The 53,443-nt window shown below is 35.5% G+C and carries 50 protein-coding genes and 1 pseudogene (1 of these 51 running past the window's edge); 10 read left to right on the plus strand and 41 right to left on the minus strand.

Annotated features, from left to right (window positions below; all coding sequences use genetic code 11):
* The 23 genes from C245_RS0112290 to hutH all read right to left on the minus strand — a co-directional run.
* On the minus strand, positions 1-186 hold the 5' end (the start) of the coding sequence (locus C245_RS0112290; RefSeq protein WP_017496897.1) for a hypothetical protein. It extends 450 nt beyond the left edge of the window; the window shows 186 of its 636 coding nt (coding positions 1-186); its start codon is at positions 184-186; its stop codon lies beyond the left edge, outside the window.
* On the minus strand, positions 152-778 hold the full coding sequence (locus C245_RS0112295; protein WP_026110035.1) for an outer membrane lipoprotein carrier protein LolA: 627 nt from the start codon (positions 776-778) through the stop codon (positions 152-154). Before C245_RS0112295 ends, C245_RS0112290 begins: the two co-directional genes overlap by 35 nt.
* A 117-nt stretch (positions 779-895) precedes the next feature.
* Positions 896-1,672, minus strand: coding sequence for a polysaccharide deacetylase family protein (locus C245_RS0112300; protein WP_017496899.1), 777 nt, complete (start codon positions 1,670-1,672; stop codon positions 896-898).
* Positions 1,669-2,736, minus strand: coding sequence for a beta-ketoacyl synthase N-terminal-like domain-containing protein (locus tag C245_RS0112305; RefSeq protein ID WP_017496900.1), 1,068 nt, complete (start codon positions 2,734-2,736; stop codon positions 1,669-1,671). Before C245_RS0112305 ends, C245_RS0112300 begins: the two co-directional genes overlap by 4 nt.
* Positions 2,727-3,929, minus strand: a complete 1,203-nt coding sequence (locus C245_RS0112310; protein ID WP_017496901.1) for a beta-ketoacyl-[acyl-carrier-protein] synthase family protein — start codon at positions 3,927-3,929, stop codon at positions 2,727-2,729. The genes C245_RS0112305 and C245_RS0112310 overlap by 10 nt, the downstream gene beginning before the upstream one ends.
* 151 nt (positions 3,930-4,080) lie before the next feature.
* A complete protein-coding gene (locus C245_RS0112315) occupies positions 4,081-4,338 on the minus strand; it encodes a phosphopantetheine-binding protein (RefSeq protein WP_017496902.1) in 258 nt (85 codons plus the stop codon).
* A gap of 2 nt (positions 4,339-4,340) precedes the next feature.
* The gene (locus C245_RS0112320) at positions 4,341-4,958 is read right to left on the minus strand and encodes a 3-oxoacyl (protein ID WP_017496903.1); all 618 of its coding nucleotides are present in this window, start codon (positions 4,956-4,958) and stop codon (positions 4,341-4,343) included.
* 94 nt (positions 4,959-5,052) lie between these two features.
* Positions 5,053-6,198: a beta-ketoacyl synthase gene (locus tag C245_RS0112325; protein WP_017496904.1), complete on the minus strand. Its 1,146-nt coding sequence runs from the start codon at positions 6,196-6,198 to the stop codon at positions 5,053-5,055.
* A 111-nt stretch (positions 6,199-6,309) separates the two neighbouring features.
* On the minus strand, positions 6,310-6,759 hold the full coding sequence (locus C245_RS0112330; RefSeq protein ID WP_017496905.1) for a thioesterase family protein: 450 nt from the start codon (positions 6,757-6,759) through the stop codon (positions 6,310-6,312).
* Positions 6,734-8,023, minus strand: a complete 1,290-nt coding sequence (locus tag C245_RS0112335; RefSeq protein WP_017496906.1) for an ABC transporter permease — start codon at positions 8,021-8,023, stop codon at positions 6,734-6,736. Before C245_RS0112335 ends, C245_RS0112330 begins: the two co-directional genes overlap by 26 nt.
* Positions 8,013-8,765 (minus strand): ABC transporter ATP-binding protein, encoded by a 753-nt coding sequence (locus tag C245_RS0112340; protein WP_017496907.1) that lies wholly within the window; start codon positions 8,763-8,765, stop codon positions 8,013-8,015. Before C245_RS0112340 ends, C245_RS0112335 begins: the two co-directional genes overlap by 11 nt.
* A 7-nt stretch (positions 8,766-8,772) precedes the next feature.
* Positions 8,773-9,771 (minus strand): BtrH N-terminal domain-containing protein, encoded by a 999-nt coding sequence (locus C245_RS0112345; protein ID WP_017496908.1) that lies wholly within the window; start codon positions 9,769-9,771, stop codon positions 8,773-8,775.
* Positions 9,771-10,175 (minus strand): hypothetical protein, encoded by a 405-nt coding sequence (locus C245_RS0112350; RefSeq protein ID WP_017496909.1) that lies wholly within the window; start codon positions 10,173-10,175, stop codon positions 9,771-9,773. Before C245_RS0112350 ends, C245_RS0112345 begins: the two co-directional genes overlap by 1 nt.
* Before the next feature lie 23 nt (positions 10,176-10,198).
* Positions 10,199-10,663, minus strand: coding sequence for a hypothetical protein (locus C245_RS0112355; RefSeq protein ID WP_017496910.1), 465 nt, complete (start codon positions 10,661-10,663; stop codon positions 10,199-10,201).
* A 10-nt stretch (positions 10,664-10,673) separates the two neighbouring features.
* Positions 10,674-11,105, minus strand: coding sequence for a hypothetical protein (locus C245_RS0112360; RefSeq protein ID WP_017496911.1), 432 nt, complete (start codon positions 11,103-11,105; stop codon positions 10,674-10,676).
* The gene (locus C245_RS0112365) at positions 11,105-12,238 is read right to left on the minus strand and encodes a beta-ketoacyl-ACP synthase III (RefSeq protein ID WP_017496912.1); all 1,134 of its coding nucleotides are present in this window, start codon (positions 12,236-12,238) and stop codon (positions 11,105-11,107) included. The genes C245_RS0112360 and C245_RS0112365 overlap by 1 nt, the downstream gene beginning before the upstream one ends.
* A 16-nt stretch (positions 12,239-12,254) precedes the next feature.
* Positions 12,255-13,157 carry a hypothetical protein gene (locus C245_RS0112370; RefSeq protein WP_017496913.1) on the minus strand — a complete coding sequence of 301 codons (903 nt, stop codon included), beginning with the start codon at positions 13,155-13,157 and terminating at the stop codon, positions 12,255-12,257.
* A gap of 321 nt (positions 13,158-13,478) precedes the next feature.
* Positions 13,479-14,357 (minus strand): lipid A biosynthesis acyltransferase, encoded by an 879-nt coding sequence (locus tag C245_RS0112375; protein WP_017496914.1) that lies wholly within the window; start codon positions 14,355-14,357, stop codon positions 13,479-13,481.
* Positions 14,357-14,611, minus strand: a complete 255-nt coding sequence (locus tag C245_RS0112380; RefSeq protein WP_017496915.1) for an acyl carrier protein — start codon at positions 14,609-14,611, stop codon at positions 14,357-14,359. Before C245_RS0112380 ends, C245_RS0112375 begins: the two co-directional genes overlap by 1 nt.
* The gene (locus C245_RS0112385) at positions 14,604-15,839 is read right to left on the minus strand and encodes a beta-ketoacyl synthase (RefSeq protein ID WP_017496916.1); all 1,236 of its coding nucleotides are present in this window, start codon (positions 15,837-15,839) and stop codon (positions 14,604-14,606) included. The genes C245_RS0112380 and C245_RS0112385 overlap by 8 nt, the downstream gene beginning before the upstream one ends.
* 139 nt (positions 15,840-15,978) lie before the next feature.
* Positions 15,979-16,710 (minus strand): 3-oxoacyl-ACP reductase FabG, encoded by a 732-nt coding sequence (gene fabG / locus C245_RS0112390; RefSeq protein WP_017496917.1) that lies wholly within the window; start codon positions 16,708-16,710, stop codon positions 15,979-15,981.
* 85 nt (positions 16,711-16,795) lie between these two features.
* Positions 16,796-18,031 (minus strand): WG repeat-containing protein, encoded by a 1,236-nt coding sequence (locus C245_RS0112395; RefSeq protein ID WP_017496918.1) that lies wholly within the window; start codon positions 18,029-18,031, stop codon positions 16,796-16,798.
* A 39-nt stretch (positions 18,032-18,070) separates the two neighbouring features.
* On the minus strand, positions 18,071-19,591 hold the full coding sequence (hutH, locus tag C245_RS0112400; RefSeq protein WP_017496919.1) for a histidine ammonia-lyase: 1,521 nt from the start codon (positions 19,589-19,591) through the stop codon (positions 18,071-18,073).
* Between the two features lie 101 nt (positions 19,592-19,692).
* Here hutH and C245_RS0112405 point away from each other — a divergent pair, with 101 nt between their 5' ends.
* Positions 19,693-20,943, plus strand: coding sequence for an NAD(P)/FAD-dependent oxidoreductase (locus C245_RS0112405; protein ID WP_017496920.1), 1,251 nt, complete (start codon positions 19,693-19,695; stop codon positions 20,941-20,943).
* A 368-nt stretch (positions 20,944-21,311) separates the two neighbouring features.
* Here C245_RS0112405 and C245_RS0112410 read toward each other — a convergent pair whose 3' ends face one another.
* The 6 genes from C245_RS0112410 to C245_RS0112440 form a co-directional block, all read right to left on the minus strand.
* Complete coding sequence (locus C245_RS0112410; protein WP_017496921.1) at positions 21,312-21,917, minus strand: hypothetical protein; 606 nt, start codon at positions 21,915-21,917, stop codon at positions 21,312-21,314.
* Positions 21,918-22,731: 814 nt separating this feature from the next.
* Positions 22,732-25,578, minus strand: a complete 2,847-nt coding sequence (locus tag C245_RS0112420) for a T9SS type A sorting domain-containing protein (protein WP_157495855.1) — start codon at positions 25,576-25,578, stop codon at positions 22,732-22,734.
* Between the two features lie 442 nt (positions 25,579-26,020).
* Positions 26,021-27,706, minus strand: coding sequence for a sodium/sugar symporter (locus C245_RS0112425; RefSeq protein ID WP_017496924.1), 1,686 nt, complete (start codon positions 27,704-27,706; stop codon positions 26,021-26,023).
* Between the two features lie 250 nt (positions 27,707-27,956).
* A complete protein-coding gene (locus C245_RS0112430) occupies positions 27,957-29,006 on the minus strand; it encodes a UDP-glucose--hexose-1-phosphate uridylyltransferase (protein ID WP_017496925.1) in 1,050 nt (349 codons plus the stop codon).
* A 17-nt stretch (positions 29,007-29,023) separates the two neighbouring features.
* Positions 29,024-30,187, minus strand: a complete 1,164-nt coding sequence (gene galK / locus C245_RS0112435; RefSeq protein ID WP_017496926.1) for a galactokinase — start codon at positions 30,185-30,187, stop codon at positions 29,024-29,026.
* Between the two features lie 55 nt (positions 30,188-30,242).
* Positions 30,243-31,298, minus strand: coding sequence for an aldose epimerase family protein (locus tag C245_RS0112440; protein ID WP_017496927.1), 1,056 nt, complete (start codon positions 31,296-31,298; stop codon positions 30,243-30,245).
* Positions 31,299-31,399: 101 nt separating this feature from the next.
* Here C245_RS0112440 and C245_RS0112445 point away from each other — a divergent pair, with 101 nt between their 5' ends.
* Positions 31,400-32,398, plus strand: coding sequence for a GntR family transcriptional regulator (locus C245_RS0112445; RefSeq protein WP_017496928.1), 999 nt, complete (start codon positions 31,400-31,402; stop codon positions 32,396-32,398).
* Positions 32,399-32,445: 47 nt separating this feature from the next.
* Here C245_RS0112445 and C245_RS0112450 read toward each other — a convergent pair whose 3' ends face one another.
* Entirely contained in the window at positions 32,446-33,135 is a 690-nt protein-coding gene (locus C245_RS0112450) for an NUDIX domain-containing protein (protein WP_017496929.1), read from the minus strand.
* 663 nt (positions 33,136-33,798) lie between these two features.
* On the opposite strand from C245_RS0112450, the gene C245_RS23040 reads away from it, so the two are divergent.
* The 5 genes from C245_RS23040 (at position 33,799) to C245_RS0112480 (ending at position 39,408) form a co-directional block, all read left to right on the plus strand.
* On the plus strand, positions 33,799-34,386 hold the full coding sequence (locus C245_RS23040; RefSeq protein WP_017496930.1) for an RNA polymerase sigma-70 factor: 588 nt from the start codon (positions 33,799-33,801) through the stop codon (positions 34,384-34,386).
* A 13-nt stretch (positions 34,387-34,399) separates the two neighbouring features.
* Positions 34,400-35,059, plus strand: a complete 660-nt coding sequence (locus C245_RS0112460) for a hypothetical protein (protein ID WP_017496931.1) — start codon at positions 34,400-34,402, stop codon at positions 35,057-35,059.
* Positions 35,060-35,180: 121 nt separating this feature from the next.
* Positions 35,181-37,541 carry a TonB-dependent receptor gene (locus C245_RS0112465; RefSeq protein ID WP_017496932.1) on the plus strand — a complete coding sequence of 787 codons (2,361 nt, stop codon included), beginning with the start codon at positions 35,181-35,183 and terminating at the stop codon, positions 37,539-37,541.
* A 24-nt stretch (positions 37,542-37,565) separates the two neighbouring features.
* A complete protein-coding gene (locus C245_RS0112470; RefSeq protein WP_157495857.1) occupies positions 37,566-38,792 on the plus strand; it encodes a DUF4374 domain-containing protein in 1,227 nt (408 codons plus the stop codon).
* Between the two features lie 154 nt (positions 38,793-38,946).
* Complete coding sequence (locus C245_RS0112480) at positions 38,947-39,408, plus strand: OsmC family protein (RefSeq protein ID WP_017496935.1); 462 nt, start codon at positions 38,947-38,949, stop codon at positions 39,406-39,408.
* A 78-nt stretch (positions 39,409-39,486) separates the two neighbouring features.
* Here the strand turns inward: C245_RS0112480 and C245_RS0112485 are convergent, their stop codons facing one another.
* Entirely contained in the window at positions 39,487-40,170 is a 684-nt protein-coding gene (locus C245_RS0112485) for a tol-pal system YbgF family protein (RefSeq protein ID WP_017496936.1), read from the minus strand.
* A gap of 606 nt (positions 40,171-40,776) precedes the next feature.
* The gene (locus C245_RS0112490) at positions 40,777-41,058 is read right to left on the minus strand and encodes a hypothetical protein (protein WP_017496937.1); all 282 of its coding nucleotides are present in this window, start codon (positions 41,056-41,058) and stop codon (positions 40,777-40,779) included.
* 168 nt (positions 41,059-41,226) lie between these two features.
* Here C245_RS0112490 and C245_RS0112495 point away from each other — a divergent pair, with 168 nt between their 5' ends.
* Positions 41,227-41,616 (plus strand): helix-turn-helix domain-containing protein, encoded by a 390-nt coding sequence (locus tag C245_RS0112495; RefSeq protein ID WP_017496938.1) that lies wholly within the window; start codon positions 41,227-41,229, stop codon positions 41,614-41,616.
* A gap of 365 nt (positions 41,617-41,981) precedes the next feature.
* On the opposite strand, the gene C245_RS0112500 is transcribed toward C245_RS0112495, so the two are convergent.
* The 9 genes and pseudogenes from C245_RS0112500 to C245_RS0112545 form a co-directional block, all read right to left on the minus strand.
* Entirely contained in the window at positions 41,982-43,979 is a 1,998-nt protein-coding gene (locus C245_RS0112500; RefSeq protein WP_017496939.1) for a hypothetical protein, read from the minus strand.
* An 11-nt stretch (positions 43,980-43,990) separates the two neighbouring features.
* Complete coding sequence (locus C245_RS23715) at positions 43,991-44,527, minus strand: type II toxin-antitoxin system antitoxin SocA domain-containing protein (RefSeq protein WP_017496940.1); 537 nt, start codon at positions 44,525-44,527, stop codon at positions 43,991-43,993.
* Positions 44,528-45,060: 533 nt separating this feature from the next.
* Positions 45,061-46,257 (minus strand): aminopeptidase C, encoded by a 1,197-nt coding sequence (locus C245_RS0112510; RefSeq protein WP_017496941.1) that lies wholly within the window; start codon positions 46,255-46,257, stop codon positions 45,061-45,063.
* A gap of 301 nt (positions 46,258-46,558) precedes the next feature.
* Positions 46,559-47,140 (minus strand): DUF4136 domain-containing protein, encoded by a 582-nt coding sequence (locus C245_RS0112515; protein ID WP_017496942.1) that lies wholly within the window; start codon positions 47,138-47,140, stop codon positions 46,559-46,561.
* Positions 47,141-47,527: 387 nt separating this feature from the next.
* Positions 47,528-48,952: pseudogene (gene pyk, locus C245_RS0112520) on the minus strand (pyruvate kinase); the annotation flags it as partial.
* Positions 48,953-48,967: 15 nt separating this feature from the next.
* Positions 48,968-49,456, minus strand: coding sequence for an IPExxxVDY family protein (locus C245_RS0112525; RefSeq protein WP_017496944.1), 489 nt, complete (start codon positions 49,454-49,456; stop codon positions 48,968-48,970).
* Between the two features lie 124 nt (positions 49,457-49,580).
* Entirely contained in the window at positions 49,581-50,321 is a 741-nt protein-coding gene (gene rnc / locus C245_RS0112530) for a ribonuclease III (RefSeq protein WP_017496945.1), read from the minus strand.
* A 9-nt stretch (positions 50,322-50,330) separates the two neighbouring features.
* Positions 50,331-51,584 carry a beta-ketoacyl-ACP synthase II gene (fabF, locus tag C245_RS0112535; RefSeq protein ID WP_017496946.1) on the minus strand — a complete coding sequence of 418 codons (1,254 nt, stop codon included), beginning with the start codon at positions 51,582-51,584 and terminating at the stop codon, positions 50,331-50,333.
* Between the two features lie 243 nt (positions 51,585-51,827).
* On the minus strand, positions 51,828-52,064 hold the full coding sequence (locus C245_RS0112545) for an acyl carrier protein (protein WP_007137004.1): 237 nt from the start codon (positions 52,062-52,064) through the stop codon (positions 51,828-51,830).
* 175 nt (positions 52,065-52,239) lie between these two features.
* Between C245_RS0112545 and purN the strand changes: the two genes are divergently transcribed.
* Both purN and rnhA read left to right on the plus strand, forming a co-directional pair.
* A complete protein-coding gene (gene purN, locus C245_RS0112550) occupies positions 52,240-52,803 on the plus strand; it encodes a phosphoribosylglycinamide formyltransferase (RefSeq protein ID WP_017496948.1) in 564 nt (187 codons plus the stop codon).
* Positions 52,804-52,954: 151 nt separating this feature from the next.
* Complete coding sequence (rnhA, locus tag C245_RS0112555; protein ID WP_017496949.1) at positions 52,955-53,431, plus strand: ribonuclease HI; 477 nt, start codon at positions 52,955-52,957, stop codon at positions 53,429-53,431.
* The last annotated feature ends 12 nt before the right edge of the window (positions 53,432-53,443 follow it).

A 53,443-nucleotide genomic window follows, 5' to 3' on the forward strand; every position in this document is an offset into this window, starting at 1 on the left:
ATGACCGTAAACTGTGATGTTGGTTTTATAAACGTAATCGGTTTTTGAATCTGCGAAATAAGGGACCTGATAAGACGTTCGGTCTAATTTTTTAGGAGTATAGTTTTTTGTGACAGCACCACAAGAAACCAGAACAATTGCAAGGAAGCAATTAATTATTAAAAACTGAATCGTCGATTTTTGCATTGATCACTTTATTTTTAAGTACAATTCGGGTATAATCTTCAGAGGACTCTAACAGTTTTACCTGAATTACGGTTGCTTCTTCTTTGTCGAAAGTCAGTTCAATTTGTTTGATGTATTTTTTTAAAGTAGCATCTTTAGGAGCAAACTTCGCTATATTCTGTCCTTTTGATTTGAAATAAGAAATGACAAACTCCTTGTCGTCAAACATATTACCGCTTACGCTTCCAACAATCAATTTGTTGATTCTGCCAAAGATTTTGCTGTTGCCAATATCAACGGCACTTTTCTTCCCTTCGTCGTTAATCAGGATCTTTCCGTTTTTAAAAACAATACTGTAATTGTATGGTTTCTTGTATTGCCATTGTAATAAAGAAGGTTCTTTAAAAATCATTTTTCCCGAAGTTTCAATATCTTTCGATAAAAAGTCCAAGTGTTTGTACTGAACAAAATCGGTACTCAGGGTTTTGATTTTTTTGGAAACTACATTTACATCCTGCTTGAAAGCATTAATTTCGGCATCAGACATTTTTTGTTCCTGAGCGAGCAAATTGCCTGAGATGAATAAAATTAAGAGTGCTATTTTAGTTTTCATATTTATTACGAATTGCGCTTTATTATTTTGCCACCGATTAAAGGATTCTCACAGATTAAAGTATTAAAATCCGTTTTTATCCACGTCTTCGCGTAAGCGAATCTGCTTTATCCGCGTTCAGTTTTCATAAGCATTAAGATTCAAAAGTTCTTCGGTTGAAATTACTTTATAATTGTTTTGCTGCAAAAATTGCAAAAACTGTTCCAGTACCAAAACAGAATGTGCTCCTGTGTCGTGCAAAAGTACAATTCCTCCCGGAGAAATACGTTTTATGATGCGGTTGAAAATTAAACTTTGGTTGGTTGTGCCACCGTCCAGCGAGCGAATATTCCATCCTATCACTTTGTGACCGGTACGTCTTAAAGCTCTTCGGATGGAGGGTGTTGTAACTCCGTAGGGCGGGCGGAAGAAGTTTATTCTTTTGGAGGTGTATTTTTCTAAAAGAGCGTCTGTTTTCTGAATTTCAGTCGTGATTTTTTTAGCATTGTAAAAATCAAAAAAAGGAGAATGGCTGTACGAATGATTGCCAACCAAATGCCCTTCTGCTATAATTTGTTGTACGATTTCAGGATGAGTTTCGATGTTTTTTCCGATGCAGAAAAAAGTAGCTTTGACTTCATATTTCTTTAAAAGAGCCAAAACTTCCGGAGTAAAAATAGAGGGTCCGTCATCAAAGGTAATCGCAATTTTCTTTTGGGTTTCTGAGGAATTATTGCAGTAAGTTTTTACGTGATAATTAGAAGAAATTACAGCAGAGCCCACAGCATTTATACCTAACCAAATTAAAACAATTGCGATAAACCATACTCCGTTAATTGCTGTATAGAGATTCAGAAGAAGCAGTAGCAGCAATACAAAGAGAAAGAATAACGAAATGTTTTTATGCGTTATCATTTTGAAAGTAACGTAAAACTATGGTTTTTTCCGTTGAGCTGATTGTACAATAAAATCGTATTGTAAGCCGGTCTTTCGACTAAATTTACTTTTATAATTTCAGGGATTTCCTGAGTTTTTAAAATTTTAGACGCCATCCATAAAGCAAAAGCCGAAGCTGTATCGTATTCACCACTCAAATGTTTGTAATACAATTGCGGGGTTTGAGCGAAGTCCTTTTGGGTTAGATTTTTATAATAATTTTCAAAATCTGCATTACCGTCAAATCCTAAAATCAAAGCATCAACATCTGAAATTTCTAATTGATTGGATTTCAAAAAGGATCTGATTGCTGCTTCAATTTCATTCTCTTCCAGAGTATTTACTATGGCAATGTCCAGTACTTCAGCATAGGTAGTTTCTTTTCGCTCATTTTCTAAAACAAAAAAACTGGCACCTTCTCCATAAACGGCACCACTTGTAGTAGCATCTAAAAGGTTGTAGGGTTGTTGACCGTCTGGTTTGATACGTCCTGACAATTTAAAAAGCGCAGTAGTATAATCGCCATTTTCATCGACACCGCCCACAAGAACAGACTGTACTTCTTCTTCCTCAATTTGCATTTTAGCATCTAAAAGTGCCGATTCAAAAGAGACCGCTCCGTTGACATAGGTAAAATTGTAACCGTTGCATTTTTGCAACAACGCAATTTGAGCGCCAACTGTATTATGAGTCGATTGAATGAATGAAGTTGGTGTTAAGAATTGCTCATCATTATCGAGGATGTTGGTCAGGAATTTTTCAGAATCTTCAATACATCCTAATCCTGTTCCGGTAATAATGGCATCCACATTTTCGAGTTGTGCATCTTTCATGGCAATTGCCGAGGCCACGATTCCGTTTTTTACACCTTTTGCCATTCTTCTTATGGCAGCAGGAGAAATATAATCCTTGTAAACCGGCGGAACGATTTTTAGTACATTCTCGTTGAGGTTGTGTGTGGCTTCTTCTAAAAAAACAGTATCAAATGTTTTTTGAGTCGAAATACAACCTATTCCATTTATATATGTTTTTTTTAATTGCATTTTGAAAAGATAAGAGTGGAACAGTTTCCTCCAAACCCAAAAGAGTTTGATAAAACGTGTTCAATATTTTTATTCTTTAAAGTCGTTTGTGGTTTTAAGTCAAACTCTTCCATTGGTGTTTCAAAATTGAGATTGGGGTAAACCACATTATTCTGAATCGCCAGAACGCTGTAAACAGCTTCAATGGCCGCCGCAGCTGCCAAAGTATGTCCTGTATAAGGTTTTGTCGAACTAAAATCGGGTACTTTTTCATCACCGTAAATTCGAAGTATAGCTCTTCCTTCAGACAAATCATTGTTGGGAGTGGCTGTTCCGTGCACGTTGATATAGTCAATTTCATTTGGTTTTAAACCCGAAACGTCAAAGGCTTTTTTCATGGCCAGGTAAGCACCGTCTCCATTTTCTGAAGAAGCCGTTTGGTGAAAAGCATCATTGGCATTGCCATAACCTGAAACACGGGCCAGAACTTTTTTGTTTTGTTTCTGAACGACTTCATCAGATTCTAAAACCAGAAAAGCGGCTGCTTCACCCAGATTTAGTCCTTTTCGGTTGTTGTCGAAAGGTTTGTTGTATTCGTCAGATAAAATCATGAGGGTTTTGAAGCCGTTGATCGTAAATTTTGCCAGAGCGTCGGTTCCGCCAACAATTACGCGGTCCAGTTTTCCGGATTTTATAAGTCTTGCACCCAGCATAATTGCGTTTGCTGCCGATGAACAAGCTGTACTTATGGTGGTAACAATTCCTTTTAAACCTAACTCATCTGCAATTTTTTCGGCTACATCGCCAGCATCATGACAAGTAATGTATTTGACAAGTTCAGGATGTTTGAAATAATCGTAATAATGCTTTTCGGTCATATCCATTCCACCCACGCTTGTCGCCGAAATGAGCCCGGTTCTGAATTCGTTTATTGCCGTAATTCCGGCATTTTTAACAGCCTGTTTCGCTGCAAAAGTGCCAATCATCGCAGTTCTCGAAAAGTTATTATCGGGAGTAAGTTCTAATTCCTGAACCAATTCATCATTGGTTTTTTTAATCTCCCCTACCTTATTTATAGCAGCGTGAATCGTTTCAATGTTTTCGATACGCGTTACCGCAACTTTATTTTCGATTAACGAAATGTAATTTTCTTCGACTGAATTTCCAATCGAGGAGATAATTCCCATTCCGGTTATTGCAACACCTTTTGTCATTTTAGATTATTGGATTATTGGATTGTTGGATTGTTGGATTGTTGGACTATTCTTTTTGGTTCATAAAAGTCTTAAAAACTATTTTGAATTAGATTTTTGAATATTTTCATTTAAGAAATCTAAAAGTCTAATAATCCAACAATCTAAAAATCTATTTCGTTCTGTTAGCGCTAATGTAGGCCGCCATCGTTTCGATGGATTGAAAAATGGTTTTTCCTTCTTTCGGGTCTACCAGTTTAATTCCGTAATCTTTATCCAGAATCACGATCAATTCAAGCGCATCAATGGAGTCTAAACCTAAACCATCTCCAAACAAAGGATCGTTATCTGCAATATCTTCGATCGCGATATCTTCAAGGTTTAAAGTAGTAATGATTTTGTTTTTTAATTCTTCTTTTAATGCTTCCATGATTATTTATTGTATAATGTATTGATAGTTTCGTTGTTATATTTTGTGCTTTCTTCTTTGTTAATGGTGCAAAGAAAAGCCTTGTAATCGTCATTGAAAAATTCTACCCAGCCACAAAGAACCCTATCGGCTTTATTTGTATTCAGAAGAATAGTAGAATAATTGGATATAAATTCGGTGTTAAAGGCATCAAATATAAAGAAAGAATTTTCACTTTTCAGCTGATGGCGGATACTTATTTCGCCCAGACAAATATTTGGCAGGGTATAAACAAAAACTGCCGGACTCGGAAAGTAGTTTTCTTTGTCGGAAATAGATTCCTGGTATTTCACATCGGTATCTAAACTCGAGGATTTGTTGGCCAGAACCAAGGCAATATTGTTCTCTTTTTCATCAGAAGTTATCGGACTTAAAAGTAATTCAGCTCCTAAAAAAGCCAGTTTACTCAAAGCATCCATTTTGAAAAACTTTGGATATTGCAGGTCAAAATTGCGATAGGCCTGTTTAGAGAAATCACTAAAATTGGTCGGTTCAATTTTGAATACCGAAGTTCCGTTCAAAACAATTTCGTTGTTTTCAATGGTGCAATAGGATTGTATGTTGGTTTTGTTTGGATTCATTATTTTAATTTAACACTAATTGCACAAATTAGCACGAATTGATTTTGGGGTTAAATTACACTAATTAATCTGTGAAAATTAGTGCAATTCGTGGCTAATCATTTTTTACTTTTTCAAATATTACCGCCGTATTACAACCCCCAAATCCGGAAGCTGTTTTCAAAAAATACTCAATATTATGCTCTTTATTTGTTTCAATAACATTGATCGGCTCGGTCACGCCCATCTCGTCAAAACCTTTTGATTCGAAAAGTATATTTTGATTGGCAGATTCAATAGCAATTACGGTTTCCAATAATCCGGAAGCGCCTAAGGTATGACCGTAAAATCCTTTCAGACTATTGACTGGGACATTTTGCAGACTTAAACGATTTAAAGCGATGGCTTCCATTTCGTCGTTGAAAGGCGTTGCGGTTCCGTGTGCTGAAATATAATCGATTTTGTTAACTTCTATTTGGGCTTCTTTCAAAGCATTTTGAATACTTCTGAACAAACCTTCACCTGTTCTTGAAGGACCAGAAATATGATTGGCATCGTTTATCGAACTGTCTCCGATAACTTTTATTTTGGCATTTGCAGTTTCGGCGGTAACTAACACTGCTGCCGTCGCCTCCCCCAAACTTACACCGGTTCTGTTTTTAGAATACGGTTTGCATGGCAAATCGCTCATAGCCTGAAAAGCATTAAAACCGGACAAAACAAATTCCGAAACTTCGTCACCCGCCACGACAAAAGCATGGTCATAAAGACCTGACTGAATCATTCTTTTGGCAACAGAAATAGCTAAAATTCCAGATACACAGGCATTCGATACCACAATAGGTTGTGTTTGAAATCCGAAAAAAGTGGCAACATTTTTTGCCAAAACATCTAAATGTGCATTAGTAAAACTGTCAGCAGAATTATTTTTTAAAGCCGTTACATTTCCTTTTGTGGTCGAAAGAATAAAAGCAGTTTTTGAGTTTAATTCAACTTTCGAATTTTTGATAATCGGTTCTAAAGCCAGAATCATCATTTTCTCTAAACGGGAATATTGGGTTTCCGTACTTATTTTTGCAAAGGTACGGTTGAGTTTTTCGTTATTTATCACCGAACCATAAAAAGGAATCGGCATCAAAGAAATATCATTGTGAAGCTGAATGCCGGAATCTCCTCGAAGAATCGCTTCAACGTTTGATTCGACATCAAAACCTAATGGTGTGATGCAGTTGGTTTGTGTAATGTATATTTCTTTTAACATTTTATGATTTTATTTCAGCGTGATTTTTATAGCACGCAGATTTAGCAGATTAGGCAGATTTGCACTGCTTGTTTTATTCTTAAATTTGTGAAAATTCGTGCCATTCGTGTTTTACTTCAACAGCCCAACTTTTCGTTTCCATTCTTCATAAAAAGGAGGATTAGTCAGCATTAGATTTCCTTCCTGATCTAAAAATACCTGAACGGTTTCTCCGGTACAAGCCACTTCACCTTTATCGTCCAGTATTCTGAAACGATAGATCATTTTGGCGGCGGGTGTGTCAATTACCGTAGTTTCTATGGTTACCACATCGCCATAACGCAAAGACAATTTGTGTTCGCATTTCGATTTTACGATAGGAGTTGTGTAGCCTGTTTTGGCAATGTCCAAATACGTAAGTCCGTGTTGGCGACCAAAAGCTTCACGTCCGTCTTCAAAATAGGTGATATAATTGCCGTGCCACACGATTCCAAGCGGATCCGTTTCGTTAAAACGAATTCTGATTTCATGTGAAACGGTTAGTTCGGTTGCTTCGTTAAACTGTTCTTTTCTTTTTGTCATAGAATAATGCAATGGATGTTGTGATAATAAAGAACAAAAATAGCAAACTTATTTTTGGAATGATTTCAAGGAAAGATACGTTGCGGAGTAAAACGTCATAGAAAGCTTCTAATCCCCAGTTCATGGGTGATGATTTGGCAATAAGCTGCATGATGCCCGGCATTGCAAAAACGGGAACCCAGATTCCGCCAATCGCCGCCAGGATAATAACACTTGTCGCACCAAAAGGAGCCGATTGTTCCTGCGTGCTTGCGACCGTTCCCAATAAAATTCCGAAACCAATCGCCGCGAAACCTGAAAATAAGGCTACAACACTCATTAAAAATAAATGGCCTTCAACATTCAAAGGAGGCAAACCAATATGTGGAAATAAAAAGATTGCCACAGCAACCATCATGTAAAACTGTATCATACAAATGACAGAATAGGTGATGGTTTTACCAATTATAACCACAATATTAGAAACCGGATTGGTCAATAAACGAACAAACGTTCCCTGTGATTTTTCTTTTACAATATTAATAGACAACGGAATTACAATAAAGAATATTGCAAAAAGGGTCCAGGCCGGAACATTATGCTGCACGGAGTTCGGACGCACTTCTTTGTTGTTTATTTTCGGAATAATTTCTTTAAAAGTGATGAAACTTTTTTGTTCAAATTCGGCATTTCCTTCTCCCAGCTGATTTTGAAAAGTGGTATAAATAGACTTGGTTTCGATCTGTGAAATCATCTTATCGATGGAACTCATCACGGCATTTTTGAAGCTCATTTGAACCGCAGGATCAAAATACAATTTGACTTCTTTTTCTTTAATTACTTTCGGTTTTTTGGCTTGAGCCGAGGTATCTGTTTCTGTTAGCCCCATTTTGCTCACAATGTTTTCGACATTCTGATCAATTTTGGTTTGCAGATCAACACTTAGTTTTTCCGGAATTACAATGGCAAGTTGAAATTTTCCTTTGTAAACGGCTTCCCTGGCAATTTCTTCCGTAATGGGTTTATGATCAATTTGTGTGACCACACTAAAAAGCTGACTTTTCTCCAAATTATCAAAAACGGTTTTAGACACTGAACCCTTGTCGTTATCGACCAGTAAAATCTGAATTTTGTTATCGCTAACGGTTTTGAAAGTACTGTCCTGAATCAAGGTTACGGTGATTACCAAAACCAAAGGCATGATGAATAAAATGATCAAACCGCCCAGATCTCGTTTGAGCAGGAGGAATTCTTTTACGACCGACATCCAAATTTTATATACCATCTCTAAAGTCTTTACCGGTTAATGAAATAAAAACTTCTTCAAGATTGCGGGCTTCTTCAGTAGAAGCAATTAGGCTCGAAGGTGTACCTTGGGCATAAATTCTGCCGCGATCTAAAATGGCAATATGAGTACAGAAATCTTCCGCTTCTGCTAAATGGTGTGACGTATATATAATGGTGGTTCCGTTTTGATTTAAGAATTTTAAATAGTCTATGATGGCATTTTTCGATTGTACATCAACACCCACGGTTGGTTCGTCTAAAAACAAAACTTTGGGATTGTGTAAAATTCCGGCAATCAAATTGACTCTGCGTTTCATACCGCCTGAGAAAGTCTCAATACGCTTGTCGGCAAATTTTAACAATCCTAAAAGATCTAAGGTTTCAATGACCTTGTCTTTTAGGTAATTGCCTTTTAGTCCGTACATGCTTCCGAAATAATGTAAATTTTCCCGGGCTGTCAATGTAGGATACAATGCATATTCCTGAGGGACAACGCCAATTATTTTTTTGATTTTGGAGGAATGATGGGTATAATTCAGACTATCAATAGTGAAATGCCCTGAAGTTGGTTTGATCAACCCGCAAAGCATGGAGATTAAAGTAGTTTTTCCGGCACCATTTGGTCCCAATAACCCAAAAATCTGACCTTGATTAATCTCCAACGAAACATCGTTCAAAGAATACAGATCTGCATTTTTGTACTTTTTCGAAAGGGATTCTATTTTTATTATGGATTGCAAAATATTCTTAGCTAATAGCTTTTTTTAGTTTTTTGAAAAAGATTTCTTCACGATTGGCAATGTCCAGAAGTTCATCGGCAATTGTATTGTAGGCATCTTCTTTGGCGCTTCTGTTTTTGTAAATTCTTGAGGCTTCAACGGCAAAATCACGCCATGAATCTCCGATTTGTGTCATCTCTTTTGAAAGGGATTTTAATTCTTCATTGTTCAGAATAACTGAAGCTTCCTGTAAAAAAGCGGCATAAATAAATCGAAAACCTCCGCCTCCGGTACCTATTTCTTCCTGCATACGAACCATTTGTGCTAAATAATGATTGGCTTTTTTAGTACCATGTTTTAAAGGCCATTTTCGGATTTGTTTGGAAACAAATTTGATTCCGCGGACACCCACGATAGGCATTGGTGCCAACATATCGCGGCAGGTATTTTTGATTCCTTTTATAATAGCACTTTCTAAATCAACATCCTTCGGAATTTGAATCGGATAGTACATTTGTCCTCTTGGTGCAAAAGCTCCTTTGGCAAAACGCACCTTGTCGAGTTCGTCATGTGTCAGGGTGGTAACGGTTTCCATTACAGGATCACTCACCAGATAATCGGTTTCGGTTTTTCCGTAAACCACTAAATTGTGTGCGTTAAAATGAAAGCGGTATTCATCAGGGAAATAACTCAAATGGTACACGCCAACTTGTAATCCGGTTGGAATATTATTTTTTAAATTTTCATCTAAGGCCTTGTTGGCATTTATTACAGAAGAAAATTTTTGTCTTTTTATTTTTAAGTTTAAACGACTCGCCAGTTTATTAAAAATCTGTCCGGGCAAAGTTCTGTAACTAATGGCCGGTGCATGATTGACTTTTATAAACGGCAGGTATACGAAGAAAAGTCCGGAGCCAATACCAAAAACCATTGGTTCGCTGATATTCAGTCCGTTGTTTTTTAACAAATTCGAAGCTACTCCATTTTCGCAATGGGCAGATTGATGATGTGTAAAATTAGTTTGCATTACGCGGTTTTAATATTTTTTAATTCAGCTATTGAAATTTCAAAAGCATCGGCATATTTCTGTAAAGTAGTGTTGCTCAATTTGGCAAAAACAGAGGGTTTAAAATGTCTTTTTACACGCCATTTCCACATTCCAACATAACTGGAAAGAATGGTGAGATCCATTTTATTAAGTTCCATATAATAACAAATCGGACTTACTTCACCCATTTCTACCTGTTGTTTTGCTTCGGCAATTCGTTCGTTTATGTCATCAATCGAATTGGATAATGCGATGGTTTTAGGCTCCCAACCTGTACTTAAAGTTGTGGTATAGTCGCCATTTTCATCGGTGGCATAAAGCAGTTCTTTGAGATTATTTTTGGTTAAATTGCCGCTGTCTTGTGGTACTTTTTCTTTTTCCATGGCCTTTTTATTTTCGGGAGAAGTTATGAAATAGCCGAAATCGTTTGTTGAATGAACAGATTAATTTCGCATTCTAAAAGTAGTTTGTCATCAACTAAACTTTCGCAGCTCATGGTGCATAAAGTATAATCGTCACCCGCAAATTTTGAAACTAAATTTGCTTTGGTAATAATAGTGTCATTAACTTTTGGCAGTGCATGTACTTTCAGATTCTTTATAGCACTGATGAAACCAATTACATTTACGTTTTCATTTTCTGTTCCGTCATCGTCAAAAAAATATTTTTTACCTACAATTGAGGAACAGGTTTGTGCGGTATTTTCGATGAGCCCGGCTTCAATAAAAATGTTGTTGTCAACAAAAATATTGTCTTCACGGATCAAAAATGTGGTTTCTACAAAACTAGAATTTATATCCAAAATTAAATCCACCATAAGCAATGGTGCTCTGTGGGGTAGGTAGTTTTGTATGTCGACTCCGGTTTTCATTCCTATTATATTATTTGGCTAAAACGGTCTTCATTTGTCCGTTCGCAATTTCTTCATTATTCAGACACGTTACGATGTCTACCAGAGTAATTCCGGCAAACTCCTGTAAAATAGTTATGGTCGATTGAATTGTGTCGTTGACCTTGGGTAACTTTTTTATTTCAATTTCTTTGATCGATCCAATGTAGCCTGTTGGGGCTGTTTCGTTTTTCAGGAAAAATTGATAGCCCGTGTGCAAAGCCACAGATTGCGCCATATGCTCGATTAAACCTGCTTCTAAAAAGGTATCGTTGTCAGAAAAAATATTATCGTTTTCAATTTTTAATCCCGAAACCAATGAGGTCTCGGTAAACGAATACATTTTATCAACCATAACAAAAGGAAATTTTTGTGGCAATAAATTTTCGACAGCGTTTTTTTCTAAAAGTAAAGCAGTTTCCATTAGCAAACAGTTAAATAAGCATACGCAAAAGAGAATCTTCCGCTTTCCGGAACAGATAATAAAATACGTTCTCCTTTTTTCAAATTTCCTGAATTCATTAATTCTTCCAAAGCTAAGTAAATAGAGGCAGAACCGACATTTCCAACTCTTGAAAGATTCATGAACCATTTTTCATCGGCCATACCGATTCCTTTTTCATTCAGTCCTTTTTTTAGTCCTTCCACAAAAAAGTTAGAAGAAACGTGAGGGATAAAATAATCGACATGATCTGATGTGATATTATTTTTATCCATAGCATCTTTCATACTTTCTGCTCCTTTGGAAAGAATAAACTCGTCCAGTAATTTCACATCTTGTTTGATAGCAAAAACCGATTCGTTTAACCATTGTTCCGGTGCATAATCGCTCCAGGCTTTGATCTCACCATTTTCTAATTTATCACCACCGGCATACATACAGGTTTCTAATTCGTAAGCATACGAAAAGGCTTCCATCCACTCAATTTTTAATGAGATCGCTCCTTTTGGTTGGTTTTCTAATAAAAACGCTCCTGCACCATCAGATAACATCCAGCGTAAAAAATCTTTTTTGAAGGCAATGATGGGCTGTTCTTCCAGATTTTTCAAATTAGCCGCTTCGTGGTTGTACATTTGGGCATTGAGCCAGGTAGAGACCTTTTCAGATCCGGTACAAATGGCATTTTTAGAGTTTCCGGATTTTACAGAAAGGAAACCAAATTTTAAAGAATTCATACCTGCACAGCAAACTCCTGTTGAAGAATTTAGTTCTACAGATTTGTTTTTCAATAAACCGTGTACCATCGCAGCATGTGAAGGAAGAAAGATATCAGGTGTTGAGGTTCCGCAGGAAAGTACTTCAAGATCCAGTGCTGTAAAGTTTTCATCAAACAATTGCAGAATTGCATTTCGGGTTAACTCGGCGTTGTTATGCGTGCTTTTCCCGGACTTATCTATTGCGTAATAACGAGTTGTGATTTTATTATTGCGCAAAATAATACGTCTTGCTTTAGAGGCAGCATCATTAATGAGGCCTAAATAACTTTCCATCTCATCATTAGAAATGGCTTCATTTGGCAAATACTTTGCGGCTTTGGTAATATATACTTCAAACATAATCTAATTTCGTCTTCTAAACTCCTTGATAATATTGAGTTTCTCTTTTTATGGTATTTAACTTAAAGGGGTAGGTAATAAGGTGCAATATATACACTATTGGCGAGATTAACCATATTGCAAGGAATAAATAAACATTAAATACTTTAAGAAGTGTTTTTCTGTTTTTTTGATTTTTATAAATCAGATTCGACCACTTATTAAAAATTTTATTTGCCGTTTTATCAACGGTGACCAAATAAGAGCTGATCTTAACGGCATCAATGGCAACTAATTTAGGCTGTAAGTTCTGTAATTGATTTTGCTTAAATTCGGAAAGTATTGTTTCTCCAAATTTATCTGATTCCTGAATGTCTTTTTCTGATACTCCCGGCAGTGGAAAAATACCAAGATATTTTTTCTTTACGCCCGAAAACATCCATTCTACAATCGTAATTACACTGATTAAATTTCCAACACGATCTACTAAAGCCACATTTCCAACAAGCTGAGCATTGGCTTCTTTTAGTAAAACTTTGATTTTTTCCTGCGCCATAATCCACATATTACGAGAACCGCTTATGGTGATAACAGGTGTGTTGTTTAATATTTTTTTGGCTTCGGCACTTTTCAGAAAAGAGTTAATCGGAATAGAAGGGGACAAATACCAAACCTGATAGTGAAACAATACCAGATCGTATTTGGTGTTTAGAATTTCTTCCGGAACCGGTTTTAGTTCGGTTGGAATTTGCAGAAATGATTCGGGAAAAGCGTCGAAAAAAGCGTCTTTATTCCATGGAAAAGGAAAAGATTTCTGTAGTTGTATTTCGTGAAAAGTTACATTTATCTCCTCTGAATTCAGGAAGGGTTTAGCAATATTTCGTGCAATTGTTCCCAGTTGTCCAGACTGCGTATAATAAATAACAAGAACATTTTTCATTGAGGTTTATTTGCTTTTGGTTGCGAACAAAAATAGGCAAATTTATTTAAACGAATTTTCTTGTTTAAATGAATTGTTTTTGGCGATGAATTTTTGTTGTTTTTTTAATCTCGCAAAGATGCGAAGGCGCAAAGTTTTAATTTGAAATGAATTTTTAAGTACAGTTTGTCATTTCGACCGAAGGGAGAAATCACATAAGAAACTCCGCAAACTAAGTCGACAATCTTTGTGACTAAACGGGTGTGATTTCTCCCTTCGGTCGAAATGACAAAACGGAGTAAAAACTTTTCGACTTCGCGTCTCAGCGAGATTTTTTAAGTTTTATTTCAGATTATTCCAGAAGTCAAAATAATTGAACCATTGCAAAGGATATTTTTGCAGAATAGTTTCAACGCTTTGTACATATTCTTTCAGCAATCCTTTTTCATCACGATGTTTCGAGGCAGCTTCTCTGGCGTACAAATGATAATGTAAGTTTGGTTCTTTCATTACATAAACAAAAACAACAGGAACTTTTAATCGCGAAGCAATTAAAAACGGACCCGCAGGAAAATTGGCTTCCTTACCCAATAGGTTTTCCGAAAGAGATTTGGTGCCTTCAAAGTAACGATCGCCGGTAAAACAAACCAATTCGTTATTAGCCAAAGCGGCATTGATCTCAAAAATATGAGACAAATCGTCTTTAATGATGATAAATTTTACGGTAGGTTTTTGGGTAACGCTTTCCAGATAGTTTTTTATAGCAGAATGTTCCAAATCGGTAGTAACCAGATTGATTTGAAAATTAAGATCAATATCACCCAGGAAATGTTCGGCAATTTCGAAATTTCCAACATGAGCACTAATTAAAACACCTCCCTTTTTCTCGGCCAGGAGTTTTTTCAGTACCTCAATTCCATCAAATTCATAAGTGAATCTGTTTCGCATTCCTGCCGAAATGGAAATTTTATCAATGATCGTCTGTCCAAAAGTATAGTAACTTTTGAAGACCATTTTTTTAGATTTGAACCAGGAATATTGAAGCCTTTCTTTAAAGTAATAGAAAATGGCTTTGTTGCTTTTTTTTAAAAACAAAAAGTAATATGAAGCAACAAAATAAAGCAGGACATAAGCAGCCTTAATACCCGCTTTTTGTATTAAAAAAACGAATATTCTATAGCCTAAAACTGTTCCTTTTGATTTGCCATCCCATTGACTCATTAAACAGCTTTAGCTTTTAGTTTGGTTTCAATAAGGTCATAAAAATTCTGAAAAGTAGCAATTCCAACAAAATCAGCTTCTACCAGTTTTACACCAAAGTTAGATTCGATCGAGACTACTAAATCTACATAATCTAAACTATCTAATCCAAGTGTGTTTTTTAAATTAGCATCCGGTTCGATATCATCATTGTCTACTTCAAATTCATCAACCAAAAAACCATTAATTCTTGCTATAATCTCTTCTTTATTCATCGTTCAATTTAAACTTTTTAACCACCAACGCAGAGTTGGTTCCTCCGAATCCGAAGGAATTGGACAAAAATATGTCAAATTTTTTGTTTAAAGTAGTTTTGACCAAATTTAATTTAGCAGCATCTTCGTCAGGATTTTCTAAATTGATGTTTGGAGCAATGAAATCGTGCTGCATCATTAGGATAGAGTAGATTACTTCGCTTGCTCCTGCCATCCAGCATTCGTGACCTGTCATCGATTTGGTAGAACTTACATATGGATTTCTCTCTCCGAAAACTTCAAAAATGGCTTTGGCTTCATTTCCGTCTCCAACAGGGGTTGAGGTTGCGTGAGCATTTATATAATCAACATCCGTTGCTTTTAGCTGTGCATCGTCAAGCGCTCGTTGCATGGCTATAGACGGCCCTTCAACATTAGGCGTCGAGATATGTCCGCCGTTTGAAGAGAATCCGTAACCTGCAACTTCGGCAATGATGGTTGCGCCTCTGGCAATAGCCGATTCATAGCTCTCCAGAATTAACGTTGCACCGCCACCACTTGGAATTAATCCGTCACGATCTTTGTCGAACGGACGGGAAGCTTTTTCCGGTTCGTTTTCTCTGGCCGAAAAAACACCCAAACCATCAAAACTGCTCATCGCATATTTATTGATTTCCTGTGCGCCTCCACAGATGATAACGTCCTGAAATCCGCTCTTGATTAAAAAATAAGCGAGTCCTATAGAGTGTGATCCGCTGGCACAGGCTGCACTTACGGTAAGATTGATACCGCGAAGTTTAAAAATCGTTGATAAATTCATGGTTACCGTTGAATTCATCGATTTAAAAATAGCACCTGAACCTATTAAAGCGGTATCTTTTTTATCTCTGACAATATCAGTAGCTTCAATAACAGCTTTAGACACACTGTCGTTTCCGTACATAATTCCCACTTCGCGTTCTTCAAAAAAGGCATCATCTATATTCGCATTTTTCAATGCTTCGATCGTAGCCATATAAGCATACTCGGTCTCTTCACCAATGCTCATTCGCTGTCTGCGGGTCAATAAATTTTTTAAATCAGCCTTCGGAACCATTCCCGTTAGGGCCGATTGGAAACCAAATTCTTTTCTTTCAGAATCAAACTGAATACCTGATTTTCCCTGGTATAAAGATTCCTTTACTTCATCTAAAGAAGTTCCGATACAAGAATAAATTCCCATTCCAGTAATTACAACTCTTTTATTCATGGTGGTATTTCAAAGTATTTTCTATCCTTAAAGTGTATTTTTTTTGAAGTTTTTTTAATAAAACTTTGGAGCTCTGCGTCTTTGTGAGCAATTTTTGACGTTTAAAAAAACTTAAAACAATCTCACAAACATAGGATTATTAAGAATATATTCCTCCATTTATATTGATAATCTCTCCTGTAATGTAACTTGATTTTTTTGAAATCAAAAAGCTTACCAAATCTGCAACTTCCTCCGCTTCACCAAAACGGTTTACCGGAATCAGCTTTAATAATTCCTTTTCGTCCAGTTCACTGGTCATGTCCGTTTTAATAAAACCGGGTGCAACAGCATTTACAGTAATATTTCGTTTGGCAACTTCCTGAGCCAGTGCTTTGGTGGCTGCAACAATTGCACCTTTTGCTGCCGAATAATTGGTTTGTCCGGCTGTTCCTTTTACTCCAGAAACAGAAACCATATTAACAATTCGGCCGTATTTATTGCGTAACATTTTTTGAATAAAAAACTGCGTAACATTAAAAAATCCATTCAAACTGGTGTTTACTACACCATTCCAATCTTCGGGACTCATCCACATAAAAAGACCGTCTTTTGTAATTCCGGCATTGTTTACAATTGCTTCTACAATTGCTTCCGGATTAGCTTCCTGCCATTGTGTTAATGTTTTTTGTACGTCTTCAAAATTGGAAACATCAAAACCTAAGATTTCTCCCGTTGCTCCTAGTTTTTGTATTTCCTGAAGTGTTACTTCGGCAGCTGTTTTATTCGAGTGATAGTTAATCAGGATATGATAATTTGCATCAACGGCTAATTTTTTACAAATAGCACTTCCAATTCCTCGTGAACCGCCAGTTACTAATACACATTTCATATTCAGAATTTATTTTTATTTGTTCGATATAAAATCACTTTTTGATTAGCAATTTCATATGCAGAACTTATTTGGTTAATAGGTTTTATTTCTTCTTTTTGGCTACCGGTTTTTTGGTAGTTTTTGTCTCTGACTTTTCAGTCGTTTTGGCTTCTGCTTTTGGTTTCTCTGCCGCGATTTCTGCTGTGCTGATTCTTTCTTTTGATTGTGAAAACAGTTCAGCATTTTCAAACCATTGGTTGCCTAATACAGTTCCATCTGGTTTTAAGAAACCCCATTTTCCTTCATTTTTTACTCGGGCCAGACCATCGATAAAGCCTTTGTCTTGTTTTACGAACAGCGCAATAACAAAACCATTTGCTGTAATATTGTATTGGGTTGGAATAACTAATTTTCCGGTTTGATTGATGAATCCCCAGTTTTTTTCTTTTACAGGAGCCAGTCCGTCAGCACTAAAAACTTCGGCATCGCTGTAGGTAGGTTCAATTACAAATTCAGCTTTCGGATTGATATACCCCCATTTTGAACCTACGCAAACCGGAGCTAAACTTTTTGAAAACGCTTTCACCTTGTCATAAATTGGAGTAATTACCCAATTTCCTTTTAAGTCAATGAATCCAATTTTGCCATTTTTCTTGGCGTATGTAAGATCCTGCGTGTCAAAATCCCAGATTTTTTCAGCTCCGTCAACGGGAATAAAATTTCCTGAACTAACGATTCCAAAGGTTTTATCTTTTCTTGCCCAGCTTGTGTTCTTGAAATAATTTCCTATTTCTTCATACGCAGGCTCGATCATTTCTTTACCGGAAGTATTAATAATTCCCCATTTTTTATTGTTTTCAACTCTGGCAAAACCGTTTTCAAAAGATTTGATCTGATCGTATTTTGGTTCTAAAACAACGGTCATTTTCGAATTGATTAATCCTACTTTGCCATTTTGTCGAATGAACGCTACGCCATTTTCGAAATCAAAAAGTTTGTCTGACACAGGAGCGTTCTGAATTTCTCCTTTTGTATTGATATACACCCAGTCTTTGTCTTTTTGTACAACTGCAATTCCGCTGTTGAAATCTTTAACATTTTTAAAATCTGCCGGAATTACCCAGGCTCCTTTAGCATCTATAAACCCCCATTTTCCATTATTTTCCACAGCTGCCAATCCTTCAGAAAAGCTTCTTGCGGATTTGTACTGAGGCTCAATTTTAAAATTTCCGTCTTTGGAAAGATATCCAATTTTTGAATCTTTTTTAACTAACGCCAATTCCTGACTATTAACAAATTGAATAGTGAATGCAAATAAAATAATAAGTGTCTTTTTCATGATTTTAAAGGTTCAATATTAATAATGTAAAAATAAGTATTAACTGTGAATCAGGTAATCTTTTACTTTCTGAACAAAAGGATACATCACCTGATCTTCTTTAAATTCAGGAATAATGTTTCGGATATCGTCGTACCATTTTTTGGTAACGGATGAAATTTTATCTTTTTGTCCTAAATAATCAATAGCCTGAACGATGGTGATCATTTCGATACCTAAAACTTCAAATGAGTTTTCGATTACTTTTGAAGTAATAACGGCAGCATTGGTTCCCATACTTACAATGTCCTGATTGTCGTTGTTGTTCGGGATGCTGTGAACGTACATTGGGTTAGATAACATCTGACTTTCGGCAGTGGTTGAGGTAGCGGTAAACTGAACCCCCTGCATTCCGAAATTAAATCCTAAAGTTCCTAAGTTAACAAACGGAGGAAGGATTTCGTTGATTTTTGAATTCAGTAAATAATTCAGCTGACGTTCTGCCAGCATGGTTAGTTTGGTAATAACAATTTTTAGTTTATCCATTTCAAGCGAGATATAATCGCCGTGGAAATTTCCTCCGTGATAAACGTGTTTGTTTTTTACATCTATAATAGGATTGTCGTTTGCCGAGTTAAATTCGTCTTCAAGAATTGAAGCGACATTGTTTATAGTTTCTAAAACCGGTCCTAAAATTTGAGGAACACAACGTAAAGAATAGTATTCCTGAACTTTTTCTTTGAAGATTTCTTCGGTGTTTTCTCCGGAATATAAGTGATCTTCTCTTTTACGGATCAAGGTACTGTCTGAAAGATTCTGTCTCATTCTTGAGGCTACTTCCTGTTGTCCTTTATGACGTTTGGTTTGGTTTAATTCTTCAGAGAAATGATCGTCGTATGCCTGAACCAATTCGTTGATTGCGCAGGAACATTTTAAAGACCAGTCTAATAATTTTTTGGCAAGATGTACATTTACAACTCCAATTCCGGTCATTACCGAAGTTCCGTTGATTAAAGCCAGACCTTCTCTGATTTCTACCTGAATAGGTTTTAAACCTTCAATTTCAAAAACTTCAGCGGTTGGTCTTCGGTCTCCTTTATAAAAAACTTCGCCTTCGCCAATTAAAACCAAAGCTAAGTGTGATAATTGTACTAAATCTCCGCTGGCACCTACACCGCCATGCTCAAAAATAAGAGGAGTAATGTCTTTGTTGATCAGTTCTGCCATCAGATGAATTACAGAAGGATGAACCCCTGAATTACCTAATGATAAAGTGTTTAAACGAGCCAAAATTGCTGCTTTCGCGCAAACAGGGCTTAAAGGTTTTCCCGTTCCCGAAGAGTGGCTTCGGATTAAATTGTATTGTAATTGTATTTGATCAGATTCTTTAATTCTATATTGGGCCATTGGTCCGAAACCAGTGTTGACACCGTATATTACTTTGTTTCCTGAAAATTCTTTTAGGAAATTGAAGCTTTCATTCACTCTGTTTAAAACAATATCGCTGATGACAACTTTATTATTTCCAAAAATAATAGACTCGAATTCTGCTAAACTTAAATATTCATTAATTGTGTTCATTAAATCGTTTTTGGTTGTGCTAATTTAATTTTATTTATCAAAATAAATGTAGTTATTTTGATGATGGCAAATGTAGGTTAATAATTGATAATAATATTAATATGATAAAGGAGTTTGTTGATGTTTTAGTCATTGGCGCAGGACCATCAGGATGTGTCTCGGCATCGTATCTTCACAAAAACAACATTAAGATAAAAGTAGTTGAAAAAACAAAATTTCCAAGACTTGTAGTAGGGGAAAGTCTTATCCCTCGAGTAATGGATCATTTTGCTGAGGCTGAGCTTTTTGAGAGTTTGGATGCGATGAATTTTGAGAAAAAACTTGGCGCTCGTTTTATCAGAGGAGAAGAAATTTGTGTTTTTGATTTCAGCAAAAAATTTGGTGAAGGCTGGGACTGGACCTGGCAGGTACCGCGCGCTGATTTTGACAACACCATGGCGCAGGAAGTGATTAGAAAAGGAATTGATCTGGAATTTGAAACAGAGGTTCTGGAGGTTTCTTTTGAGGGTAAAAACTCTAAAACAATTGTAAAAGATAAGGATGGAAACCTAAAAGAAATACATGCTAAATTCATTATTGATTCCAGTGGATACGGCCGTGTTTTACCAAGACTTTTAGACTTGGACACCCCATCAAAATTAGATCCGCATTCTTCGATATTTACACATGTAAAAGATATTAACAGAGAAGAAGGAGAAGAGGGAACTCAAATTTCTTTTGATATTCTGGAAACCGAAGTTTGGCTATGGGTAATTCCTTTCTCCAACGGAAATACGAGTCTGGGGGTTGTGGGACCGACCGATTTTATTAATTCGCTTTCAGAAAATAAAGACAATGCCGAGGCTTTACGAAATGCGATTCAGAAATCAGATTATTATATCAAAAGATTTAAAGGAACAGAATTTTTGTTTGAGCCGGTAAAATTGGAGAATTATTCAAGAGCGGTAAAAAGAATGTACGGTGATGGTTTTGCCTTAACAGGAAACAGTTCTGAATTTTTAGATCCGGTATTTTCATCTGGAGTTGCCTTTGCAACCGAATCCGGAATGCTGGCGGCCAAATTGTACCTTAAAGAATCTCAGGGAATCGAAGTAGATTGGGAAACAGAATTCACCGGATATATGAAAAGGGGGATAGCTGTTTTTACCACGTATGTACAGGAATGGTACACTGGGAATCTTCAGACTTTGTTTTTTCATCAGCCAGAAAATCCGGATGTGAAAGAAAAGATCTGTTCGGTATTGGCAGGATATGTCTGGAACGAAGAAAATCCGTTTGTAAAAAAACACGATCACGTGATAAAAAATATGGCCTATTTACTAAATATGCAAAAAGAACAAAGCTCTGAATAATCAGGGCTTTTTGTTTAGATGATTGTTTCTATTGCTGTGTCATATTTCGCCCTAAAGGGCTCTTATTTATAAATGAACCTATAAATATGTTATCCCTCCGGGATAAAAAAGCGAATGTTTTTTTCTGTTTTTATTTAAATAATTGGCTTTGTCTGCTCCGTCGGAGCAAAATATTTATAACAAATAGATTTATACGTAGAAAAAAGCACCAGTGGATTGCTCCAACGGAGCAAAATCTTTATAGATAAAATCGAGACAGAGAAGAGAGCTCCGGAGGAGCGGCATATTTTAGGTTTTATTGTTTTTTAAAATTAGTATAGGGAAATAAAGAGGAGAGCTGTTTTTATGACAGCTCTCCTCTTATCGTTTTATTTATATGCTTTTTTTACTATCAGTTTAGACATTGATTTTGCTGTTTTGGCGAAACCTTCACCAATTCTGGTTTCGTTACTGAAATTACTGCCCCATTGATCACCCGGAGCTTCTTCGCTTGTAATTTCTAATAGGACATTTGATTTATTAGCAGTTTCAACAAATTTTAAGTTGGTCGTTACTTTTGCAGGCTGTTTCATAATTCCGGCATCCCAACCCGGATAGATCCATACCGCAGTCACGATTAAAGTATAAGGAGTTTTTAAATTTTCCTGAAAGTTCAAATCCTTTTTTTCTTTAGTTAAAACAATATTAGCAATTTCTAAAAATTTAGGAGTCCAGATTTGGTCTTTTGCACTAATCCATTTTTTTTCCCAGATGTTTCCGTTGCCTTTTGCCTTTTGATCTAACTCGGCTTTATGCTCCTGGACATACTGTGCTTCCGATTTTTTTTCCTTCATCATAGTAAAATTACTATAATCAAATTCGGTATTGATTTCTTTTTGATCTTTTAAGAAATCAAAGTTTCCTTTTACTACTTCCATGTCCTGTGCAAAAGCTGCTCCGGAAATAATAAATAAAGCAAAGATTAATTTTTTCATTTTTTGTTTTGTTTTTGGTTAATTAGTGTGTTAAAAGTAATTAAAATGTTTATACAAACATTTTTCCTGTTAAAATAAAATCATTTATTAGCTAAAGTTCAAAAATGTTTTTACCGCAAAGAGCGCAAAGGTTTACGCAAGGAATGCAGAAACATCTTATCGGTAACCAATATCAAAATGCTGTGTCCAAATTAGCACTTAAAAAAGGAATGCGGATTACACGGATTCGCTTTGCGAAAACACGGATCAGCACAGATTTTTTTAATACTGGTTAGAGAATAATTTTTATTCCTAATAAATCCGTTTTTATCAGCGTCTTCGCAAAGCGAATCCGTGCAATCCGTGTACTGTTTTTTAACCACAAAGCATGCAAAGGTCTATGTAAGGAAGTTGTAACAAATTATTTTTTTATTTCAATTTGTTTCAAAAGCTGTAACAATTTTTATAAAATTTCAATTTTGTTTCAAAAACTGTAACAAAATATTTTTATTTCCTGTTTTGTTACATCAAAATGCTGTGCCCAAATTAGCACTTAAAAAAGGAACGCGGATTACACGGATTCGCTTTGCGAAAACACGGATCCGCACGGATTTTTTATTATTGGTTAGATAATAATTTTTATTCCTAATAAATCCGTTTTTATCAGCGTCTTCGCAAAGCGAATCCGTGCAATCCGTGTACTGTTTTTTTAACCGCAAAGCATGCAAAGGTTTACATAAGGAAACAGATACACCAAAACAAAAAAGGAGGCGTTCACTAACGCCTCCTTATTATTTATATTATTTAAAAAATAATTTTAGGTTTAAGATCCTGTTTAATTTTTTAATATTTTGTTAGAAATCTTTTTACCATTTTCAAGTTTTACAGCTACTATATACCAGCCGTTTTTAAGTTCGGAGAGATTGATTTTAGTTTTATTTTTCAGGGTGATAACATTTTCACCATTCATATCAAAAACATATACAACTTCAACTTTTTCTTTTGTGTTGATACTTAGCTCTTCCTTAACGGGATTAGGGTAGATAATCAGAGAGGAATTAAAAGTTAGATCATCATTTAGAGCAGCAGTACCGGGCGTGCTAGTGCCGGAAGTTTGATTGATATAATAATCCTGTAATTTTTGAATCCAAAAATGATCATCAGTTAGCGTAGTTCCCGGGTTTCCAATTCCATCCGTACTAGCTCCTACACCTGCTCCCATTAAGACAAGTTTGGTTCCGCTATTTTTTACTTCTGCAAAGTGATTTCCAAAAGTCACTTTTTTTGTAGTGGGATTAACCAGAAGTTTAGGGTCGGCATGTTTATTCTGACTGAAATAGTTATAACGAGTTGCGTCATTTGAGAAATTTACGGTATCCCCAAAGAAAAAAGTTGAAGCAGAATCTTCGTAGTGCTGGCTGGTATTATTTAAAATTTGGAAAGGACCTGCTGTTCGTTCATTTACGGTTTCTGAACCATTGATATGTCCTACCGGTATTTGCCAGAGGACAACATGTTTGCCAGAGGCTTCGTAAAGTTTTTGAACAAAATTCAGGTAATTCATCCAGTGGTCATTATTCCAGAACCAGGTATAAGAGAAGGGATCTGCAGGGTTTCCGGTACTTCCGGCGCCCATGGCATCAAGACCGTATTTGTCTATAGAAATAAAGTCTGCATTATTAGACATAATTCCCATACTATTGGTGTATTGAAAAATATCTGCAGCAGTTTGTTTAATTTTGTTAAGCTGGGTAGTAAAAGTTCCGGTATCCGTTTCTCTGATAATTCCTTTTGGACCGGCTACACCAGCTTTTGCCCAAAGATTAAGCTGCCATCCAAATTCCATATTCAGGTTTTCGTCTGTTCTTTTCTTGTTGAGCTCAAAATTGATTCTTTCTACGAGGGTTTTTAATGTACCTGCATTTTGGGCAATACTTGTTGCATTTACGGCAGTTGTAGTCGTTATAGGTTCGTTAAACTGCTGCATATAGCCCAGAAAATCAGGTTCTAATACCACTCCAAAAAACTCATCTCCCAGTTCCGCTTTAACCTGATTCAGAAAAAGGTTGAGATTATTGAAATAAGCCGTCATATAGGAAGCATCTTTTACGTGTGCCAGATCCAGTTCGTAAGATTCGCTTCCGTCGGGAATGTTATAAAAAACAAAGAAAGGAATGAGCCCCATTTTTAAAGAATTCCGTGCAAATTTTATAGCTCTGTCAGGCTGCCAGGTATTCCATCCTGCGATTGGCCCTCCATTGATATAGATGTATCGTACATCCATTCGGTTATTCTTGAGCAGATTGCTGTCGTCGATATTGTTGTTGTAAAAATTGACATCGTCGGTAGTGTCTTCAGATACAGATCCTACAGAAACATAATCAGGATATTTTAATACGCTTCCATTGGTATTGTCTATTCTTAAACCAAGATAATATATGGTACCATCTGAAGTGGTTATCTGAAGTCCGGATCTGCCTGCTTTTTTAGGGATAATCTTTAAAGTATTTCCGGTAATAGTATAATCAAATACAGTAGTGTTTCTTCTTTTTAATGAAGTGATAGCCTTATCGAATACGAATGTTTTAGGTATTCCGTTAACCGCTTTTATTTGATTTGGAAGTGAAGCAAAGGAAATATTTTGTGTGGCAGGATTCACAATAGTAAGTTGTAAACCGGTTGTTGCTATGGTCCCATTGTTGTCTGTGACTGCTATTTGCAGTGAATTGTTTCCATAATTCTGAGGGGTCCAATTAAAGGTATAAGAATTTTGTGAATTGGTACTCACATTAGCATTAGTTCCGGCGGTAAGATCTTTAAACAGTATGCTGCTAATGGAACTTCCGGACGAAGGCTGAATAGTAAAAGTAATGCTTATAGGCGAAAAATTAAGTTGAGTATAGGAAGTGGCATTTGGCGGACCGGTAATCGTTATCACAGCAGGAGCAGTAATCGCAATTTTAATAGTTGTGTTGACTACGGTGCTTATTCCAATCGAATTTACAGTGGTATATCGAATGTTGTAATCTCCATAAGCGGTTGGGGTCCAGTTGTACGATATCGTGTTGCCGGATAAACTCATATTGTAAGTTGTATAAGAAGACTCTGTTGTCTTTTTTATTTCGACCTTATTTTGTGTTGCCGAAAAACCGTACAGATTGAGTGATGCGGTAAGATTGATAGCCGATAATGTACTTTTTATAATAATTTGTCCATCGGCGTAGGCAGGAGAAATGGCTATGGGCTTGATACACACACCAAGAAAAGTGTAAGCAGAAGACTGATCAGGAATTTCTGTTCCGGCGACCCAGTACTTGGCTTTATAGACACCATTGTTGTATCGTATAATGTTGTTTACATTATAGTTGGGAGTTGTACTGTTCCAATCAGAAACGGTATTACAGGCAGTATAAGCCAGAGATGGATTATTGATAATTAATTGCTCGTCACAGCTTCCTACTGCAGACCAGACACTGCTTGATCCGGGTGTGCTGCCGGCTCCCTGAGACCAGGAATTGTTTTTGTACACTATATTATTGTAACGAACATAAGAGTTACTGGAATATTGTGTGACCGAATACCAAGCTGGAATTCCACAGGAGCTGCCTAATTGAGCTTTAGCCAGAGTTGGAATAAAACAGACAAGAAAAGAGAAGAATAAAAGTTTATAATTTTTTATCATAGTAAAAACATTTAATACGTTATACATTCCGTTAATTGTGATTGTTTGAAAAAACGTATCGTTTTTGCCTCTTTAAATTTGGTACCTAAAGTTTAAAGATTAACCATACGTAAATCAAATATAGTAAGAAATTACTTTGTACAAATAACCAGTATTGTAAGTAAAATATTTGAATTTTAGTGATTTGGTTTTTTATTTTGAAAAAAAGGCAAAGAATTTGGTGATGAAGATTTTGTGGGAAATAGTGTAAAATAAGGCGGTGACCTACAATAATTAAAAACCCGACAAGCTCTAAAACTTGTCGGGTTTAATAAAATTTGGCACGTAAAAGCCTGATTAACAATGGTTAAAAAAGTAGGTTTTTTCTAAATTAATAACATAATATTTAAAAAATGTGATTTTCCCGGTACGGTTTTATTTTTCAAAAAAGAATACAATAAAACTACCAAAATTTAATGTACAGGGCTGCAATAATCAATAATGTAATGACGATTAAAACAGTCGTTTGTGGTTTTACTTTAAACATTTCGGCGTCGATTTCGAATGCTTTAGGATTCACTTTAGGACCTGCAAAACTGATTAAAACCATTACCAAAGTGGTAAAGATGAACGATAATCCCATACAAATATGAAAAGGGATTTCAAAAGCTCCTTTTCCGTTTGGATAAGCAGTATACAATAAAGTCTCATTTCCAAATAAGGCAGGAGCATATTCGTTGAATAGTACGGATAATACAAAACCTAAAATTACGCCTACTACGGCTGCAGCTCCCGTAGTTCGTTTCCAGAACATTCCTAAAACGAACATGGCAAAAACTCCCGGACTGATAAAGCCCGTGTATTTTTGGATATAGGTAAATCCGCCAACACCTCCAATTCCTAAAATATCATTCCAGGTAAATAATACTGCTAAAAGCATCGCTCCAAAAACGGCAATTCTTCCTATGTTTACCTGCTGTTTTTCACCAGCTTCTTTTTGAATGTATTTTTTGTGAATATCCAAAGTGTAGATTGTCGAGATACTGTTTACTTTTCCGGCTAACGAAGCTACAATTGCTGCGGTTAGCGCCGCTACTGAAAGCCCCTTTAATCCGGTTGGAAGGAAAGTCAGTACAGCAGAATAAGCTCCGTCTTTTCCTCCGACTAATTGTGGTAAATGTCCGTTTTGATATAAAACATAGGCAGCAATACCCGGTAACATTACAATTAAAGGCATTAACAATTTGAGCATACCGGCAAACAAAATACCGGTGCGTGCAGTTTGCAAATCGGCACCTAAGGCTCTTTGCGTAATGTATTGGTTGCATCCCCAGTAATTCAGGTTGATGATCCAGATACCGGCAAGATATGACATCAGACCTGGGAAAGTAAGGTATTTGTTGATGTCAAGCTGAGAAGATGTCGCAGTTGGCCTTGGAATAATCATTTTAAAATGTTCCGGTGCTTCTCTCATTAAAACTTTGAATCCTTCGATTGCATTTTGTCCAACTCCAAAATATTGTCCTACAGTCGTAAGAGCAATATACGAGGTAACTAAACCTCCAATGATTAAAACGGCCACCTGAATAACATCCGTATAAGCGACAACTTTCATACCTCCGAGAGAGATGAATAGGGCAAACAATGCCAATCCGATCATGATAATATGCAGATATTCTCCACCGGCCATACCGTTAATGGCCACAGCTCCTAAATATAAAATAGAAGTTAAGTTTACAAAAACGTACAAGAATAACCAGAAAACGGCCATGATTAACGCAGTAGAATCATTATAGCGTGTTTTTAAGAATTGTGGCATCGTGTAGATCTTATTCTTTAGGTATACGGGAATAAACCAAACGGCGACCACAATAAGACTTATAGCTGCAATCCACTCATAAGCCGCAACGGCAATTCCTAAAAAGAAACCTTCACCGCTCATTCCGATAAATTGTTCTGCCGAGATATTTGAAGCAATTAAAGAAGCTCCAATAGCCCACCAGGTCAGGTTTCCTTCGGCCAAAAAGTAAGCTTTAGCATCCTGTTCGTCTTGTTTACGTTTTCGGTAAACCGTATAACCGTAGGCCGAAACTACGATGAAGTAAATAATAAAAACCGCATAATCTGCGAAAGCAAGGTTCTGGTTCATTGATAGTACTATTTTAATAATTAGATAGTGATTGTTTGATTAGTAGAGGGTAAAAAACAATATTTGTCTGAGGTGGTTTAAATATTGTTTTTTTATTTTTTTTGATTTGGGTCGATTATTCGTTTTTGATTTGATTTATTAATGTGATTCTGTATTAAAGGGTAAAAAAGAGCTAAGACGTACCTGTTTTTTTAAGTATGTTGTTCAAAGCTGTAACAATTTGTGGGGCAAAATAGGCTAAAGTTTTATTTTATTTTTGTTTGTAATGAATGTCTGATTGCTGTCTTAAAACTTCGGCACATCTTTCAGGGGTAATGTCTCTTTGAGATTCGCCTAACATTTCATAACCCACCATAAATTTCTTTACTGTGGCTGATCGCAACAAAGGCGGATAGAAATGCATGTGGAAGTGCCATTCCGGATGTTCTAAACCATCTGTAGGTGATTGATGGATTCCTGATGAATATGGAAAAGAAGTACTGAATAAATTATCGTATTTGATGGTGAGTTGTTTTAAAATTACGGCAAAGGAATTGGTTTCTTCTTCCGTAAAATCAGTAATTTTATTTACAACTCTTTTGCTTACAATCATTGTTTCATAAGGCCAGGTTGCCCAAAACGGAACTAAAGCAATAAAATCATCGTTTTCAATTACTACACGATCACCCGTTTTTAATTCTGCCTGAACATAATCCTGAAGAAGCGTTCGGTTGTTTTTATCAAAATAAGATTTCAGATTTTGTTGTGTTCTTTCAACCTGAGTTGGAAGCGATGACTGTGCCCAGATCTGACCATGCGGATGCGGATTACTGCAGCCCATAATACTTCCTTTGTTTTCAAAAATCTGAACGTGATTGATGTATTTGATGCGTCCTAGTTCAGCGTATTCTTTTTGCCAGACTTTTACAATGCTCTCAATTCCTTCAATTTCCATTTCCGGTAAAGTAAGATCATGTCTTGGTGAAAAACAGACTACTCTTGAAATTCCCTGTTCGGGTTTGGTTTTAAAAAAAGTGTGCTTGATGTCTTCTTCAAATATAATTTCGTCCTGCTTCATTGCGGCGAAGTCATTTTCAAAGACAAAGCTGTCTTTATAGGTCGGATTGTACTCTCCATTGGCGCGAACGTTACCCGGACAGAGATAACAGTTTGGGTCGTGCTTTGGAAGAGTTTCAGTTGCAAGAGTCTCGTTTTGCCCTTGCCACGGACGTTTTGCTCGATGTGGTGATACCAGAATCCATTCGTTTAGTAATGGATTGAAACGTCTGTGCGGATCTTCGTTGATGTCAAAGTTTTTCATTTATAGTTTTTGTGATGTTAAAGAAGTAGTCTTGTTCCATTAGAGATTGTTACATCATAAAATTTTAATTCAATCCCAAATGTATTTAAATAAAGATTTGAAAACTTATTTTTCACCTCATTTTCATGCCCTTTTTTTATAAAATTTATGGTACACCCCCCGAAACCACCCCCCATGAGGCGTGATCCAATAATAAAAGCGTCCGTTTTTGCCGTATTTACAAGCATATCCAGCTCTTTACAGCTAACTTCGTATTCTTGCGATAAACCATAATGGGCTTCGAAAAGTAATTGCCCCAAAAGTGTAATATTCCCCTGATCTAATGCTTCACAAGCTTTTTCAACACGATCAATTTCCTTTACTACAAAATGTGCTCTTTTAAAAATAGTTGTTGACATTTGATTCTGCAGCGTCAAAAGCTGTTCTTCGGTACAATCTCTAAAACTTTTTATTTGAGGAAAATGATGTTTTATAATCGCCAGCCCTTGCTCACACTCCTGTCTTCTGGTGTTGTATTCAGAGGTAAAAAGAGAATGTTTTACATTACTGTCAAACAAAACCAGAGCGTAATCTTTGAAATCGGCATTGTGATATTCAAAATCCAGGGTGTTGCAATCCAGTTTTATGACCTTATTTTCAAGACCATGAACACTTGAAAACTGATCCATAATGCCACAATTGATCCCTACCCAGTGTTCTGCCTTTTGCCCTAACAAAGCGATGTCGGCTTTTTTGATTTTTAAATCGAAAAGCGATGCAATTCCGAAAATCATTCCACATTCTAAAGCAGCAGAAGAGGATAAACCGGAACCTACCGGAATGTTGCTGCTAAAGACACAGTTGAAACCTTCAAACACAAAACCGTTGTCCTGTAATTGTTTGATTACGCCACGAATATAATTGGTCCAGACCTCTTCGCTTAAAAGAATTTCTGCAGTTAAATCAATTTCAAAGGCTTCGTTCAAATCGATGGCTATTATTTTAGAGCTGTTGGTATTGTTCTTTTCAAAAGCAAAACAGATAATCTTGTCAATAGCCGCCGGTAAAACATAGCCGTCGTTGTAATCAATATGTTCTCCTATAATATTGATCCTTCCGGGAGAGAGCACCACTTTTTGCGGAGCCGATCCAAAAGACTTTTCAAAAAAAGCGGTTGTGTTTTGTATTAAAATATCATTCATTAGGTAGTGGTTGAAAGAAATAGCTTTTAGTTTTTGGTTGTTTTTTTAGCAAATATTAGATTATGTTTTCAAATCGGTAAAGGGTTTTTTGATGATAGTTTTCCCCTTTTCGTAAAACCGAATTCGGAAAATGTTTGTGGTTTGGGGCATCCGGAAAATTTTGTGCTTCAAAACATATTCCACTAAATGCGTGATAATTAGTATTTTCTTTTCCTTTTATAGATCCGAAACAATTTCCGCCTACATATATATGGACGCTGGGCTGATCCGTAATAACCTTCATCTGCAAATTGTTTTCGACACTGGATAAAGTGGCGGAAACCGCTTTTCCGGACTCAATTACAAACGAATTGTCAATAAATTCCGGGCATTTTTTAGCCGTTCTGAAATCAAAATTATGGTCAGAAAGAGCAATGAAATTCCCGGTTGGAATATTCTCAGGATTAGTTTCCAACATTTTGTCAGAATCAATAAAGAGGGTTTGGTTTAACAAATCCCGATGATGTCCGTCAAGATTAAAATAAGTGTGATGCGTAAGATTCACGATCGTATCTTCAGTTGAGGTCGCTTTATATTCCAGTTTTAATTCGTTTTCTTCTGTTAGGGTATAAGTCAAATCAACCTGTAAAGCCCCAGGATAATTCTCCTCTAAATTCTCACTCAAAAGACTTAAAGTTACCGAAGGATTATCGCCCGAAGTAATATGGGTAATGTTCCATGTTTTTTGTCCAAAGCCAATATTCCCGCCATGTAAAGCATTACCATTGTTGTTGGTATTCAATTGAAATGTCTGATCGTTTATGGCAAAAACACCTTTGTCGATTCGTCCGGCATAACGTCCAACGGTAGCACCAAAGTAAGGAGCGCTTGGTAAATGATAAGACGCCAGATAAGATTCTAAAGTATCGAAACCTAAAACAACATCAACAACCCCACCTGTTGCAACCGGAATTATCAAAGAGGTCAGTGTTGCACCGTAATTGATAATTTTTGCTTTCATTCCGTTTTTGTTGCACAATTCACAAGAAAGAATTTCTTCGTTATCGGGCAATAAACCAAATGATTCCATGGCAGATGTATTCGGAAGGTGTGATATTTGTTTTATTTTCATATTTTTTTTGCCAAAAATGAAAACCAAAAATAGAAACAATATCTGTTTTTACATACCAGTACCTACCAGTTTTTTGTATATTGCGCCAAAATCCATTTTGTATGAATATAATTTCTATCCAAAGTAATATTGGTTTGCCAAAATACAGACAGATTATTCTCTCTGTAGAGAAAGCAATTGAGGAAGAAAAATTGGTAAAAGGCGATCGGCTTCCGTCTGTCAATAAAGTTTGCCTGGCATTTTCGCTGTCACGTGATACGGTATTGTTGGGATATGACGAGCTTAAAAAAAGAGGTATTATTTATGCCATTCCGGGTAAAGGGTATTATGTTAAAAGCGTTGAAATCAATATCAAACAAAAGATTTTTTTGCTTTTTGATGAGTTAAACAGTTTCAAAGAAGACATCTATAATTCGTTTATACAAAATATTGGAAAGAACGTTCAGGTTGATATTTTCTTTCATCACTTTAATGTTCAGGTATTTCAAAAACTGATTACCGACAGTAATGGAAATTACACCAAGTACATCATCATGCCTACCAATTTAACCGATGTGGCAGAGGCAATAAAAAACCTACCAGTAGGGGAGGTTATCATATTGGATCAGACCAATCCGGATTTGAAATTGTATCCGGCAGTTTATCAAAATCACGAAAAAGATATTTTTGAAGGTTTAGTTAAAGGGAAGTCACGAATGGATAAGTATAAAAAGCTTATTTTGATTTTTCCGGGATTTAGAGAACCATTGGGAATGAAAACCGGTTTTATTGCTTTTTGTACAAAGTATGATTTTAAGTTTGATATCATCACAGAATTTACAAACGGAGAAATCAATGCAGGTGACTTGTACATTATACCAAACGATCGTGATTTGGTTCGCGTTATTGAAAATGCCCAATCGCAAAGCCTTAAACTTGGAACGGATTTTGGAATTATTTCTTATAACGAAACTCCTTTGAAAAAGATTGTGGCTAACGGCATTGCCACCATTTCGACCGATTTTGAAATGATGGGAGAAATTTTAGCCGATATGGTGCTTCACGGACACAAGCAGCAGATAGAAAATAAATCGTCTCTTTTGATTCGAAACTCATTATAATTTTTCCGTCTGCGCTTCTGGATTTAAGAAACTACAGACGAATTACTTTACAAGTTTAAAACAAAATTGTTGCGTAGTTTTTCCTCGTATTTTTCTTTATTGAAAGTGTAGAGATAAGATCCTTTTCGGGAAGACTGCATGTCTTTTTCGTCCAGTTTGTTCAGGATTCCCATCGTATTAATCTTAGTGATAAAGTTTCTTTTGTCTAATTCTTTGCTCAAAATAGCTTCGTACAACTCCAATAATTGACGCATGGTGAACTTCTCGGGAAGTAATTCAAAACCAATTGGCTTGATCGAAGTTTTATAACGTAATATTCTGATCGCTTGCTGCACCATTTCGTTATGATCAAAAATTAAACTCGGAGCATCGGCAACACTAAACCATTGCGCATGATAATTTTCAATAAGTTCGGCATTGTGATCTTCAATATTAATCAAAGCATAGTACGAAACTGAAATGGTTCTTTCTAAGGGGTCACGATCAATTTCGCTGTAGGCATAAAGTTGTTCCATATACACATCGTTTAATCCCGTATACATTTTTAAAACTCTTATCGCAGCATTATCGAGTACTTCGTCTTGCTTTAATAAACCTCCCATCAAAGACCATTTTCCTTTTTCAGGCTCGAATCCTCTTTTGATTAAGAGAATTTTCAAACCTTCGCGATCAAACCCAAAAATAATACAATCTACTGCTAATAAAACTTTATCTGCAGAGCTATAACTGTTAAGCATATTCAAATTTTTAGTGGTAAATATATAATCCTGTTAATTTCGTTTCTCAATTTTTTAAACGTTGTGTATACACTTAATAAATGTAACCGTCTGTAAAAGTTACATTAACTGCTTTGATTGAGACTTCTGTTACAAAAGTAATGGTTTTTTAATGCTAAAATCATTATTAAAGCGGTCATTTTTTAACCTTTTTTACAAGTTTTTTTAAATAAAATATCATTTTACATGGCAAAGCGTCACTTTTACACAATAAAATAAGAAGATAATTCTTACTTGCGGTAAGCGCTTTCAGGACCGTTTTTTGCTGCTAAATTGATTGCGAAGCGAAACGAGTTGGCGTTGTCAATTGATCAATTTTTGAACCAGGGATGCATCGGAGAAATGAAAAAATATTCCTGAAAAAGAAAGATGATTCTGATAGGACCTGGTGAAAGGAAATACAATTTATAACAAAGAAAACATTGCGGTATTTCCTTACAGCTCTAAGGCAAATATTGGTTTAATCCCAGTAAAATAGAGACTATATCGTGATTTTTTTTGCTTTTTTAAAAGGCAAATTACCAGAATATTACACAAGCAGATTTAAAAAGACAGCACAAATTTTAAAAATTCTTAATTTTATTTAGTCTAAATAAGATAGTTTTGCGTCATATTTTTATTTCTATGGAAAAGCAATATCTAAACATTAACGCCAAAAATTTCCCGGAGATTTATGATTTGTATTGGAATGAACTGTTTTGTTTTTGCAGACATCATGCCGGCGACGAAGAAGCAGCAAAGGAAATCGTACAGCAAATTTTCATCAGTATCTGGGAAAGACGGGAACAACTACAAATCGAAACTTCCGTCAGAGCATATTTATACGGTGCTGCTAAACTCAAAATAGTAGAATATCATCGAAAGCAGGTTACTAAAAAGAAGCACGAAAGTACTCATTTTGCCGAAATGAATAAAGTTTCCAACAATACAGAAGAGCACATTTTGCATAAAGATTTGCTTCGGGAACTACAGTTGGCCATCAGCACACTTCCGGAACGTTGCAGGCAGGTATATTTAATGAGCAGGGAAGACGGGATGGATAACCGTTCTATTGCCGCCTCTCTTGTTATTACAGAGAAAGCCGTTGAAGGAAATATCACAAGAGCGCTTCGGCACATTCGCGACCATTTAAAAGTTTTTCGCAGTTTGGTCATTTTTTTTACTCCCCTATGTAGGGTTAGCGAGGACTTGTGCAACTACATCATTATATAACAAAACCAAGACTGTGTTTATTACATCCGATTTATTAGAAAAATATGCGCGAAAGGAATGCAATGCTGCCGAAAGGGTAACAGTGGAGCAATGGTTAAGTGTTATAGATTTAGAACGTGAAGTTATTACCTCTCCGCAACAAGCCGGGTTAAAAGAAGAGATTTGGAGCAATATTGCTTCCAGAACGATTCTTGCAAAACCAAAATCTCAGAACAGATTTCTTTATGCTGCACTAACAACTGCGGCCTGTGTGTTATTTGGGATTGTCAGTTTACATTACTACAATTCATCAACATTTGCTTCGCAGATTTTAGTGAACAATTTAAACGGTCAGGAGATTAAGAAAATAAACATTGGTAGTTTATCTTTCTTGGTTGAGCCGGGCAGCCAGTGCAACATTTCAATGGATTTTTTGGGTGAGGCAAGCGATGTTAAGTTTTGCGGGGCCGTTTCGGTTATTAGCGATTCGGCAAAAGTACAGGAATTTAATATTGGCACCGGAACTTCAGGTTGTACAACGGTGTATCAGGACAAGGTAAAATTGCAAAAAGGACAAACGTATCTCGCCATGACAGATGCTGACTATGAGGTGATAACGGCAACCAGAGATGAAATTGCCGAAGGTTTACCAAGAGTATTTAGCTCCAGGCTGTCGGAACGTTTTAAGTTATAAGAAAATAGAAATAAGAAGAATAGAGAAGAAAAACCGATATAACTGAAATAGAGAAGTTATTGGTTTAGGGAACAAATTATCAGTGATGCAATTTAAAAGATTTTTTTTAACGGTTATTTTAATGATCATATGTACTGCAGTTTATGCTCAGAATAATAGGAATGCCAGTTTTACAGGTTATATACTTGACGATGACAATCAGCCTGTTGCCGGTGCCGAAATTCAATTGCAAAATACTGCCGTGGTAGTGAAAAGTAATAGCTCAGGGAAATTTGTTTTTCAAAATATTGCATCAGGAAAGTATCAGTTAGTGGTATCGATGACGGGTTATCAAATCCGGGAAATGGCTGTTGTTGTCGGACAGAATCAGAAAGAAGAAATTGTTATAGCGTTAAAATCGAATTCGGTTGTGTTAAATTCTGTTGATTTGTTTGGCAAAACGATTGAAACCAAAATCAAAGAACAGCCGTTTGCCGTTTCTGTTATCAATACAAAAAAACTGGCTGAACGTGATGTCGATTTAAATCGTTTAATGGATGGAGTATCCGGTATTCGCGTACAGGAATCTGGTGGAATGGGCTCTGAAACCAATTATTCGATTAATGGATTATCAGGTAAAGCCGTAAAGTTTTTTGTAGATGGAATTCCGATGGAAAACTTCGGATCATCCTTCAGCATCAACAATTTTTCCATCAATACACTCGAAAGAATCGAAATCTATAAAGGAGTTACTCCGGTGTCCTTTGGTGCCGATGCACTGGGGGGTTCTGTAAACCTGGTAACACGCAGCCGACTTAAAAATTATATCGATGTGTCGCAAACCATAGGTTCATTTAATACTTATCGTACAGCAGTTTCCGGAAAATGGAGAAATGAATCCGGCTTTACGTTGCAAACCAATTCTTTTTTTAATTATTCCGATAATAATTATCAAGTTTGGGGTCCAACGGTAGAAGTTGCGGGAGAAAATGGAAGACCGATTCCGGGTTATCCAAGATTCAGAAGATTTAATGACGATTATAAATCGTACACCATTAGAACTGATATTGGGTTTACCAATGTCAAATGGGCAGATGCCTTGCTGTTAGGTTTTACTTTAGCAGATCAGGACAGAGGAATACAGACCGGAAGAACAATGGCTTATGTGTATGGAGACGTGCGCTATAATGAGAAGTTTGTTATGCCTTCTCTGCGCTATTCTAAGAAAGGATTTTTGTTTTCAAATTTAGATGTAGATCTGTATGCTTCTATAAACAAGTTAAGAGGTACAACTACAGATACCAGTTCTTATAAATACAATTGGACAGGAAAACCTATCGGAACAGTAGATGGAGAATTGGGCGGAATCAGATCAGGAAAGTCTATTTATTCTTTTCAGGATCGTACACAGTTGGCCAGAATTAATTTTGTGTATCACCTAAAAGAGAATCAGGAGGTTAACTTAAATTATGTGTTTACCGGTACCAGAAGAAAAGGCAGTGATGCTATTGCCGAAGCTGATTGGACAATTCCGCTTAGACAGCCTCAGAATCTCAACAAACATATCGCAGGGTTATCGTATGAGATTTCTTCATTTGAGGATCGTTGGAAGAATATTTTCTTTACAAAGTATTTTGCTTATGAAGCCAATGCCGTTGTATTTGATTACAATGGCGGGAGTTCTAAGGAAACTTTTTATCAGAATACGAAAGACAAGGCATGGGCTTTCGGATACACCTCTAAATGGTTATTGCCAAAAGACTATACCATAAAAATTTCTGCCGAAAATACTGCCCGGTTACCTGAAGCCATAGAGCTTCTGGGCAATGGTAATACAATTGTAAATGCACCGGATTTACAGCCTGAAAGAAGTTTCAATGTGAATGCATCCCTTCAGAAAACAATCCGTAATACGTTTCAGAATATAAATTTTGGACTTAATGTTTTTTTCAGAGATACCAAAAATCTGATTTGGTTAACAGAGGGAGATCTGATGGGAACCGCCCGCTACGAAAATTTAGGAAAAATACGCACGCTTGGGGTTGAGGTTGAAGCCAATTATGCCCGAAAGCAATGGCTTGAAACATCATTTAATTTTACCTATCAGGATATCCGAAACATGCAGCGTTTTGAAGGAAACGGTGCCCCAAATCATGTTTATAGAGACCGATTACGAAATACGCCTTACTTAATGGCAAATGCAGAGGCGAGATTATTCCTGGATGAGATGTTTCAAATGAAACCTAAAATTTCATTTTTTGTTAGCACACATTATGTTCATCAGTATTACTTAGGCTGGCCAAGTCTGGGAGAAGCACGCGAGAAAATGTACATTCCAACCCAGTTCGTTCAGGATGCCGGTTTTGGTTACACTTTTGGAAACGGACGTTACAGTGCCAATTTCGCCTGCCGCAATATTTTAGACAAGCAAGTTTATGACAATTACTTACTGCAAAAGCCGGGAAGGTTTTTCAGTTTGAAACTAAGATATTTTTTACAATAACCAATTAAATTAAAATCAATGAAAATGAAATCGTTCTTAAAGAAAACAACATTTATGGTTTCTGCTGTTACTGTGTTTGCTGCAGTTGTAAGCTCTTGCAGTTCAAAGTCAGATGAAGTAGAAACCGAAACGGCACAGCATTTTACAATTGCCAGCTGGACTCAGGATTTGCAATATATTGCATCGGTACCTTCATTATCAGAAGGATCTTTAACTTTTAAAGGCAAAGGTATTGAGGCTAATGGATCTCGTTATATCTGGCACAAACAGTATGTTTATTTGATGAACCTTCCGCAGAAAAAATTCATCCAATACGAAATGGGTAAAGACGGAAGCTTAAAAGAAAAAGGGGCTATACTTACAGACGGAGTGGTTCCGAATTATTTTCAATCGCTGAATATTGTAGACGATAATACCATGTTGGTTCTTGGAGGACTGGATATCAATAATGGTACTGTGGGCTGGGCCAGAATCAAACTAAGTGATTTCACAATCGAAGCAAAAGGAACATTGGCCGTACCATACGACGCCGCTAAAAAAGGAGTTCAGTTTTCTGTTGGAAGAGCATTCGTAGACAACGGAAAGCTTATTCTGGGAGGTTATTTTTACGATAACGAATCAAAATCATATACAGTTGATGGCGTAAGAGCCTTAGTTTATGATTATCCTGCAATGAATAACTTAAAAGTAATCAAAAGTACTGCAACTGAAGGTGGAGTGGGTTATGACTACTTAAATTCATTAGACAAAGACGAAGAAGGAAACCATTACTTTGTAGCGAGTGCCGGTAAATTCTGGACAGGTGTAGGCGGAAAATCAGGAGTGGTACGTATTAAAAAAGGCACAGCAGATTTTGATAAAGATTATTTTATTGATGTAACCACACCATTAGGAAAACAAGCCTGTTTGATGGGAATAAATTATGTGGGTAACGGAATTGCAATTGGTACCGTTCAATACGAAGAGTTAATGACTTCCGTAAGAGACCGTTTAAAAAACGTAGGACAGTTGGTTAGAATTGATTTGAAAAACAAAACAGTTTCGTTGATTAATACACCTTTAAGCCCGGTTTCAATGGTACGTTCGCCATTGGTATTTAAAGGAAAATATTACACGGCAATCAGTCCTGTTGATGCGGTAGCTGCAATTTATGAAGTTGATCCTGCTACAGGAGCTTTCAAAAAAGGAACTACTTTAGATGGAGGAGGTTCTGTTACGGTTAATTTAATAGCACCACACCCAACAAAATAAGTATAAACTCAAGTTTCAAATTGAGTAAGTATGGCCGGAAGCAATTCCGGCCATTTTTTGTTTGGGATGAGTTTGTAAAAAACGCCACATTTAAATAAGATTAATTCGCAAGTCATATAAAACCATAACTTCGCAAAAACAAAAAACAACCGATATGAAACATCTATTCAAGGCAGCAGTAAAATGGACTTTTAAACCAAAACCAGAAGACACTGCAAAACGATTTTACAGCAAAAGTCATCAGATTACCATAGAAGGGAAACCAGTTTTAAATGTTTCGGCTGCCAAAGCTTTTAAAGGAGATCCTGAATTGTATAATCCCGAAGATTTATTGCTGAGCAGTCTCGTTTCCTGTCACATGATGTCCTATCTGTATGTATGTTCTCAAAACGGAATAGAAGTTCTGGAATATTCAGATCATGCAGAAGCAACCCTTGAAGTTTCTCCTGATGGAAGCGGGCGCTTTGTTGCCGTTCACCTCTACCCAAAAGTAAAAATTGCAAACGCCGATCAGATCGAACTGGCCAATGCACTTCATACCAAGGCCAACCAATTGTGTTTTATTGCCAATTCTTGCAATTTTCCTGTTTCACATTACGGAAGTTGTGAGGTTTAGAACCTTTATTTCTGTTAGTGAACTTCTGTGATTTTAAAGCAACAGCAAATAAGTAGAAGTCTCAACTTTACAGTTATATTATTTTCGGGCCACTTTACTAGCCGAATTTTTAATTTCGAACAGTTTCATTATTTCATTGGCTTTCTCGATCTGATTAATTTCTTTTAAGGATTGTGCATAGCGGTAATAATACATGGCCTCCAGATCAGCATTCATTTCAATAAGCTGGCCGTAATATTTAGCAGCCGTAACCAAATCACCTTCAAAATAAGCTCTGTCAGCCACTTTTGCAAGCATTTCCGGTGTTTTGTAACCTTTGTCGATTACTTTTTCGTAGGTCGTTACCACATCTACATTGATGTATTTCTGAGGTTTAGTGGGAGCAATTACCGCGACTTTAACGGGGTTAATGACATTGGTAATCGTTTTAGAAACAGTTTTAGGCTGCAAGTTTTCTTCCGCTATTTTTACTTTTGCTTTTCCATAAATGGGAGTTACTGTTCGGGTGTTGTTCGGACCCAGATTGTAGGTATCGATCATACTTATTTTTGGGACTTCGTATTGGGTAATTCTTTTTCCAAAAGCCATATTAACGGTTTCTTCGACATAATAGCCCACAATAACAAGTCCGTCTTTAGGGGTGCCGTCCAATAGTAAAGTTGCGTTTTCGATTGCTGCCGGAGTGGGAGCTGAATGCTGACCAAATGAGTTAAACGAAAAAACAGGCACCATAATGAGTAAAAGTGTTGCATACGTTTTCATGATGTTTAAATTAGTTTGTTGAAAATATCAGAACTTTACTTAAAGGTACTTATAGTTCTTAGGTATATTTTATTTAATCTACCAACGACCTTTTAAAAACGTTAAAACGCTCTTTCGGACTGCTTAATCCTTCTAAATATTCCTGATTTTAAGGCAGGTTTTTTCTATTTCCTGATCAATAAAAGGTTTCTGCACTCCTTGCGTAAACCTTTGCGCTCTTTGCGGTTAAAAAATAGCCCACGGATTGTACGGATTCGTTTCACGAAAACACAGATCAGCACGGATTTTTTTATTATTGGTTAACTTCTGAGAAATCCGTTTTTATCAGCGTCTTCGCAAAGCGAATTTGCGTAATCCGCGTTCCTTTTTGTAATGCTAATTTGGACACAGCATTTTGATATTGGTTACCGATAAGGTGTTTCTGCGTTCCTTGCGTAAACCTTTGCGTCTTTGCGGTTAAAAAATAGCCCACGGATTGTACGGATTCGTTTCACGAAAGCACGGATCAGCACGGATTTTTTTATTATTGGTTAACTTCTGAGAAATCCGTTTTTATCAGCGTTTTCGCAAAGCGAATCTGCGTAATCCGCGTTCCTTTTTTTAGTGCTAATTTGTATTCAACATTTCGATACTGGCTTTTTCGATTTCCGGATCAGTAAAAGGATTTAAGGCTTTTGCCAGCATTTTACTGGTTTTGATACAGCTGATCATTTTGGTTCGCAGATCGAGATCGTCTCCAATTTCGGTTTTAAGGATCTCTTCGAAAATCTCGGTTAGATAAGCGGGCTGGTCTCTAAATTCTCCTTCCATCCAGAGTGTCGATAGAAATTGAGCTACTGCAGTTATTACGTTATTTTGATCTTTAGGGCTTTGATTTTCTTTTGGCATGGCGTTTAGTTTATGGTTATTAATTATACGAAAAAACGTACTTTTGTTTAAGCCGCAATTAAGCGATAGATAGCATGGTATCGAAAAAAGTAAGATTGTAAACCACTAAGCAAAGCTTGTGTTTCACAATCTCCATAAATTCTCAACAATTTTAAATATCTTTGAATTATGAGCGCAGCAACAAAACCAAAACATATCGGCAGAAACATTAGCCGAATAAGAGAGCTTAGAGGAATGAAACAGGAAGCCCTGGCCATTGCTATTGGTGTAAGCCAGCAATCGGTTTCAAATATTGAAGGAAGCGAAACGGTTGATGAGGAGAAATTGGCGAAAATTGCTGAGGTATTGGGTGTTTCTGCGGAAGCTATCAAAAACTTTTCAGATGAGGCAGTTTTAAATATTATTGGAAATACTTATCACGACAGCAATGTTGTTAATGGAAGTGCATATAGCTGTAATTTCAACCCTCTCGATAAAGTGGTGGAGCTTTACGAACGCTTGGTTCTGGCTGAGAAAGAGAAAGTAGAATATTTAGAAAAATTATTGAAAGGAAAGTAATTCTTTTTAAAACATATCATTTATATAAAAGAGAGATCTCGTTTGAGATCTCTCTTTTTTTTGTTTTAGTGTGTCTGTTTACATTTCAAAGTTCTTGTAACAAAAAACGAATTAAAAATATTTTGTTACAGTTTTTGAAACAAAATTAAAATTTTTTAAAAATTGTTACAGCTTTTGAAACAAATTGGAATAAAAAAATAATTTGTTACAGATTCTTTTTGAAAATAAAAGAGCAATCATAGTTCGATTGATAAAGTTGTAGAACTTTACGACCGCTTGATTCAGGCTGAAAAGGATAAAGTGGAGTATTTGTAGAAGTTGATGACGGGTAATACTAATTATTTAGAACGATTAATTAATAGTTATTACCCCCCTTTATTAGAAAGTATAGATGCCTTTGCATTAGAAATATTGGGCGATACCTTAAGTGTTAACGTATCAGGATTTCTATAAATCTCATGTTTTAATTGTTCTTTCAAAAGATTCATCTTGGAATCATATATATTATTCAATGAATCTATTTTTTTATTGTATTTTAAATTCATCTCTTTTTGAGAAATTTCAGTTTCACAGTAATTGAAAAAGCATAAAATACCCAGTAGAAGAATTAAAAATCCACATGCACTAAAAAAATAGTCTTTATTCCTTTTTATAAAATCAACACCTCTAGTAGATATAAAAACCATAAGGACAAAAAGTGAAAGTGATGACGAAAAAATTAGCAAAAAAATAAGTGCTTTGAAAAAAGTACTAACAAAAGAAAAACCAGAAACGGTTCCTACAATAAAAGAAATCACTGCAGTGTAGATTGTAATAGTTTCAATAGATTTCTTATCACTACTTTCCACATTATTTTTCAAATCTTTAATTAAAGTAAATTCTTTTGTTAAAGCACCTAAAACTTCTAAATGATTAAAATCATTATTAAACTTTGTACGTAATTCTTGGAACTCTGAATCAATTTGTTCCTTCGAAAGTGGCAACAAAAAAGACGATGCAAAATAAACATCGTTAACTCCTGAATTTAATGGAACCAAACTCTCGTTATACTCTAATTGATACAATAAATTATGGTGATTTTTAGACCAATTAATCTTGCTTTCACATTTTGTAAATAGCAACCTAATCTCTTCAAGATGAGTTCTAATATCCATTTCTGTATCTAAAGCTTTTCTACCGTTTACTAATTTCTCAAGACTTTCTATTTTATATTTTAAATATTTCACCTCAACAAAGAAATTTTCATTACTAGTTCTTGATTGAAATGCTATAATTTTATTTCTCAATTTTTCGACATCTTCTTTTTTAGAATCTGGAATTTGAACCAGCAAGGAGAATTGATTATTTAGAGCATAATTCAAGTTTTTATAATATAAAAACCTTTCTTTTTCATTTGTGAATCGTAGCTCCCTAGACTCAATTTCTTTAACAATATTCGAAAGATTTTCATAATTAGGTTTTATATCTTTATGATATTTTGTAAGAAAATGCAGTTGATAAAATGTTAAGCTTTCAACATTCAGGAGTTTAAGCTCATCATATTTTCTATAAAAATAACTATGTAAATTCTCCGAATCATAGTGATTTTCTAAATACTCTTTCCAAATAATAATTTTATTATTTCCAACACTTAATGTAGGTGTCTCTTGGAGAGATATTAAAACATTATCAACTAAGTAACTTTTAGAAGAAGCTGTCCTTTTCAATGCTTTTAAAGTCGTTATTTGTCTAATACTCCATTTGTATTTTAAAAAAGACAATTTTAGAATTACAGCAGCATCAAAAGGAGAGGGATGCTTACTATTTTTTATCAAGCCTTCTAATTCTATAAGGTTTTTAAAGTAACCTATACTCTCATCAAAAAAATGATCTAATTGATTTAATTTTAAAATTCGAGAAAAATTATAATATGAATTACGAACGTCTTCATTTAAATCAAGCAGAACTCTCGAAGTATTTTTTGAAGATGAAAAAACTATATCAAGAGACGGATGAGTATTGTGTATATCAATAATTTTAAAAAAATTGCTATAATCGGTCAAAAACAGTTGTAGAGACTTTACGAGATTATTAAACACAATCTCATAAAAGTCCAAATCTTCAAAGGAAGGATTTGAATTTAAAAACAGATTTATAACATCCTCATTAGCCAAGAGTCGTGTTTCAAAATCGCTTTCTTTTATATATTCACCTGACAAAATGGATTCTATATAATATTTTGATACCTCTAAAAGTATTGTGTTTACTTTTATTTCTAATTCTGCTTTATTTACTAGAACATTATCTTCATCAAAATATTCTAAATGCCAATCAGCATTTTCTAGAAAATTTTCTTTAATTAATAGTGTAATTTTATCAATCATAAGTTATATTCCTATAATTGATAAATTTTATCTTCGCTCTTTATTTCTTGTATTCTAATTGGTTGGCTGGAAGAACCTCTACTTTTAGCAATTAGTATATTTTTTTTCCATGAATACCACTTATGGCTTAATTCAACCAATTCAAATGAAGAAAGTTTCACTAAATTGCTATTAATTTTTTTAAGTTTGAAAACTGAGTCATCAATTTTTTTCTTATATCGAATATCTAATTTTTCTATTTCTTGTAAATTTATAATTCTAGACCTTCGATTATCAATTGTAACATATAATAATCCTCCTTCTTTTATCCCTGCATATACATCACTTTCAACATGTCCTAAAGGTAAAGCGGTAAAATTATCAAAGATTTCATCAAGAAGAGTTTCTGTAGAATCAACAGTAGTATCAACAGCTGATACAAAAAATAAAAGCTTCAAAGATTTCAGGATACTGATATCGTTATCTCCTGATGGGGATGATTCTGAATACCACTGAGTTAATCTCATTAAGGTGTATTCAAATGCTCTTAATTTACCTGTTTTGTCCATTGATGCAAATGTATAAAAAAATATTAATAATTAAGTGTCCTTAATAATAAAAACGAATACTTTACTTACAAAAAAAGCATATAAAAAACTTCTGTTTTTTGTAAGATAACAAATAAAAGCTAAAACTAAACAATCTTTAAGACTTGTTTGTGATTTAAAAATATCGGAATTCAAACATTTCATCGCTTTTATATTTATTAAATCTGTGGGGCTGTTCGTCTCCAAATTTTAGAAGAAATTCATTTTTTGTTTACTAGAAATGCAATATTAGGTTTGCAAAACTATTAAGGCTTGCCATAATAATTCGATGAAATTAAAATGATTAAACAAGAAGCGTTACAATGAAAATTGCTTCGCTTCTTTAATTTTTTTTAAACTTTAAGGTAATTATACCTCTAATTTCTTAACAAGATCAAAAAGAATTCTCAATCTAAAGTGAGAGAGGAAGAACCTTTGCGCTCTTTGCGGTTAAAATAAAAAAGCGCCACAATTTTCATTGCAGCGCTTCTTTATTTTTTAAAACTCTAAGGTAATTAAACCCCTAATTTCTTAGCAAGGTCAGAAGGGATTCCTCCTTTGTTTACCATTAAGGCAGTTGTTTTGTATTTCACGAAGTTTTTAGTTACAAACAAGAAACCTTTGTAGTCGTTTGTTTCTCCCCATGAATTTTTAACGATGTAATATTCTTTTCCGGTTTGATCTTTGGCTAAACCAATGATGTGCATTCCGTGATCGTCAGTAGTAGTGTAGTTGTCAAATGCTGTTTGACGCATTTCCGGTGTGATTTCCGGTTCCGCTTTTGGTCCGTTGAACATGTCTGCTTTTTCTTCAGCGGTCATATCGTCGAATTTTTTAGTAGCTACATAAGCTACACCATTTTTCCAGCTAAAGCTTTTTTCACTTACGTCAGTTGCCCATGCTACAGTGTATCCTTTTTTCAAAGCATTGTCGATAACATCTGTCATGTCGTTTACTTTTACGTTGTAAACTTGATCAAATGACCAGTTGTCCGGTACCATCATAGTTGTTTTTTGGTAGTACGGAGAAGTTGTGAAAGATGACATTTCGATATACTCATCAGGATTAATTCCTACTACTTCTTTAGCAAAAGATTGCGGAGTGTAGTTTTTTCCTTTGTAAGTAAAGTTATCCGGTGTTTTTCCTAAATAAGAGTCGATAACAGCAGCGTATGCTTTTTGCCAGTTTGGAGTTAATTCTCCGTTTGGATTTTTCACTACAGCAGCCAAAACACCTTCGATAAGAGCGGCCATTTCGCCAAATTTATTTTTGTCGGTTCCGTAGTTTAATCCTGTGTAAACTTCTCTCGGAACGGTTCCGTATTTTTTGTACATATTAATTACATCGTGTAATGCACCACCGTCGCCTAGGCTAACCGCTCCGTGCATACGTACGTAATTGATTCCTTTTTCAACATAAACGTTTCTTGCCGAAAAAATCTGAGACAATTCAACCGGTTGTTTTCCTAAACGAATCATTTCTGATTCTAAGAAAGAGTTGGTCGAATAACTCCAGCAAGTTCCTGATGAACCCTGAGCTTTTACTGAGGTAGTTCCAAGATTAATAACTTCAGTGAATTTAAAGTTTTCTTTACTTTTTTCGCTTGCATTCAGTTTTAGTGAATTCACTAAAATGTCCTGTGCAAAACATCCAGTTGCCCCAACAAAAAATACAGAAGCTGCCAGTACTGATTTGAATGAAAATGTATTCATAATTTATGTTTAAGATTTTGATAAATTAGTCTCTCGTGTTTCTAATTTGTTACAAAACAATTAAATTTTAACTAATAAAACTAACCTGTAACCGTTAATTTTTATAAAATGTTTTTGTTAAGCTATATAAACTTACAAAATACGCAAAATACAAACAGCATCAAACCCTACCAGTTTTTCAACCGGTAGGGTTTGATGTTGATAGAGAATCTGCTAGGTAACCTCTTACTCGTTGCTAAGTCTTGAGGTTTTTTTGCCGTATTAGCATCTGTACAGATTTTAGATTTAGAAGTAGATAATTTTATTTTTTTGCTAGTCCGGGAGGAAATCCTGCCAGGATTTTTTTGACAGAGGACGCAATAAATTCCTCCGGATTGTTAGGTTGGCTGTCTATTTTAGCATTACCTATTCCTTGCCATATCAGTTTTTTTGTTTTTGTTGATACAATATCGATGATTAGAGAGCCATCAACATAATCATAGGTGTTGACGAAAGTATTGGCGCCTCCCATCATGGCACCTCTACCCCAATATCCATACGGACGATACATGCCACCATAACCATAGAAGTCAGTGTTTGCCGATACTTCAGTTTTGTTTTTTAAGATTGATATGGCATTGATTTTTAGATCCGGGCTAGCTGTAGTTTCTGTAAAACCTTTACTCAGCATTTCGCTGCGGATGGCTTTTGTAACACGATCAACGTTTAATTGACTAATCTGACCTTCCTGTTCTTTTAAGTCGTAAACGGCAAAAGTTTTATACTCGCTGAAATTGGTGTCACGATCGTAATCGGTGGTAACTCGTACAGTTGGAGAACAGCTGTACAGTAAACCCAATAAAAACAGTGGGATTATACGGAGATTCTTTCTTTTAATATTCATCTTGTGATATTTAAATTAATGATTAAATTAGTTTAATTTGAAATTATTAAAATATTGATTAAATCCGGAGTATAGGTAAAGTTGTGTTAAATGAAAATGGTGGTGTTTGTTGTAAGTTGTTGTGATTTAGTTAAGTGCTTCTCTATCAAAGATAAACGATTTTATTTAAATGGCATAATGCGAGGTCCTTGCTTTTGATGAAAAGAGGAGAGTATAATCAATTTTACATATATTTTAGCTCAATGTTTTCTGATATAATGCCGATGTAATAGGAAAATAGTACAATGCAACTGGACAATATTGAATATACAATCGGTATTAAAATACAGGAATAAAAAAAAGCCACTCGATTATCGAATGGCTTTCTAGTTAACTTTAAGAAGTAAACTATTCTATTTCAGAAACTCTCATGGTGTTTACCATTCCTTTTTCTTTAATTGGCATTGCTGCAAGATTGATTAAATAATCTCCTTTTACAACATATCCTCTTTCTCTTGCAATTTCGTTAACGTCAGTTACAGTATCATCTGTGCTTTCGTCTTTGTCATAGAAGTAAGATCTTACTCCCCATAACAAATTCAATTGCGTCAGGATTCTTCTGTTTGAAGTAAATACTAAAATATGTGCAGATGGTCTCCAGGCTGAAATTTGGAAAGCAGTATAACCACTATTTGTCAAAGTACAAATTGCTTTTGCTTTGATTTCATTAGCCAATAAAGCTGCCTGATGACAAACTGTTTTAGTAACAAAACGTTTTGTTTTAATTTGCGGTGTGTTTTGCGGAACCTGAATAAGCGGAGAGTCTTCAACTGCCTCGCAAATTTGTGTCATTTTTTGAATAACCTGTACCGGATAGTTTCCTGTAGCCGTTTCACCTGACAGCATTACTGCATCAGCTCCATCCATTACCGAGTTAGCAACGTCGTTAACTTCAGCTCTTGTAGGCGTTAAACTGGTAATCATTGTTTCCATCATTTGTGTTGCAACGATAACCGGAATTCTTGCCGTTTTTGCTCTGCGGATCAGATCTTTTTGTACCAATGGTACTTCGTGAGCAGGAAGTTCAACCCCTAAATCTCCACGAGCTACCATTAAGGCATCACAATACGCTACAATTTTATCCATGTTCTCAAGAGCTTCCGGCATTTCAATTTTAGCTACAATTGGAATTTTATGTTCTGAATGTTTTGCGATTAATTCTTGAAGATCTTGTAAATCACGAGGTGTTTTTACAAACGAAAGTGCGATCCAGTCTACTTTTTGTTCGATCGCGAAAATCGCATCAGCAATATCTTTTTCTGTTAAAGCCGGTAAAGAAATTTTAGTGTTTGGAAGATTAACTCCTTTTTTAGATTTTAATTCTCCTCCCTGAATTACTTTAGCGGTAACTTCTGTTTTTTTGTCTGTGGTAAGAATTTCGAAGATTAATTTACCGTCATCCAATAAAATACGTTCTCCCGGATTAACATCATTTGGGAAATTTTGATATTTCATGAACACTTTCTGAGCGTTTCCTATGATATCTTCAGCAGTTGTAAAAGTAATAACATCACCGTCATTTACTACTGTTCCTTCCTCCATTACCCCAACTCTAAGTTTTGGTCCCTGTAAATCACCTAAGATTGCAGTAGTGTAACCAAACTCTTCATTAAGACCTCTAATAATATTGATTTTATCTTTTACTCCGTCGTAATCAGCATGCGAAAAATTGATTCTAAACACGTTAACCCCTGCCTCGATCATATCCTTGATAATCTCCCTCGTACTACATGCAGGCCCAAGTGTAGCAACAATTTTGGTTTTTTTGTTTGTTTTTAGTCATTTTTTTTAAAAAATTAGATTGTTTTTTGATTTTATCTTGTCAGTATCTACAGCATAAATTGCTGCAATACTTTCTATTTTGTTTAATTGCTGTTGAATTTCTGAAAAGTCAAGAGCCTCTTCGCTATTGTCTATTTTCAGGAAAAAATCTACTTTTTTGAATTCAGGAAGTAAATGAATTGTTGTTGAAACCTCACTTGTTTCATTGGAAAACAAATCTTGAGAATCATTTTTACTCACTGAAATGATCTCATTTTTATTCTGAATCAGATTCCATGAAACTGCTTTTTCGGAGTCATAATAATAAAATCTCGAAAAATTTGCCTCGCCTTCTTTAGTCTGAGCATGGATCTCGTTTTTGCTCTTACTTAAGTTTATCGGAAGGTTTTTATTGATAAAATAGGCCAATCTGTAATCTTCTAATGAAGTGTGAATTGCCATTAAATAATAATCAATTTCGTCAAATTCGTCTAAATCCAATCTATGAATAGCCATGTCATGAAAAATAAAGTGTAAATATACTATTTCTAACGGAGCATCAATAGTTAAGAAGTGTATGTTTTTGTTAAATTATAAACGAAAACGTTATAGCTTTAAGATAGTTACAAGTGTTTTGTAGCTATTTCTTGTCTATTTTTTCCTGAAATGCAAAATATGCCCTTTGTGAGGCTTTTTCTTCTGCTTTCTTTTTTGAGGTTGCTCTTGCTCTTGCAATGACTTTATCGTCTATGCTTAATTTTACGCCAAACAAACGTTGGCCATCAATGCCGTTATCTTCAAAAATGTCGTAATGAAAGATTCTTTTTTCTTTCTGACACCATTCGATAACCAAACTTTTATAGCTAATTACTTTTCCTTCAAGTCGTGCTATATCGACATAAGGAGTGATCACTCTTTTTTGAATAAATTTTTCGCAAAACGAATATCCTTTATCCAGATAAATAGCTCCAATAAGAGATTCAAAAATATTACCATGAATATTTTCGCCAAAATGCTGAATAGGAACTTTGCTTTCTACAAATCGAACGAGATTGAGGTCTTTGCCCAATTCATTCAAATGTTCGCGACTCACAATTTTCGAGCGCATTTTGGTAAGATAACCTTCGTCGCCTTTGGGCGCTTTATTAAACAAATGTGCTGCGATAACGGCACTTAACATTGCGTCTCCTAAAAACTCCAAACGTTCGTAATTAATCGGATGTCCTGATTCGTCTAATTTATTGGAAGAGCGATGTGTAAAAGCTTTCTTATAAAAATCGATAGAAACAGGCTGAAATCCAAGTATTTTCTGAATAGTGTCAAAAAAAATCCCGTCTTCTTGAGAACGGGATTTTGAAAATATTTTTTTGATAATATTCATATGCAGAAATTAGTCCACTAATTTTTTAAACAATACGCAAGCATTGTGTCCACCAAAACCAAAAGTGTTACTCATAGCAACATTTACCTCTCTTTTTTGAGGTTTGTTTAAGGTAAGATTCAATGAAGGATCAATGTTCTCATCCACTACAGTATGATTAATCGTTGGAGGTACAATTCCGTGTTGCATAGCCAGAATAGAAGCAATCGCTTCAATAGCTCCGGCAGCACCCAGTAAGTGACCTGTCATTGATTTTGTAGAGTTAATATTGATTGTTTTTGCATGATCTCCAAAAACAGCACTAATTGCTTTTAATTCCGCAACGTCTCCAAGAGGAGTAGAAGTTCCGTGTGTGTTGATGTGATCAACATCCTCAGGATTCATTCCGGCATCTCTTAAAGTGTTTTTCATTACTGCAATAACCCCAATTCCTTCCGGATGTGGTGCTGTTAAGTGGTAAGCATCAGATGACATACCGCCACCGCCAATTTCACAGTAAATTTTTGCTCCTCTTGCTTTTGCATGTTCGTAATCTTCAAGAACTAATGCTCCGGCTCCTTCTCCTAATACAAAACCGTCTCTGGTTCCGTCAAAAGGTCTTGAAGCTGTTTCAGGGCTTTCGTTTCTTGTTGATAAAGCGTGCATTGAGTTAAAACCTCCCATACCAGCAATGGTAATGGCAGCTTCTGAACCACCGGATACAATAACATCACACATTCCTAAACGAATGTAGTTGAAAGCATCAATTAAAGCATTTGCAGAAGAGGCACATGCAGAAACAGTAGTATAATTTGGTCCCATATAACCGTTACGCATCGAAATGTGTGCAGGTGCTATATCGGCAATCATTTTAGGAATAAAAAACGGATTGAATTTTGGTGTTCCGTCTCCTTTAGCATAATAAATTACTTCTTCCTGGAAAGTTTCCAGACCACCAATTCCTGCTCCCCAGATAACACCAACTCTTGTTTTGTCTATATTATCATTAGTAAGTCCGGCATCTTTAATAGCTTCATCGCTTGCAGCAACTGCATATTGAGCGAATTTATCTAATCTACGAGATTCTTTACGATCCATAAAATCTTCAATATTGAAGTTTTTTACTTCACAGGCAAATTTCGTTTTATGCTTCTCTGTATCATAATATGTGATAGGAGCGGCTCCGCTAACTCCATTCACAAGTGCATTCCAATATTCCTGGATATTATTCCCGATAGGAGTAAGTGCACCTAATCCTGTTACAACAACTCGCCTTAATGCCATAAATATGTATTTTGTACTTTAAACAAATAAAACCCACGCTTTCTTAACTGTACTGTTTACTTAAGAGCCATGGGCATTACAATATAAATATATCTTTTTGATTGAAAATCAATCGAAATTTAATTTTGAGAAAAAATAATAACACCCGATCCTTAAAAATTTCAAATTTTAAAAAACAAATACCAATAACTGGAGTTTGGAATTTCAAAAAATGGGGATTTTTAGAAATCGGGTGCGGTATTATTATTTTTTAGCTTCTTCGATATAAGAAATAGCTTGACCAACAGTAGCAATGTTTTCTGCTTGATCGTCTGGAATTTGAATATCAAATTCTTTTTCGAATTCCATAATAAGCTCAACAGTGTCTAATGAGTCAGCTCCTAAATCATTAGTGAAGCTTGCTTCTGTTACAACTTCGTTTTCGTCAACACCTAATTTGTCTACGATAATCGCTTTTACTCTTGATGCAATGTCTGACATAATCTTTAATTTTAGAATTTAATTTGTTGGCAAAAATAAAAAACTTTATTTTAAAACAACTATTTAGTTTATAAATGTAACACTAATTTATAAAATTAATTTCAAGAAAGACTTTTTAAGACTATTTATTTTCGATTTTTATTCCGTTTTTTGCAGTCTAAAAATAAATTGGATTATGAAAAAAATTATTGTTTTTGCCTCAGGATCAGGGACTAATGCTGAAAACATTATAAAGTATTTTGCGAGAACCAAAATTGCGAAGGTTGTTTCGGTTTTTACAAATAACGCTTCGGCAAAAGTTATAGAAAGAGCAAAAAATCATCAAATTCCAGTCGAAATCTTCTCTAAAAACGAACTTTTGGAGCGAAATGTATTACAAAAAATACAAGAAATAGGTCCGGATCTGATAGTTCTTGCAGGTTTCCTGTTGAAATTTCCGGAGAACATAATAGAGCAATATCCCGATCAAATAATAAACATTCATCCTGCGCTTTTACCTAACTACGGGGGCAAAGGAATGTATGGAATGCACATACACAGGGCTGTAGTGGATAATAAAGAAAAAGAAACCGGAATCTCTATTCATTTTGTAAATGAAAATTATGATGAAGGCGGCATCATTTTTCAGAAAAGTGTGGCCTTAACCGAAGAAGATACCCCGGAAACTGTGGCTGAAAAGATTCACGAGCTCGAACAAAAGTACTTTCCGGAAATTATTTCGAGATTATTAGAAGCTTAGGTTTCTTAGATTTCTTTTTTTATGCTTAATGTTTTTTAGATTTTGCTAAATCAAGGAAGTCTAAAAATCGAATAGTCTAACAATCCAACAATCTAGAATTCTAACAGTCTAAGAAATCTAACAATCTAAATATCTAAGAAGTCAAAAAAAAATGAGTCACGAAGTACATATATATACAGATGGTGCTGCAAAGGGGAATCCCGGAAACGGGGGGTATGGAGTGGTGATGGAATTGGTTGGAACTCCGCATAAGAAAGAATTCTATGAAGGGTTTCGCCTTACTACTAATAATCGAATGGAGCTTTTGGCTGTAATTGTGGGGCTTGAAAAGCTAAAAAAGCCCAATATGAAGGTTCTGGTAGTTTCAGATTCTAAATATGTCATCGATTCTGTAGTAAAGAAATGGGTCTTTGGTTGGGAGAAAAAAAACTATGTCGGCAAGAAAAACCCGGATTTATGGAAACGTTTTCTGATTATTTACCGCAAACATCAGGTCGATTTTAAATGGATTAAAGGACATAACAATCATCCGCAGAACGAACGCTGTGATGAGTTGGCTGTTATGGCATCGATGCAGAAAAAACTTTCTGTAGATGTTTATTACGAAACCATAGGTTCAAAGTCATAAAAAAAACGAACG

This window comes from Flavobacterium sp. WG21 (assembly GCF_000335775.1).
In the GTDB taxonomy this organism is placed as follows: domain Bacteria; phylum Bacteroidota; class Bacteroidia; order Flavobacteriales; family Flavobacteriaceae; genus Flavobacterium; species Flavobacterium tructae.

Excerpts from the sequence above, each read along its gene's own strand:
- C245_RS0112295 (WP_026110035.1), bottom strand. The coding sequence starts at position 778 with ATGAAAACTAAAATAGCACTCTTAATTTTATTCATCTCAGGCAATTTG.
- C245_RS0112300 (WP_017496899.1), bottom strand. The coding sequence starts at position 1,672 with ATGATAACGCATAAAAACATTTCGTTATTCTTTCTCTTTGTATTGCTG.
- C245_RS0112305 (WP_017496900.1), bottom strand. The coding sequence starts at position 2,736 with ATGCAATTAAAAAAAACATATATAAATGGAATAGGTTGTATTTCGACT.
- C245_RS0112310 (WP_017496901.1), bottom strand. The coding sequence starts at position 3,929 with ATGACAAAAGGTGTTGCAATAACCGGAATGGGAATTATCTCCTCGATT.
- C245_RS0112315 (WP_017496902.1), bottom strand. The coding sequence starts at position 4,338 with ATGGAAGCATTAAAAGAAGAATTAAAAAACAAAATCATTACTACTTTA.
- C245_RS0112320 (WP_017496903.1), bottom strand. The coding sequence starts at position 4,958 with ATGAATCCAAACAAAACCAACATACAATCCTATTGCACCATTGAAAAC.
- C245_RS0112325 (WP_017496904.1), bottom strand. The coding sequence starts at position 6,198 with ATGTTAAAAGAAATATACATTACACAAACCAACTGCATCACACCATTA.
- C245_RS0112330 (WP_017496905.1), bottom strand. The coding sequence starts at position 6,759 with ATGACAAAAAGAAAAGAACAGTTTAACGAAGCAACCGAACTAACCGTT.
- C245_RS0112335 (WP_017496906.1), bottom strand. The coding sequence starts at position 8,023 with ATGGTATATAAAATTTGGATGTCGGTCGTAAAAGAATTCCTCCTGCTC.
- C245_RS0112345 (WP_017496908.1), bottom strand. The coding sequence starts at position 9,771 with ATGCAAACTAATTTTACACATCATCAATCTGCCCATTGCGAAAATGGA.
- C245_RS0112350 (WP_017496909.1), bottom strand. The coding sequence starts at position 10,175 with ATGGAAAAAGAAAAAGTACCACAAGACAGCGGCAATTTAACCAAAAAT.
- C245_RS0112355 (WP_017496910.1), bottom strand. The coding sequence starts at position 10,663 with ATGAAAACCGGAGTCGACATACAAAACTACCTACCCCACAGAGCACCA.
- C245_RS0112360 (WP_017496911.1), bottom strand. The coding sequence starts at position 11,105 with ATGGAAACTGCTTTACTTTTAGAAAAAAACGCTGTCGAAAATTTATTG.
- C245_RS0112365 (WP_017496912.1), bottom strand. The coding sequence starts at position 12,238 with ATGTTTGAAGTATATATTACCAAAGCCGCAAAGTATTTGCCAAATGAA.
- C245_RS0112370 (WP_017496913.1), bottom strand. The coding sequence starts at position 13,157 with ATGAAAAATGTTCTTGTTATTTATTATACGCAGTCTGGACAACTGGGA.
- C245_RS0112375 (WP_017496914.1), bottom strand. The coding sequence starts at position 14,357 with ATGAGTCAATGGGATGGCAAATCAAAAGGAACAGTTTTAGGCTATAGA.
- C245_RS0112380 (WP_017496915.1), bottom strand. The coding sequence starts at position 14,611 with ATGAATAAAGAAGAGATTATAGCAAGAATTAATGGTTTTTTGGTTGAT.
- C245_RS0112385 (WP_017496916.1), bottom strand. The coding sequence starts at position 15,839 with ATGAATAAAAGAGTTGTAATTACTGGAATGGGAATTTATTCTTGTATC.
- fabG (WP_017496917.1), bottom strand. The coding sequence starts at position 16,710 with ATGAAATGTGTATTAGTAACTGGCGGTTCACGAGGAATTGGAAGTGCT.
- C245_RS0112395 (WP_017496918.1), bottom strand. The coding sequence starts at position 18,031 with ATGAAAAAGACACTTATTATTTTATTTGCATTCACTATTCAATTTGTT.
- hutH (WP_017496919.1), bottom strand. The coding sequence starts at position 19,591 with ATGAACACAATTAATGAATATTTAAGTTTAGCAGAATTCGAGTCTATT.
- C245_RS0112405 (WP_017496920.1), top strand. The coding sequence starts at position 19,693 with ATGATAAAGGAGTTTGTTGATGTTTTAGTCATTGGCGCAGGACCATCA.
- C245_RS0112410 (WP_017496921.1), bottom strand. The coding sequence starts at position 21,917 with ATGAAAAAATTAATCTTTGCTTTATTTATTATTTCCGGAGCAGCTTTT.
- C245_RS0112420 (WP_157495855.1), bottom strand. The coding sequence starts at position 25,578 with ATGATAAAAAATTATAAACTTTTATTCTTCTCTTTTCTTGTCTGTTTT.
- C245_RS0112425 (WP_017496924.1), bottom strand. The coding sequence starts at position 27,706 with ATGAACCAGAACCTTGCTTTCGCAGATTATGCGGTTTTTATTATTTAC.
- C245_RS0112430 (WP_017496925.1), bottom strand. The coding sequence starts at position 29,006 with ATGAAAAACTTTGACATCAACGAAGATCCGCACAGACGTTTCAATCCA.
- galK (WP_017496926.1), bottom strand. The coding sequence starts at position 30,187 with ATGAATGATATTTTAATACAAAACACAACCGCTTTTTTTGAAAAGTCT.
- C245_RS0112440 (WP_017496927.1), bottom strand. The coding sequence starts at position 31,298 with ATGAAAATAAAACAAATATCACACCTTCCGAATACATCTGCCATGGAA.
- C245_RS0112445 (WP_017496928.1), top strand. The coding sequence starts at position 31,400 with ATGAATATAATTTCTATCCAAAGTAATATTGGTTTGCCAAAATACAGA.
- C245_RS0112450 (WP_017496929.1), bottom strand. The coding sequence starts at position 33,135 with ATGCTTAACAGTTATAGCTCTGCAGATAAAGTTTTATTAGCAGTAGAT.
- C245_RS23040 (WP_017496930.1), top strand. The coding sequence starts at position 33,799 with ATGGAAAAGCAATATCTAAACATTAACGCCAAAAATTTCCCGGAGATT.
- C245_RS0112465 (WP_017496932.1), top strand. The coding sequence starts at position 35,181 with ATGATCATATGTACTGCAGTTTATGCTCAGAATAATAGGAATGCCAGT.
- C245_RS0112470 (WP_157495857.1), top strand. The coding sequence starts at position 37,566 with ATGAAATCGTTCTTAAAGAAAACAACATTTATGGTTTCTGCTGTTACT.
- C245_RS0112480 (WP_017496935.1), top strand. The coding sequence starts at position 38,947 with ATGAAACATCTATTCAAGGCAGCAGTAAAATGGACTTTTAAACCAAAA.
- C245_RS0112485 (WP_017496936.1), bottom strand. The coding sequence starts at position 40,170 with ATGAAAACGTATGCAACACTTTTACTCATTATGGTGCCTGTTTTTTCG.
- C245_RS0112490 (WP_017496937.1), bottom strand. The coding sequence starts at position 41,058 with ATGCCAAAAGAAAATCAAAGCCCTAAAGATCAAAATAACGTAATAACT.
- C245_RS0112495 (WP_017496938.1), top strand. The coding sequence starts at position 41,227 with ATGAGCGCAGCAACAAAACCAAAACATATCGGCAGAAACATTAGCCGA.
- C245_RS0112500 (WP_017496939.1), bottom strand. The coding sequence starts at position 43,979 with ATGATTGATAAAATTACACTATTAATTAAAGAAAATTTTCTAGAAAAT.
- C245_RS23715 (WP_017496940.1), bottom strand. The coding sequence starts at position 44,527 with ATGGACAAAACAGGTAAATTAAGAGCATTTGAATACACCTTAATGAGA.
- C245_RS0112510 (WP_017496941.1), bottom strand. The coding sequence starts at position 46,257 with ATGAATACATTTTCATTCAAATCAGTACTGGCAGCTTCTGTATTTTTT.
- C245_RS0112515 (WP_017496942.1), bottom strand. The coding sequence starts at position 47,140 with ATGAATATTAAAAGAAAGAATCTCCGTATAATCCCACTGTTTTTATTG.
- C245_RS0112525 (WP_017496944.1), bottom strand. The coding sequence starts at position 49,456 with ATGGCTATTCATAGATTGGATTTAGACGAATTTGACGAAATTGATTAT.
- rnc (WP_017496945.1), bottom strand. The coding sequence starts at position 50,321 with ATGAATATTATCAAAAAAATATTTTCAAAATCCCGTTCTCAAGAAGAC.
- fabF (WP_017496946.1), bottom strand. The coding sequence starts at position 51,584 with ATGGCATTAAGGCGAGTTGTTGTAACAGGATTAGGTGCACTTACTCCT.
- C245_RS0112545 (WP_007137004.1), bottom strand. The coding sequence starts at position 52,064 with ATGTCAGACATTGCATCAAGAGTAAAAGCGATTATCGTAGACAAATTA.
- purN (WP_017496948.1), top strand. The coding sequence starts at position 52,240 with ATGAAAAAAATTATTGTTTTTGCCTCAGGATCAGGGACTAATGCTGAA.
- rnhA (WP_017496949.1), top strand. The coding sequence starts at position 52,955 with ATGAGTCACGAAGTACATATATATACAGATGGTGCTGCAAAGGGGAAT.